At 64.2% G+C, this 56,716-nt stretch carries 51 protein-coding genes and 1 tRNA gene (2 of these 52 only partly in view); 20 read left to right on the forward strand and 32 right to left on the reverse strand.

Going from position 1 to position 56,716, the window contains the following annotated elements; genetic code table 11:
• The 6 genes from NKJ76_RS17760 to NKJ76_RS17785 form a co-directional block, all read left to right on the forward strand.
• Positions 1 to 706, forward strand: the 3' portion of a protein-coding gene (locus NKJ76_RS17760) for an N-acyl amino acid synthase FeeM domain-containing protein (protein ID WP_023683521.1). 65 nt of this gene lie to the left of the window's left edge; only the last 706 of its 771 coding nucleotides appear in the window; its start codon lies beyond the left edge, outside the window; it ends in the stop codon at positions 704 to 706.
• Positions 707 to 805: 99 nt separating this feature from the next.
• Positions 806 to 955 carry a DUF3096 domain-containing protein gene (locus NKJ76_RS17765; RefSeq protein WP_023671341.1) on the forward strand — a complete coding sequence of 50 codons (150 nt, stop codon included), beginning with the start codon at positions 806 to 808 and terminating at the stop codon, positions 953 to 955.
• A 164-nt stretch (positions 956 to 1,119) separates the two neighbouring features.
• Positions 1,120 to 1,344 (forward strand): aa3-type cytochrome c oxidase subunit IV, encoded by a 225-nt coding sequence (locus NKJ76_RS17770; protein ID WP_023671340.1) that lies wholly within the window; start codon positions 1,120 to 1,122, stop codon positions 1,342 to 1,344.
• A gap of 101 nt (positions 1,345 to 1,445) precedes the next feature.
• Entirely contained in the window at positions 1,446 to 2,723 is a 1,278-nt protein-coding gene (locus NKJ76_RS17775) for a Re/Si-specific NAD(P)(+) transhydrogenase subunit alpha (RefSeq protein ID WP_352537999.1), read from the forward strand.
• Positions 2,723 to 3,148 carry a proton-translocating transhydrogenase family protein gene (locus tag NKJ76_RS17780; protein WP_032885960.1) on the forward strand — a complete coding sequence of 142 codons (426 nt, stop codon included), beginning with the start codon at positions 2,723 to 2,725 and terminating at the stop codon, positions 3,146 to 3,148. The genes NKJ76_RS17775 and NKJ76_RS17780 overlap by 1 nt, the downstream gene beginning before the upstream one ends.
• Before the next feature lie 6 nt (positions 3,149 to 3,154).
• Complete coding sequence (locus NKJ76_RS17785) at positions 3,155 to 4,552, forward strand: NAD(P)(+) transhydrogenase (Re/Si-specific) subunit beta (RefSeq protein WP_023671337.1); 1,398 nt, start codon at positions 3,155 to 3,157, stop codon at positions 4,550 to 4,552.
• A gap of 90 nt (positions 4,553 to 4,642) precedes the next feature.
• Here the strand turns inward: NKJ76_RS17785 and NKJ76_RS17790 are convergent, their stop codons facing one another.
• Positions 4,643 to 5,560, reverse strand: coding sequence for a hypothetical protein (locus tag NKJ76_RS17790; RefSeq protein WP_352538000.1), 918 nt, complete (start codon positions 5,558 to 5,560; stop codon positions 4,643 to 4,645).
• 331 nt (positions 5,561 to 5,891) lie between these two features.
• Here NKJ76_RS17790 and NKJ76_RS17795 point away from each other — a divergent pair, with 331 nt between their 5' ends.
• Positions 5,892 to 7,337, forward strand: a complete 1,446-nt coding sequence (locus tag NKJ76_RS17795; protein ID WP_031199333.1) for a hypothetical protein — start codon at positions 5,892 to 5,894, stop codon at positions 7,335 to 7,337.
• Positions 7,338 to 7,373: 36 nt separating this feature from the next.
• On the opposite strand, the gene gyrB is transcribed toward NKJ76_RS17795, so the two are convergent.
• From gyrB to NKJ76_RS17810, 3 genes are all read right to left on the reverse strand, one after another.
• Positions 7,374 to 9,845: a DNA topoisomerase (ATP-hydrolyzing) subunit B gene (gyrB, locus tag NKJ76_RS17800; RefSeq protein ID WP_023671333.1), complete on the reverse strand. Its 2,472-nt coding sequence runs from the start codon at positions 9,843 to 9,845 to the stop codon at positions 7,374 to 7,376.
• Between the two features lie 145 nt (positions 9,846 to 9,990).
• A complete protein-coding gene (locus tag NKJ76_RS17805; RefSeq protein WP_352538001.1) occupies positions 9,991 to 12,621 on the reverse strand; it encodes a caspase family protein in 2,631 nt (876 codons plus the stop codon).
• A 76-nt stretch (positions 12,622 to 12,697) separates the two neighbouring features.
• Positions 12,698 to 13,267: an NADPH-dependent FMN reductase gene (locus NKJ76_RS17810; protein WP_023729733.1), complete on the reverse strand. Its 570-nt coding sequence runs from the start codon at positions 13,265 to 13,267 to the stop codon at positions 12,698 to 12,700.
• A gap of 217 nt (positions 13,268 to 13,484) precedes the next feature.
• Here NKJ76_RS17810 and NKJ76_RS17815 point away from each other — a divergent pair, with 217 nt between their 5' ends.
• Entirely contained in the window at positions 13,485 to 14,855 is a 1,371-nt protein-coding gene (locus NKJ76_RS17815) for a cytochrome P450 (protein WP_352538002.1), read from the forward strand.
• 15 nt (positions 14,856 to 14,870) lie between these two features.
• Here the strand turns inward: NKJ76_RS17815 and NKJ76_RS17820 are convergent, their stop codons facing one another.
• From NKJ76_RS17820 to NKJ76_RS17855, 8 genes are all read right to left on the reverse strand, one after another.
• Positions 14,871 to 15,851, reverse strand: a complete 981-nt coding sequence (locus tag NKJ76_RS17820) for a complex I NDUFA9 subunit family protein (protein WP_023732640.1) — start codon at positions 15,849 to 15,851, stop codon at positions 14,871 to 14,873.
• A gap of 104 nt (positions 15,852 to 15,955) precedes the next feature.
• Positions 15,956 to 16,408: a DoxX family protein gene (locus tag NKJ76_RS17825; RefSeq protein WP_023755780.1), complete on the reverse strand. Its 453-nt coding sequence runs from the start codon at positions 16,406 to 16,408 to the stop codon at positions 15,956 to 15,958.
• Positions 16,409 to 16,724: 316 nt separating this feature from the next.
• A complete protein-coding gene (locus NKJ76_RS17830; protein ID WP_352538003.1) occupies positions 16,725 to 17,726 on the reverse strand; it encodes an Ldh family oxidoreductase in 1,002 nt (333 codons plus the stop codon).
• A gap of 114 nt (positions 17,727 to 17,840) precedes the next feature.
• Positions 17,841 to 18,650: an ABC transporter permease gene (locus tag NKJ76_RS17835; RefSeq protein WP_023732642.1), complete on the reverse strand. Its 810-nt coding sequence runs from the start codon at positions 18,648 to 18,650 to the stop codon at positions 17,841 to 17,843.
• Entirely contained in the window at positions 18,650 to 19,363 is a 714-nt protein-coding gene (locus tag NKJ76_RS17840) for an ABC transporter permease (RefSeq protein WP_196814080.1), read from the reverse strand. Before NKJ76_RS17840 ends, NKJ76_RS17835 begins: the two co-directional genes overlap by 1 nt.
• 156 nt (positions 19,364 to 19,519) lie before the next feature.
• Entirely contained in the window at positions 19,520 to 20,320 is an 801-nt protein-coding gene (locus NKJ76_RS17845; RefSeq protein ID WP_023671323.1) for a transporter substrate-binding domain-containing protein, read from the reverse strand.
• Between the two features lie 54 nt (positions 20,321 to 20,374).
• Positions 20,375 to 21,190, reverse strand: a complete 816-nt coding sequence (locus NKJ76_RS17850) for an ABC transporter ATP-binding protein (protein WP_023671322.1) — start codon at positions 21,188 to 21,190, stop codon at positions 20,375 to 20,377.
• Positions 21,191 to 21,334: 144 nt separating this feature from the next.
• Positions 21,335 to 21,490 carry a hypothetical protein gene (locus NKJ76_RS17855; RefSeq protein ID WP_196813600.1) on the reverse strand — a complete coding sequence of 52 codons (156 nt, stop codon included), beginning with the start codon at positions 21,488 to 21,490 and terminating at the stop codon, positions 21,335 to 21,337.
• Between NKJ76_RS17855 and NKJ76_RS17860 the strand changes: the two genes are divergently transcribed.
• The 4 genes from NKJ76_RS17860 (at position 21,417) to NKJ76_RS17875 (ending at position 25,399) form a co-directional block, all read left to right on the forward strand.
• Entirely contained in the window at positions 21,417 to 22,289 is an 873-nt protein-coding gene (locus NKJ76_RS17860; protein WP_023725952.1) for a dimethylarginine dimethylaminohydrolase family protein, read from the forward strand. The genes NKJ76_RS17855 and NKJ76_RS17860 overlap by 74 nt on opposite strands.
• Entirely contained in the window at positions 22,259 to 22,927 is a 669-nt protein-coding gene (locus tag NKJ76_RS17865) for a TetR family transcriptional regulator C-terminal domain-containing protein (RefSeq protein ID WP_023725953.1), read from the forward strand. Before NKJ76_RS17860 ends, NKJ76_RS17865 begins: the two co-directional genes overlap by 31 nt.
• On the forward strand, positions 22,924 to 24,504 hold the full coding sequence (locus NKJ76_RS17870) for a 5-guanidino-2-oxopentanoate decarboxylase (RefSeq protein ID WP_023695923.1): 1,581 nt from the start codon (positions 22,924 to 22,926) through the stop codon (positions 24,502 to 24,504). Before NKJ76_RS17865 ends, NKJ76_RS17870 begins: the two co-directional genes overlap by 4 nt.
• A gap of 187 nt (positions 24,505 to 24,691) precedes the next feature.
• Entirely contained in the window at positions 24,692 to 25,399 is a 708-nt protein-coding gene (locus NKJ76_RS17875; protein WP_023732645.1) for an SDR family NAD(P)-dependent oxidoreductase, read from the forward strand.
• Positions 25,400 to 25,536: 137 nt separating this feature from the next.
• On the opposite strand, the gene NKJ76_RS17880 is transcribed toward NKJ76_RS17875, so the two are convergent.
• The 4 genes from NKJ76_RS17880 to aroA form a co-directional block, all read right to left on the reverse strand.
• Positions 25,537 to 26,358 (reverse strand): MOSC domain-containing protein, encoded by an 822-nt coding sequence (locus NKJ76_RS17880; RefSeq protein WP_023732646.1) that lies wholly within the window; start codon positions 26,356 to 26,358, stop codon positions 25,537 to 25,539.
• Between the two features lie 248 nt (positions 26,359 to 26,606).
• Positions 26,607 to 28,304 carry a 30S ribosomal protein S1 gene (rpsA, locus tag NKJ76_RS17885; RefSeq protein ID WP_023671316.1) on the reverse strand — a complete coding sequence of 566 codons (1,698 nt, stop codon included), beginning with the start codon at positions 28,302 to 28,304 and terminating at the stop codon, positions 26,607 to 26,609.
• Positions 28,305 to 28,508: 204 nt separating this feature from the next.
• Complete coding sequence (cmk, locus tag NKJ76_RS17890) at positions 28,509 to 29,153, reverse strand: (d)CMP kinase (protein ID WP_023671315.1); 645 nt, start codon at positions 29,151 to 29,153, stop codon at positions 28,509 to 28,511.
• A gap of 240 nt (positions 29,154 to 29,393) precedes the next feature.
• Positions 29,394 to 30,752 (reverse strand): 3-phosphoshikimate 1-carboxyvinyltransferase, encoded by a 1,359-nt coding sequence (gene aroA, locus NKJ76_RS17895; RefSeq protein WP_023671314.1) that lies wholly within the window; start codon positions 30,750 to 30,752, stop codon positions 29,394 to 29,396.
• A gap of 206 nt (positions 30,753 to 30,958) precedes the next feature.
• On the opposite strand from aroA, the gene NKJ76_RS17900 reads away from it, so the two are divergent.
• From NKJ76_RS17900 to NKJ76_RS17910, 3 genes are all read left to right on the forward strand, one after another.
• Positions 30,959 to 31,351 carry a TIGR02300 family protein gene (locus NKJ76_RS17900; protein ID WP_023671313.1) on the forward strand — a complete coding sequence of 131 codons (393 nt, stop codon included), beginning with the start codon at positions 30,959 to 30,961 and terminating at the stop codon, positions 31,349 to 31,351.
• A 173-nt stretch (positions 31,352 to 31,524) separates the two neighbouring features.
• Positions 31,525 to 31,600 (forward strand) — tRNA-Ala (locus NKJ76_RS17905).
• Positions 31,601 to 31,747: 147 nt separating this feature from the next.
• Positions 31,748 to 32,083 (forward strand): hypothetical protein, encoded by a 336-nt coding sequence (locus NKJ76_RS17910; RefSeq protein WP_245259937.1) that lies wholly within the window; start codon positions 31,748 to 31,750, stop codon positions 32,081 to 32,083.
• Positions 32,084 to 32,132: 49 nt separating this feature from the next.
• Here the strand turns inward: NKJ76_RS17910 and NKJ76_RS17915 are convergent, their stop codons facing one another.
• Genes NKJ76_RS17915 through msuE form a run of 5 tightly spaced genes read right to left on the reverse strand, consistent with a single transcriptional unit; the run spans position 32,133 to position 36,823 of the window.
• A complete protein-coding gene (locus NKJ76_RS17915; RefSeq protein ID WP_023683542.1) occupies positions 32,133 to 32,897 on the reverse strand; it encodes an ABC transporter ATP-binding protein in 765 nt (254 codons plus the stop codon).
• Positions 32,898 to 32,921: 24 nt separating this feature from the next.
• A complete protein-coding gene (locus tag NKJ76_RS17920) occupies positions 32,922 to 33,920 on the reverse strand; it encodes an ABC transporter substrate-binding protein (protein WP_023671310.1) in 999 nt (332 codons plus the stop codon).
• 40 nt (positions 33,921 to 33,960) lie between these two features.
• Positions 33,961 to 34,809 (reverse strand): ABC transporter permease, encoded by an 849-nt coding sequence (locus NKJ76_RS17925; RefSeq protein WP_023683543.1) that lies wholly within the window; start codon positions 34,807 to 34,809, stop codon positions 33,961 to 33,963.
• Positions 34,810 to 34,833: 24 nt separating this feature from the next.
• Positions 34,834 to 36,210, reverse strand: coding sequence for an LLM class flavin-dependent oxidoreductase (locus NKJ76_RS17930; protein WP_023683544.1), 1,377 nt, complete (start codon positions 36,208 to 36,210; stop codon positions 34,834 to 34,836).
• Positions 36,211 to 36,265: 55 nt separating this feature from the next.
• Entirely contained in the window at positions 36,266 to 36,823 is a 558-nt protein-coding gene (msuE, locus tag NKJ76_RS17935; RefSeq protein ID WP_023671307.1) for an FMN reductase, read from the reverse strand.
• A gap of 339 nt (positions 36,824 to 37,162) precedes the next feature.
• Here msuE and NKJ76_RS17940 point away from each other — a divergent pair, with 339 nt between their 5' ends.
• Positions 37,163 to 38,182, forward strand: coding sequence for an LLM class flavin-dependent oxidoreductase (locus NKJ76_RS17940; protein ID WP_352538004.1), 1,020 nt, complete (start codon positions 37,163 to 37,165; stop codon positions 38,180 to 38,182).
• Positions 38,183 to 38,263: 81 nt separating this feature from the next.
• Here the strand turns inward: NKJ76_RS17940 and NKJ76_RS17945 are convergent, their stop codons facing one another.
• The 5 genes from NKJ76_RS17945 to NKJ76_RS17965 form a co-directional block, all read right to left on the reverse strand.
• Positions 38,264 to 39,109 (reverse strand): fumarylacetoacetate hydrolase family protein, encoded by an 846-nt coding sequence (locus NKJ76_RS17945; RefSeq protein ID WP_023746528.1) that lies wholly within the window; start codon positions 39,107 to 39,109, stop codon positions 38,264 to 38,266.
• A 146-nt stretch (positions 39,110 to 39,255) separates the two neighbouring features.
• A complete protein-coding gene (locus NKJ76_RS17950) occupies positions 39,256 to 39,987 on the reverse strand; it encodes an SDR family oxidoreductase (RefSeq protein ID WP_352538005.1) in 732 nt (243 codons plus the stop codon).
• A 292-nt stretch (positions 39,988 to 40,279) separates the two neighbouring features.
• Positions 40,280 to 42,652 (reverse strand): aldehyde dehydrogenase family protein, encoded by a 2,373-nt coding sequence (locus tag NKJ76_RS17955; RefSeq protein ID WP_352538006.1) that lies wholly within the window; start codon positions 42,650 to 42,652, stop codon positions 40,280 to 40,282.
• A gap of 226 nt (positions 42,653 to 42,878) precedes the next feature.
• Entirely contained in the window at positions 42,879 to 43,928 is a 1,050-nt protein-coding gene (gene deoC / locus NKJ76_RS17960) for a deoxyribose-phosphate aldolase (protein ID WP_023703681.1), read from the reverse strand.
• Positions 43,929 to 44,146: 218 nt separating this feature from the next.
• Positions 44,147 to 44,974: a ferredoxin--NADP reductase gene (locus NKJ76_RS17965; protein ID WP_023683551.1), complete on the reverse strand. Its 828-nt coding sequence runs from the start codon at positions 44,972 to 44,974 to the stop codon at positions 44,147 to 44,149.
• Positions 44,975 to 45,195: 221 nt separating this feature from the next.
• On the opposite strand from NKJ76_RS17965, the gene NKJ76_RS17970 reads away from it, so the two are divergent.
• Positions 45,196 to 47,280 (forward strand): hydantoinase/oxoprolinase family protein, encoded by a 2,085-nt coding sequence (locus tag NKJ76_RS17970; protein ID WP_352538007.1) that lies wholly within the window; start codon positions 45,196 to 45,198, stop codon positions 47,278 to 47,280.
• Position 47,281: 1 nt separating this feature from the next.
• A complete protein-coding gene (locus NKJ76_RS17975) occupies positions 47,282 to 48,964 on the forward strand; it encodes a hydantoinase B/oxoprolinase family protein (RefSeq protein WP_352538008.1) in 1,683 nt (560 codons plus the stop codon).
• Between the two features lie 22 nt (positions 48,965 to 48,986).
• Here the strand turns inward: NKJ76_RS17975 and NKJ76_RS17980 are convergent, their stop codons facing one another.
• Positions 48,987 to 49,877 (reverse strand): SGNH/GDSL hydrolase family protein, encoded by an 891-nt coding sequence (locus NKJ76_RS17980; protein ID WP_352538009.1) that lies wholly within the window; start codon positions 49,875 to 49,877, stop codon positions 48,987 to 48,989.
• A gap of 254 nt (positions 49,878 to 50,131) precedes the next feature.
• On the opposite strand from NKJ76_RS17980, the gene NKJ76_RS17985 reads away from it, so the two are divergent.
• Together NKJ76_RS17985 and NKJ76_RS17990 are read left to right on the forward strand one after the other, a co-directional pair.
• Positions 50,132 to 50,902 (forward strand): ABC transporter substrate-binding protein, encoded by a 771-nt coding sequence (locus tag NKJ76_RS17985; RefSeq protein ID WP_352538010.1) that lies wholly within the window; start codon positions 50,132 to 50,134, stop codon positions 50,900 to 50,902.
• 70 nt (positions 50,903 to 50,972) lie between these two features.
• Entirely contained in the window at positions 50,973 to 52,088 is a 1,116-nt protein-coding gene (locus tag NKJ76_RS17990) for an aminomethyl transferase family protein (RefSeq protein ID WP_352538011.1), read from the forward strand.
• Between the two features lies 1 nt (position 52,089).
• Here NKJ76_RS17990 and NKJ76_RS17995 read toward each other — a convergent pair whose 3' ends face one another.
• The 5 genes in view from NKJ76_RS17995 to NKJ76_RS18015 are tightly spaced (each overlapping or abutting the next) and all read right to left on the reverse strand, a layout consistent with a single transcriptional unit that may run on beyond the window.
• Complete coding sequence (locus NKJ76_RS17995) at positions 52,090 to 52,551, reverse strand: MarR family winged helix-turn-helix transcriptional regulator (RefSeq protein WP_352538012.1); 462 nt, start codon at positions 52,549 to 52,551, stop codon at positions 52,090 to 52,092.
• A complete protein-coding gene (locus NKJ76_RS18000) occupies positions 52,548 to 53,132 on the reverse strand; it encodes an amino acid synthesis family protein (RefSeq protein WP_023806235.1) in 585 nt (194 codons plus the stop codon). Before NKJ76_RS18000 ends, NKJ76_RS17995 begins: the two co-directional genes overlap by 4 nt.
• Positions 53,125 to 54,009: a UPF0280 family protein gene (locus NKJ76_RS18005; RefSeq protein ID WP_023826644.1), complete on the reverse strand. Its 885-nt coding sequence runs from the start codon at positions 54,007 to 54,009 to the stop codon at positions 53,125 to 53,127. Before NKJ76_RS18005 ends, NKJ76_RS18000 begins: the two co-directional genes overlap by 8 nt.
• The gene (locus NKJ76_RS18010) at positions 54,009 to 55,550 is read right to left on the reverse strand and encodes a 6-hydroxynicotinate reductase (RefSeq protein ID WP_352538013.1); all 1,542 of its coding nucleotides are present in this window, start codon (positions 55,548 to 55,550) and stop codon (positions 54,009 to 54,011) included. The genes NKJ76_RS18005 and NKJ76_RS18010 overlap by 1 nt, the downstream gene beginning before the upstream one ends.
• Positions 55,547 to 56,716: the 3' portion of a molybdopterin-dependent oxidoreductase gene (locus NKJ76_RS18015; protein ID WP_352538014.1), read on the reverse strand. The gene runs 1,776 nt beyond the window's last position; only the last 1,170 of its 2,946 coding nucleotides appear in the window; the start codon falls outside the window, past its right edge — the gene reads right to left on this strand; it ends in the stop codon at positions 55,547 to 55,549. The genes NKJ76_RS18010 and NKJ76_RS18015 overlap by 4 nt, the downstream gene beginning before the upstream one ends.

Raw genomic sequence — 56,716 nt, forward strand, 5'->3', positions numbered from 1 at the left:
GTTTTCTCGTCATATCATGGACGTCCTGGAGCACGTCGAGTATCGCCTTTGCGACGGTGCCGAGGATTTGGAAGCCATCTATCGACTTCGCTACAAATCCTACCTTCATGCTGGCATGGTGAAGCCCGATGCCTCGCGTATGGTAAAGGACGACTTCGACGATCTGCGCAATTCCTACCGATTTGGCGTGTTCTTCGATGGTGTTCTGGTCAGCACCATCAGAATCCACTACGCCTGCGCGAAATACCCTGTTTCCCCCAGCACCGCCGTGTTCGGCGACACGCTTGCGCGGCGGCTGGCAGTTGGCGAGACGTTCGTCGATCCAAGCCGTTTCGCTGCCGATATCGAGTGGTCGACCAGCCTGCGCGTGCTGCCCTACGTGACGCTCAGGCTTGCGGTCGTAGCTTGCAGCCACTTCAAACCGACATATTGCCTGACGGCGGTCAAGGAAGAGCATGCCGGCTTCTATCATCGCATCTTCCGTTCCGAGCAGGCGGTGCCCCCGCGCATCTATCCCGGTCTCACCGTTCCCGTGCATCTGTTCCAGTCGAAGTGCTCCGAAAACATGCAGGCGACGCTGGATCGCTTCCCGTTCTTCAACTCCACGGCGTTCGAGCAGCGCATGCTCTTCCAACGCCCCAAGAGCGGCGAACTCGCACCGCTAACCATCCTGCCCACCGCCAAGTTTTTCCGCGAAGCCGCCTGACACCACTGAAGCCTGCGTAATTTGGCACGCGAACTCTGGAGCTTTCCCGCCGCTTCCGCGTTCTGGATGACGCCGACGCGGCCATAGAAAGGAACCGACATGCATATTCCCGAGCTAGCACTGACCCCGCTGATCTCGCTGATTGCCGGCGTGCTGATCCTGGTGATGCCGCGGCTGCTCAACTACATCGTCGCGCTCTATCTGATCGTCATTGGGCTGCTCGGGCTGTTTCCGCATCTGGCCGGTTGAAACGCAAAACCCTCAACGTTCGACGTTAGGCCGGCGACAAGCCCTACCGCCGGCTTTCAACATTCCTTTGAGGCTGTTGTCACTGGTCGTGCGGCAATAGCGCCATTGCTCTTGGCCCGGCTTTTCGCTATGTGCCTCAAAGATGTCTTCGAAGGGGTATTCCTATGGCTGATCACACGCCGACCGGTCCTGTCGAACTGGGCGCGAAGATGGACTATGCCGAACATGACCGCACCTATCATGGCTTTCTGGCGCTGGCCAAATACGGCTCGCTGTTCTGCGGCGCCCTGCTCCTGGCCATGGCTTTCGGCTTCTTCGCAGGCGGCTTCTTCTCCGCGACCATCCTGTTCGTGCTGATCCTCGCCCTCGGCGCCTTCATTCTCCGATAGTCTCTTCAGACCCTTGCCAAGGGCGTAGCCGGACATCCGGCCGCACTCTTTCGCAAAGCCGCACTCTTGCGCAAACAGGTTCCAGCCGAAAGGATCATGCGGTGGGACAGACGGTTTTCATCCCTCGCGAGCTCGATGCCAGCGAGCCTCGTGTCGCGGCCTCGCCCGATACCGTGAAGCGGCTGGCGGCGCTGGGCTTCGACGTCACCGTCGAGACGGGCGCCGGCACCAGGTCGCGCATCCCCGATGAGGAGTTCGCCAAGGCGGGTGCCGCGATCGGCAAGGCTTCGGATGCGAGCCGGGCGGATATGGTGCTGAAGGTGCGCCGGCCGACCGACGCCGAGCTGAAGGGCTACAAATCGGGTGCGGCGGTCATCGCCATCATGGATCCCTACGGCAATGATGCCGCGGTCGCGGCGCTTGCCGAGGCTGGGGTCACCGCCTTCTCGATGGAATTCATGCCGCGCATCACCCGCGCCCAGTCGATGGACGTGCTGTCGTCGCAGGCCAATCTCGCCGGCTACCAGGCCGTGATCGACGGCGCATCGGAGTATGACCGCGCGCTGCCGATGATGATGACGGCGGCCGGCACGGTGCCGGCGGCGAAGATCTTCATTATGGGCGTCGGCGTTGCCGGCCTGCAGGCGATCGCCACGGCGCGCCGTCTCGGCGCCGTCGTCACCGCCACCGACGTTCGTCCCGCCGCCAAGGAACAGGTGGCGTCGCTCGGCGCAAAGTTCCTCGCCGTCGAGGACGAGGAGTTCAAGGCGGCCGAGACCGCCGGCGGCTACGCCAAGGAAATGTCGAAGGAGTACCAGGCCAAGCAGGCAGCGCTCACCGCTGAGCACATAGCCAAGCAGGACATCGTCATCACCACGGCGCTGATCCCCGGCCGTCCGGCGCCGAAGCTGGTGTCGGCGGCGATGGTCGCCTCGATGAAGCCGGGCTCGGTGATCGTCGACCTCGCCGTCGAGCGCGGCGGCAATGTCGAAGGCGCAGTTGCAGGCCAGGTGGTGACCACGGCCAATGGCGTGAAAATCGTCGGCCACCTCAACGTGCCCGGCCGCGTCGCCGCATCGGCCTCGCTGCTCTACGCCAGGAACCTGTTCGCCTTCCTCGAGACGCTGGTCGACAAGACCAGCAAGACGCTCGCCATCAACCGCGAAGACGATCTGGTCAAGGCGACGATGCTGACCGACGCTGGCCGCGTGGTGCATCCGGCCTTCGCCAAGGCGGCGGAACAGCCCCATGTCGAACCGGCGGCCATTCCGGCGGAGACCATGGTGGCTGATGCCACGCCGAAGAAGGCTGCACCGAAAAAGGCGTCCGACAAAGCCACTGCCGGCAAGTCCGCCGCCAAGCCGAAGGGGATCGCGTGATGGATCAGACCTTGCAGAAAGCCCTCGATCAGCTCGACCAGGCAAGTGCCGCCGTCCGGCTGGCTGTGCAGAACCTGGCCAACGCGCCCGGTGGCGCCGATGCGGCGGGCGATGCCGCGCACGCACTGTCCGGCGGCGCTATCGATCCCTTCGTCTTCCGCTTCGCCATCTTCGTACTTGCGATATTCGTCGGATACTACGTCGTCTGGTCGGTGACGCCGGCGCTGCACACGCCGCTGATGGCGGTCACCAACGCCATCTCCTCGGTCATCGTCGTCGGCGCGCTGCTGGCCGTCGGCATCTCGGCCTCCGGCATTGCCACCGGCTTCGGCTTCGTCGCGCTGATGCTGGTCTCGGTCAACATCTTTGGCGGCTTCCTGGTCACCCAGCGCATGCTGGCCATGTACAAGAAGAAGGACCGGTAGAGAGCCATGAACGCCAACTTCGCGTCCTTCCTCTACCTGGTCTCCGGCGTCCTGTTCATCATGGCGCTGCGCGGCCTGTCGCATCCGACCACCAGCCGCCAAGGCAATCTCTACGGCATGATCGGCATGGGCATTGCCATTGCCACCACGCTGGCGCTGGCGACTCCGTCCGCCGGGCGCTTCGGCCTGATCGTGCTTGGTCTGGCCATCGGCGGCGGCGTCGGCGCCGTTACAGCGCGCCGCATCGCCATGACTTCGATGCCGCAGCTGGTCGCCGCCTTCCACTCGCTGGTCGGCCTTGCCGCCGTCATGGTAGCGGCAGCCGCCATCTACGCGCCGGAAAGTTTCGGCATCGGCACGAATGGCGACATCCACGCCCAGGCGTTGATCGAGATGAGCCTTGGCGTTGCCATCGGCGCCATCACCTTCACCGGCTCCGTCATCGCCTTCCTCAAGCTCGATGGCCGCATGTCGGGCAAGCCGATCATGATCGGCGGCCGTCACATCATCAACGCGGTCCTCGGCATCGCGCTGATCGTGCTGATCGTGCTTCTGGTCACCACCGAGGCCAAGCTGGTGTTCTGGCTGATCGTCGCGGCTTCGCTGGCGCTCGGCGTCCTCTTGATCATCCCGATCGGCGGCGCCGACATGCCGGTCGTCGTCTCGATGCTGAATTCCTATTCCGGCTGGGCCGCCGCGGCACTCGGCTTCACGCTTGGCAATCTGGCGTTGATCATCACCGGCGCGCTGGTCGGCTCGTCCGGCGCCATCCTGTCCTACATCATGTGCAAGGGCATGAACCGGTCGTTCATCTCGGTCATCCTCGGCGGCTTCGGCGGCGAGACCGCGGCGGTTGCCGATGACGGCATCGAACGCACGGTCAAGCAGGGCTCGGCCGACGACGCTGCCTATCTGATGATGAACGCACAGAAGGTCATCATCGTGCCGGGCTACGGCATGGCGGTCGCCCAGGCCCAGCACGCGCTGCGCGAAATGGCCGACAAGCTCAAGGCCAATGGCGTGGATGTCAAATACGCCATCCACCCCGTGGCCGGCCGCATGCCCGGCCACATGAACGTGCTGCTCGCCGAAGCCAATGTTCCCTATGACGAAGTGTTCGAACTGGAAGACATCAACTCCGAGTTCGCGCAGGCCGATGTCGCCTATGTCATCGGCGCCAACGACGTCACCAATCCGTCCGCCCGCGACGACAAGTCGTCGCCGATCTACGGCATGCCGATCCTCGACGTCGACAAGGCCCGCACCTGCCTGTTCGTCAAGCGCTCGCTCGGCTCCGGCTATGCCGGCATCGACAACACGCTGTTCTACAAGGACGGCACCATGATGCTGCTCGGCGACGCCAAGAAGATGACCGAGGAAATCGTCAAGGCGATGGATCACTGATCCCGCCGCAACCTTCCACTGGAAGGTTTGGTCCATCATCGGAAACAAAAAAGCCCGGTTCGACCGGGCTTTTCTATGTTGAAGACCGGTTCAGCGGCTGGTCAGGAAAACCGCTTCCTCGTCGTCGCGCTGCCTGCCGCCCAGTGCTGCCGCAGCGCTGGCGATGAAGGCGCCGATAACCAGCGACAGGGCGCCAAGCAGTGCGAAGGTGGCGCTGCCTTTCCGGGCGGCGTCGGCGGCCTGCTTGGCCTTGACCTTTGCGTCCTCGACCCTGGCCACCAGGGCGTCGACACGCGCCTTGGCGTCAGCCTCGGAAAGCCCGGTGCGGGCGGCGACGAGCTGCGACAGATAGGTCTTGTCGTCAGCCGAAATTTCGCCTGCCGCCGCACTGGCGATGAGGATGCGCGAAGCCTGCCCGGCCGCAGCCGCATCGCTGTCCGGATTGGCCGCCGCGAGCCTGGCGGCATCAGCCGGACGGAACAGCGTATCCACGAGATAGGATGTCGCATTGTCGGCCGGTGCGCTGCCGGCATTGGCGGACGCGCTGGCCGAAGCACCCATGGCGGCGCCCGAGGCAACAGTAGAAGCCGCCTGCACGCCTGAACCAAGCACTGCCGACAGCGCCGACCCGAGAATGCCGACGACCAGCAATGTCGCCAGCGCCCAGGCGAGGAGGCCGTGCGCGGTGTCACGGAAATAGACCTCGTCGGTGTGGATGCCGACCCATTTGGTGCGCAGGCGTCCGGCAAGATAGCCACCGACCCCGGAGGACAGCCATTGCACGATGATGAGCCAGATGGCGCCGGACACCGCGAAGGTGGTCAGCGAGGCACTGGCGCCGGACCACGGCGAGACCATGGTCAGTCCCAGCCCCGAACCGAGCAGCATGAGGATGAAGGTCAGCGTCGAGGCCGCGAAGGCGCCGGCGATGATCGGACCCCAGCTGACGGCCGGGGCGGAGGATTCTGTTGAGGCGGATACGTCGACAGCCGATACGGTGGACTGCATCGACGCCTCCTACCGTACGAACAGCATGATGAGAATGATGATCGGGATCGGAATACCGAGCAACCAGAGCAAAATACCGCGTCCCATAAAGAGCCTCCCTGCGAGAAATTGATCGATGTCGTCACAATGTTCCTGAGCGATTTCCGTTCCGAAGGGCAATGAAATGATTTGCTTGCCGGGAACGGAACCATTTTCCGCGCGGCCCGAGGCACGACTGCGAAACTGTGGATTGGTTCACGGAGTTCCACATGGGCTGCCGTGTATTGTTGGCTCGGTGAGCCGGGGGTAGCATGAGCGATCCCGCCGTCGGATGTCGTCAACGGAGACGCTGATGCCCAAGACTGTCGCATCGCTGGCTTACAAAAAGGCGCAGCCCGGCCAGGCGGTGGTGATCGTGCACGGCATGGGCGAGCAGCGGCCGATGGGTACGCTGAGGGGATTCGTCCAGGCGGTCTGGAGCAGCGATCCCACCCGTGCTCCACCCTACGCCCAGATTCCCGATCCGGCCGTTTCCGGCGCCACGATCAACCAGAGCTGGATCACGCCCGACAGCCGGACCAAGTCACACGAGCTGCGCCGCATCACCACGCCCTACGACGTCGATGGCCGCCGTACCGATTTCTACGAGCTTTATTGGGCCGACATCACGCAAGGCACGACGCGCGGCCGGCTGGCCGCCTGGGTTACGAACCTGTTGTGGCGCAAGCCCGCCGACATTCCGCTCGACGCCCGCAAGCTTTACGTCGCCACACTTCTGATCGTTATCGTCATTCTGGGCGCAGCACTCGTGCTGGCAACATCGGTCTGGCAACAGGCCGTTACCTTGACGACCGGCCTGATGATCACCACCCTCGCTTCTTTTGTCATCTGGGCGGTGGATCAGTTCGCCCTGCCCTATTTCGGTGACGTCGCCGCTTATGTGCGCGCCGAGGCGGCGACGATCGAGAAGCGTGCGCTGATCCGCGACCGCGGCCTGACGTTGCTCAAGACGCTGATGAAGGACGATGCTTACGACCGCATCGTGCTAGTCTCGCACAGCCTGGGGTCGATCATCGCCTATGATTTGCTGCAGATCCTGTGGGCCGAGTTCCGGCCGCGAAGGCTGGAAGCGGTCCGCGACAAGGCCAAACTGGCGGCGGTCGAGGCCATCGACAAGGCAACGCTCGGCTCTGATGGGTCAGCGTGGCCAAAGAACCTTGAAGACCTCGCCGGGTTCCGGCGCGGCCAATGGGCGCTCTACCAGCAGCTTCGGGCCAAGGACGCCGACCACCCGCTGCCCTGGAAGATCAGCGATTTCGTCACGCTTGGCAGTCCGCTCTCCCACAGCGAATTCCTGGTGACCTACAATCTCGCGGAATTCAGGCGTGGCCTTGCCGAGCGCCTGTTCTCGGCCTGCCCGCCGATTGCCGATGACGGGCGCCCCGGCGGCACCGTGCTTTACCGGGAAGGACACAGCCAAGGCAAGGCGCAGCGCGCAGTGCATCATGGCGCGGTGTTTGCGGCAACGCGCTGGACCAACGTCTACGACCGCGGCAATGGCTGGGCGACAGGCGATCCGATTTCCGGTCCGATGACGGAAAACTTCGGCCCCGGTGTGGAGAACATCCAGATCGAGCTTCGCAGCTCACTTGGCCGTATCTTCACGCACACGCTTTATTGGTCATCGACGGCAAACGGCGTTGAAATCGCCCCGCCGGCGGGCACCGCGCCGCGCTCGCATCTGCAAGTGCTGCGCGACGTGGTGGACCTCGGGCGAAAGCTGGAACCAAAGGCCTGACCCCGGAGTGGAGCTTCGGCGGCAAGGCCCCCGCCATCAAATGTCCAGATTGGCCACCGACAGCGCATTGTCCTGGATGAATTCGCGCCGCGGCTCGACCTCGTCGCCCATCAGCCGCGAGAACAAGCTGTCAGCATCGGTTGCGTCATTCACCTTGACCTGCAGCAGCGAGCGCACATTCGGGTCGAGCGTGGTTTCCCAGAGCTGCTCGGCGTTCATCTCGCCGAGGCCCTTGTAGCGCTGCATAGTCAGGCCCTTGCGGCCGGTCGCAAACACCGCGTTGAGCAGCGCCAGCGGCCCCGAAATGGTTTCGGAGACATCCTTGCGGCGCAGCACCGGCGGCTCGCCATAAACCTCCATGAGGCGCGGAGCATAGCGGTCGAGCTGGCGTGCGTCGGCTGAATTTATCAGCCCGGCATCGAGCTGCGCGAATTCCTTGACGCTGCGCACCGTGCGTTCGAACACGTAGCCGCCGACGCCTTCATTGGAGGTCGACAGCCGGCCGGTCCAGCCGCGCTCGGTGTCCTCGGCGATGATGTCGAGGCGCTGGGCGACGCGTTCGGCCATGGCGTTGGCGCGGCCGAGATCGTTCAGCACATCGGCATTGAGCGCACCGGCGATCGCCGCCTGTTCGACCACACCCCTGTTGTAGCGCGTATGCAGCCCGTTGATGAGCTGGCGTACTGCCAGTGCATCGTCGATCGAGCCGCGCAGATCCTGTCCGGCCCGCGCCTCGCCGGAGGCAAGCGTCAGCGACGCCTCTTCCAGCCCGGAGCCGATCAGGAATTCCTCGAAGGCGCTCTCGTCCTTGATGTATTGCGAGCTTTTTCCGCGCGTCACTTTGTAGAGCGGCGGCTGGGCGATGTAGAGATGGCCGCGCTCGATCAGCTCCGGCATCTGGCGGAAGAAGAAGGTGAGCAGCAAGGTCCTGATATGGGCGCCGTCGACGTCGGCGTCGGTCATCAGGATGATCTTGTGGTAGCGCAATTTGTCGGCGTTGAACTCGTCCTTGCCGATCGAGGTGCCGAGCGCGGTGATCAGCGTGCCGATCATCTCGGAGCCTAGCATGCGGTCGAAGCGGGCGCGCTCGACATTGAGGATCTTGCCGCGCAGCGGCAGGATCGCCTGGTTCTGGCGCGAACGGCCGCCCTTGGCGGAGCCGCCGGCCGAGTCACCCTCGACGATGAAGATTTCGGATTTCGCCGGGTCGCGTTCCTGGCAGTCGGCAAGCTTGCCGGGCAGAGAGGTGACGCCGAGCGAGCTTTTGCGGGTGATGTCGCGGGCCTTGCGCGCGGCTTCACGCGCCGCGGCCGCCTGGATCACCTTGTCGATGACCACCTTGCCCTCGGTCGGGTGTTCTTCCAGCCATGTGCCAAGCGCCTCGTTGACCAGGCCTTCGACCACGGGCCGCACCTCTGACGAGACCAGCTTGTCCTTGGTCTGCGAGGAGAATTTCGGGTCGGGCACCTTGACCGACAGCACCGCCGTCAGGCCTTCGCGGCAGTCGTCGCCGATCAGCGCCACCTTTTCCTTCTTGGTCAGGCCCGACGATTCGCCATAGCCGGTGATCTGGCGCGTCAGCGCGCCACGGAAGCCGGCCAGATGGGTGCCGCCATCGCGCTGCGGGATGTTGTTGGTGAAGGCCAGCACGTTCTCGTGGTAGCTGTCGTTCCACCACATCGCCACTTCGACGGTGATGCCGTCGCGCTCGGCCTTGATGGCGATCGGCTTGTCGATCAGCGGTTTCTTGACCCGGTCGAGATATTTGACGAACTCTTCCAGGCCGCCATCATAGTGCAGTTCGTGGCGCACGAGATCGGCATGGCGGGCATCGGTCAAAATGATGCGCACCCCGGAATTCAGGAAGGCGAGCTCGCGCAGCCGGTGCTCCAGCGTGCCGAAGTCGAATTCGACCATGGTGAAGGTTTCGGACGACGGAAAGAAGGTGATCTCGGAACCGCTGCGGCCCTCATAGGTGCCGGGCTGCTTGTTCTGCTCATAGCTGCCGGTGGCCTTGAGCGGCGCATCGGCATTGCCATGCGTGAAGCTCATCTCGAAAATCTGGCCGTTGCGGCGGATTTTCAGCTTCAGCCAGGCCGACAGCGCATTGACGACCGAGACGCCGACGCCGTGCAGGCCGCCAGACACCTTGTAGGAATTCTGGTCGAATTTGCCGCCGGCATGCAGCTGCGTCATGATCACTTCGGCCGCCGAAATGCCTTCGCCAGTGTGAATATCGGTCGGAATCCCGCGGCCATTGTCGATAACGGTGACCGAACCGTCGGGATTAAGCGTCACCGTGACCAGGTCGGCATGGCCGGCCAGCGCCTCGTCGATGGCGTTGTCGACCACCTCATAGACCATGTGATGCAGGCCCGAGCCGTCGTCGGTGTCGCCGATATACATGCCCGGCCGCTTGCGGACAGCGTCCAACCCCTTCAAAACCTTGATGGAATCGGCGCCGTATTCGGCCTCAGCGCCGTTGGCGTTGTCGCTTTGATCGCTCATGAAAACCTGTCTGATTGATGCCGCATGCTCAGCGCGAAAAAATGGCTTCGAATCACGCCGCTTTGATGTCCTAGATATAGGCGCAAAAGGCGGTTTTTCCAAGGTTTGCGGGCATTTCAGGGCTGAATCCCGAGCTGGCAGCCGGCTATTTTTTCGCGGCTTTCAATTTGGCCAGAAGACGGCGCAGATATTTGATCGTGGGTTTGTCCCTCGGCGCCAGTTTGCCTGTGCGGTCAAGCTCCAGCGTCAGGTCTAGCGCCTGCGACAACACAGCCTTCGGATTCTTCGCCACATAGGCATAGTTGATGTAGGCCTGTACCAGATCGAATTGCCAGATCGCATTGTCCGGATCGGACAGGGCCAACCGCTGGCGGATGGCCAGGCTGGCTTCGAAGGCCTTCTTCGAGCCCTCATAGTGGCGCTGCTTGGTCTCCAGCAGGCCTATTTCCTCGAACGTGATCGACAGGTCGCGCTGCCAGTCGGAATTGCCCGGGTCGAGATTTGCCAACCGGTCGGCAATGACGAGACTGTCCTGGTAGTTCTGCAAAGCACCGGCGATATCGCCCTGGGCATCAAACACGCCGGCAATTTTTTCCAGACAGACCGACAGGTCGCGCTGCCAATCGGTGTTGCCTGGGTCGCTGGCGGCAAGGTCTCGCGCCGTGGCCAGCGCCTGCTGGTAGGCCTCCAACGCGAGTGGCCAGTCCTTCTGGTCGCCGTAAGCATTGCCGATCTTGGCGTAACCGACCGACAGGTCGCGCTTCAAATCGGTGTCGTTTGAGTCGCGGCGCACCAGCGCTTCGGCGATTATTTGGCTCTTGTTGTAGGCGTCGAGCGCGCCCGCAGCGTCGCCACGCTCGCGCAGGACGTCGCCGATCCTTGTGTAGCTGACGGAGACGGCGCGCTGATGCCTGGGGTCGTCGGGGTTGTTCTGCGCCAGCGCCAGCCGAATTCTCAGGCTCTCTTCGAATGCAGTCTGGGCGCCATCCAGCTGGCCGGCGGTACGGGCAAGACCGCCGATTTCGTCGTAGGTAATGGTCAGGTCGCGCAGCAGATAGACGCTGTTCGGCTCGGCATCGGCCAATTGCTGCTTGATGGACAGGCTTTGCTGGTAGGCCTGGGCTGCCGCACCCACGTCGCCTTGCGTGGCCAGCACATTGCCGATCTTGTCATTGGCCATGGCGAGATCGCCGAGCCAGTCCTTCTTGTCCGGCACGTCTGTGGTCAGGCCCTGCAACATGTCCCTGGCCGCCTCATAGTTTTGCAGGGAGGCCGGCAGATCGCCTTGCGCCATCTTGATGTTGGCGAACTTGATATGGCCGATGGCCAGGTCGCGCTTGACGCTCGGATCGGTTTCCTGGCGCGCTCGCTGCTCAAGATTGGCGACCAGCGCCGCAAAGGCGCGGCTGGCGGCGTCGGTGTTGCCGACCGTTGTGTAGAGGATGCCGAGCTCTTCCAGCGTGCGGCTTTGGCGGTCGGCCTGTTCCAGGCTGAGCGAGGTCTGCCCGGCTTCGCCATAGAGCGCCAGCACCGTTTCATAGTCCTTGATGGCGGTTGCATAGTCCAGGGTGGCACGCGCCGCGCCGCCCGAGAGAAATCGCGTCGCGGCTTCGGACAGGGTGCGGCTGACGAAATTGGCCTTCAACGCCTGGCGCGAGACATTGTCGACGTCGGCGGCCTTGGCGAGGATCACGCGTGCGCCATCGAAAGCGCCGAGCGCCAACTGTTCCTCGGCCTGGCGGCGCAGTTCGGTCACCTGCGGGTCGTCGGCGGCCAGCGTCTTCATCTCGCCGCGCACCTTGACGAAGGCGTCGGCTGCCTCGCGCAGCTTGGCGTCCAGGCTTTCGCCGGAGAGATGGCTGGTGTCGGAACTGATCAGCGCGCCATAGAGCGGCGCCAACGGCATGTCGGCATCGCTGGCGACACGCTCGACCGCGCCGCGCATTTCCGGCGTCACATCGGCCATGGCAAGCAACAGCCGCTCCCGCTCGGGCAGTTGTTCCTTGGCCGCCGAGGCGAAGAACAGCTTCGGCAGCCCGCTCTCGACGTAGGGCAGCTGTTTCCCGCGCGAAAGGTCGTAGACCTCCTGCTGCACCAGCGTCAGCACCGAGCGGATTTCGAGCCCGTCGGTGCCGAGATATTTGGTCAGCGCCGCCGTAAAAGGCGAATTGGCCCCGGTTCCGTCGGCAGCCGTCTCGCCGGGCGCCGCCGAAAAGGCGAACAGGATGTTTTCCGCCTTGCCGACGCGTCCGAGGCCCGGCTTGATCTTGTCCACCAGGCCCTTGATCAGCGATGTCGCGCCGCGTCCGTCGCCGCTGCCGCCCGTGAACGGATCGCTGCGGCAGGCGTCGAGCACGATCAGCCCGACCTTGGCCGTGGCGGCCACCGCGTCGCGCACCTCTTCCAACGGCAGGCTGGTCTTTTCCAGCTGATCGAGCGAGGAGGCATCGGCATCGACCGGCAGCAGCCGGTTGTCGCCGGAGATTTCGACGCCATGGCCGGAGAAATACACCAGCGCCACGTCGGCGCCCTTGGCATCCTCGCGAAAATCATCGAGCGCACGGCGCATGCGCCTGAGATCACGATTGGTCTCAAGCACGACTTCGAAGCCGAGCTTCTTCAGCGCCGCTTCCATCGCCTCGCCGTCATTGACCGGATTGGCCAGCGGCCGCACCAGCCGGTAGTCGTCCTCGGCAATGACCAACGCCACGCGCCGCGCCGCCACCGCTGTGGCGGTGGTCGCAAGCATCAACAGCAAGGCAAACAACAGGCGCAAATCGAACCGCCCCCGGCTCAGTCACCTGCCGACCATTCCACCTCTTTATGGCGCGAGCAAGCCGGGGCCGGCTGCGTTACGCAGCCCGCATCGGCTTCAGCGCCTCGCTCCAGCGCGAGAGCTCGTCAAGCATGGTCTTGGTCCCACCCTCTACCTGCTCACTAGCCTGGAAGGAGCCGTCGCTCTCCAGCAGTTTCTGATACATCGGCAGCGCGACGCCTTCCGAGATGGGCATGACGCCCACCGCGGTCAGCAGCGGCTTCAGCGCCTGCGCGGCGCGCAGGCCTCCGGAAACGCCGCCATAGCTGAAGATGGCGGCTGGCTTGTATTTCCATTCGCGCGCAAGGTAGTCGATGGCGTTGACGATCGCAGGCGCCACGAAATAATTGTACTCCGGCGCCACGAACACGAAGGCGTCGGCGGCATCAATGACCTTCGACCAGGCTTTGGTGTGGTCGTTCTGGTAATTGCCGAGCCTGGGGTGATGCGGCTCGTCCAGAACCGGCAGATGGAACGTGGCAATGTCGGTCAGCACCGGTTCGAATTTGCCGTGCTCGCGGGCAAAATCCTCCAGCCAGTGGGCGAAGACCGGCCCGGCGCGGCCCGGCCGCGTGCTGCCGATTATGATGTTCAGCTTGTGCTTCAAGCGGACTCTCCTGGGCGATTGGCAGTAGCTGTTGGTAACTGTCACCTATGGCAGAGTGTCCAACCGGACAAGCCGCAACCGTTTCACCGGCGGTCACGATCCGATGAACACACCGTCTGTCGGGCACACCGGGCGCTGCAGCGTTTCAGTTTGCCGTTCGGTCACATGGACGCCCGGATTGCCAGCCACTACATCTGAGCTATCAGCGGAGCACCTCATGGACACGCAGCCCGTCCCCTTCGTGCCGCCGGCGCCCAAGCCGCGCACGACGCCGCCTTCGACGCTGGAGATGATGCGGATCGTCTACCGCAATCCGCTCGAACTGTGGGGCGAGCACACCTACAACGAGCCCTGGATTTCGGCGAATGGCGTCGGCGGGCATCTGATCGTCGCCAACGATCCCGGCCTTATCCGCCACGTGCTGATCGACAACGCCAAGAACTACAAGATGGCGACGGTGCGCCAGATGATCCTGCGACCGATCTTGCGCGACGGGCTGTTGACCGCCGAAGGCGAGGTGTGGAAGCGCTCGCGCAAGGCGATGGCGCCGGTGTTCACGCCGCGGCATATCTTCGGCTTCGCCGAGCCGATGCTGCGCCGCACGATGCAGTTCGTCGCCCGCTATGACGAAGGCGGCATGACCGATGTCGCCCATGACATGACGCTGCTCACCTATGATATCCTGGCCGAGACGCTGTTTTCGGGCGAGATTGCGGGCGAGCCCGGCAGTTTCGCGCAGGAGATCGACCGCCTGTTCGAAACCATGGGCCGTGTCGATCCGCTCGACCTGTTGCGCGCGCCCGAATGGCTGCCGCGGCTGACCCGCATCCGCGGCCGCAAGACCATGGCCTATTTCCGCAAGATCGTCACCGATACGGTCAAGATGCGCGAGGAGCGGCTGAAGCGCGACCCCGACACCGCGCCGCAGGATTTCCTGACGCTTCTGCTGCGCGCCGAAGGCCCCGACGGGCTGACGCGGGCGGAAGTCGAGGACAACATCATCACCTTCATCGGCGCCGGCCACGAGACCACCGCGCGGGCACTAGGCTGGACGATCTACTGCCTCGCCGAAGCGCCGTGGGAGCGTGAAAAGGTCGAGCGCGAGATCGAGGCCGTGCTGGCGCGCGAACCCGACCCAACGAAATGGCTCGACGCAATGCCGTTCACCCGCGCCGCCTTCGAGGAGGCGCTGCGGCTTTATCCGCCGGCGCCGTCGATCAACCGCGAGCCGATCGAGACGGAGACCTGGAACGATCTGGTGCTCCCCAAGCGCGCGGCCGTACTGGTGATGCCTTGGGTCGTCCACCGCCACAGAAAACTGTGGGACATGCCCGACGCCTTCATGCCCGAACGCTTCCATCCGGGAAACCGCGAGAAGATCGACCGCTTCCAGTATCTGCCGTTCGGCGCCGGTCCGCGCATCTGCATCGGCGCCAGCTTCGCCATGCAGGAGGCGATCATTGCGCTGGCCATCATGCTGTCGCGCTTCCGCTTCGATGTGACCGCCCAGACCAAGCCGTGGCCGGTGCAGAAACTGACGACACAGCCGCAGGGCGGCCTGCCGATGCAGGTCACGCCGCGCGTTTAACGGCGCAACGCCTTGTTACGCGATGCCGGCGGGCTTGCGCTGGAATTGGCCTGCGGCGCGGAAGCGCCAGAGATAGCTGGGCAGGATTGTGCCGATAGACTGCGGCTGGATGTCGAGGCCGGCAAGGTTCCGGTTGGCCTTGTTGGCCTCCTCCGACACGATGTTGGGCTGGCGCAGCAGCAGCACCTGGTCCTTGGTCAGCAACGGGTTGGGCAGCAGGCCGAGGATCGAGGCCTGCAGATTGGCCATCCACCACGGCACCGGGACCAGGAGCCGCTTGCGCTCGATGACGGTGAGCAGCTCTTCCATGCACTGCTTGAAGGTGAGCACTTGCGGCCCGCCGAGTTCATAGATCTGGCCGCCCTTGATCTTGCCCTCGACCGAACGCGCCACCGCTTCGGCGACATCGCCGACATAGACCGGCTGGAACTTGGTCTGGCCGCCGCCGATTAGCGGCAGCACCGGCGAATAGCGCGCCATGTCGGCGAAGCGGTTGAAGAAACTGTCCTCGGGTCCGAAATTGATCGACGGACGGAAGATGACGGCGTCCGGGATCGTCTCCAGGACGGCCTTTTCGCCGAGCGCCTTGGTGCGGGCATAGTCGGATTCGGCGTTGAGGTCGGCGCCCAGCGCCGAGATGTGGGTGAGCCCTGCGCCGACCGAGCGTGCGGCTTCGGCGACGGCGCGGGCGCCGAATTCGTGCACGGTGTTGAATTTCTGCCGGCCGCTTTCATGCGGGATGGCGACCAGATTGATGACATGGTCGGCGCCCTGCACGGCGCGGTCGACAGACCAGCGCACGCGCACATTGGCCTGCACCGGCTGGATCTGGCCGACATTGCCGAGCGGCTGCAGATGTCCCGCTAGATCGGGCCGGCGCACCCCCACCCTGATGCGGTAGCCGCGCTTGGCCAGCGCCCGCACGATGTGGCGGCCGACGAAGCCGGAGCCGCCGAAGACGACCACGAGCTTGGGGATCTGCAGGATTTCGGTCATGGCTGGCTCCGGCGCTCGAAAGCTTGGCTGAAGCCGTTTCATAGTCCGTTTTGGGCCAGAGGCAAAGGGTGACGCGTCGTCGCTGCCACCCTCTTATGGACCCTTCAGAACGCCTTGCCGAGGCGCGCGTCGACCGACTGGCGGTTGCCGCCGCGGATAACGAAGAACAGCAGGATCGCCGCCCATAGAAGCGACTTTTCAGCGCCGGAAAAGCCCTGGCCGACAGTGATCCAGTGGAACCAGACGGTGACCAGCAGCACGATCATACCGGCAAAGGCTGCGGGCCGAGTCAACAGGCCGATGGCGATCAGAATGCCGCCGAAGAATTCGGTGCAGGACAAAAGCAGCGACCAGAACGCGCCGGGATAGAAGCCGAGGCCTTCGACCATCTCGGCGGTGCCGAAAGGGTTGGTGATCTTCTGCGAGCCGTGAATGGTGAGAAACCCGCCGGCGACGACGCGCAGAAGGGTTTCGGCGCCATCATACAGCGACGAATACAGGCGGCCAAACACCGGAACGATAAGTTTGCCCCGGGAAGCGTCGGTGGTTGCGGACATCGTAGCTCCTGTTGTTGTGACGATCCCTTGCAAACGCCCGATGGTTCCGGCAAGTCAAGTTAACAAAAGTTAACTTCGCCATCATGTTTTAGCACACAGAGCACGAACGCAGAAAACCCCGCCGAAGCGGGGTTTTCCGGGTGACGCAACTGTCGAGACAGAGCGCAACGCGGCGGATAACCTGAGACGGCATACGCCCGCCCGGGCCCTAAACGCATCCGACAGAAGACACCGACCGGGCAAACCCGACCCGGCAGCTATTGGTCGTTGCGATCGGTAGAAAGGTTCAGCCAGGTCGCGTTGTCGCAGGACCGCTTCAGCCCGAATAGCGCTCGGCGAACTCGGAAATGCGCTGCACCACGGCTTTGGGGGCATTGATGCCGCGCGCCTGCGCCTTCTCGGCCGCTTCGGCCCGCGCCCGGCCCGGAACGTGCACGCCAAAGCGCCGGCGCAGCCGGTCGAGCTGGTCCTTCATGCGCTGCTCGAAATCCGGGTCGAGCAGCTTGGGCTCGACGGCGAGCACGAACAGGCCGGTTCCCGGGCTGTCCGATCCGCCGGAGAACCAGGGCGCGTCGAGCGACCAGTTGGCGCCCGACAGGCCAGCCGCCAGCACTTCGACCATCAGCGCGATGTTGGCGCCACGCTGGCCGCCGAAGGCCAGCATGGCGCCCTTCATGGCAGCGGCCGGATCGGTGGTCGGGTTGCCGCTGGCGTCCAGCGCCCAGCCTTCGGGGATCTTCTTGCCGTCCTCGGCCGCCTTGCGGATGTTGACGAAGGCGGTGGCGCTCGACGACTGGTCGATGACCAGCGGCGCGCCCTCGGCGGCGGGTGCCGCAAACGACATCGGGTTGGTGCAATAGACCGGCTTGACCGAGCCCGAGCCTGCCAGCACCGCCGGCCCGTTGGTGGCGGCGAAGGAGACCAATCCCAGCTGCGCCAGACGCCCGGTGAAATAGCCTAGTGCGCCGCACGTATAGGCGTTCTTCTGCGAGAAGATGGCGACGCCGAACAGCTTTGCCGCCTTGGCGAGGTCGTCGATGGTGCGGTCGAAGCCGGTATGGGCGAGGCCGCCACGCGCATCGGAGAGATAGACGGCGAGCGCCGGCCTGGTGATCACCGGATCGGCATTGCCGTCGATGCGGCCGGCTTCCAGCGCTTCGAGGTAATCGATGAAATGGGTCAGCCCGACGGTCGAAAGCCCTTCCGCCTCGGCGGCAATGATCGAGGCGGTGAGCGACCGCGCCGCCTCCTCATTGGCGCCGGCGCCGAGCGCCGCCATCCGGCACAGCCCTGTTGCCTGGTCTAGAGAGAGTTGCATGGTGCGGACCCGATTGGTGGTGAGAGTGAGTAGGGAGTAGTCAGTAGGGAGTAGCGAAAGCAAGCGGTTTCCCGGTCATATGCTGACTACTCACTACTGCCTGCTCACTATTCCCTAGCCCACCTTGTTCGGTATGCGCGCCTCGATCTTGCTGAATGCAAACACCAGTATGCCGGTGATGATCATGTAGATCAGCGCCAAAAGCAGCAAGGGTTCGTAGGTGAGGTAGGTGTCCTGCCGGACCTTGGACGAGACTGCGAAGATGTCGATGACGCTGATCGTCGCCACCAGCGGCGTCGACTTCAGCTGCAGCACGGTTTCGCCGGTCAGCGTCGGCAGCGCCCGGTAGATGGCCTGCGGCAGCCAGATGCGGCGGAAAATCTTCCAGCGGCTCATGCCGAAAGCGCGGGCCGCCTCTAACTGCCCCTTCGGCACGCCGGCAAAGGCGCCGCGCATTACTTCGCCCTCATAGCCGGCGAAGGACAAGGTCAGTGCCAGCACGCCATAAGGCCAGGCTTGCCTCAGATACGGCCACATCCAGGATTCGCGGATCCAGGGAAATTGCGGAAACAGCGAGCCCAGCCCGTAATAGAGCAGCCATAGCTGGATCAGCAGCGGCGTGCCCCTGATGACGGTGCAGAATGTCCTGGCGGGGGCGGAAAGCCAGAACGGGCCGGCGGCCTGCGCCAGCCCGAGCGGCACGGCGAGCAGGAAGCCGAGAAAGCAGGTGACGGCCAGGATCCACAGCGACCGCCAGATGCCGAGAAGCCCCATTTCGTAATATTGCGGCAGCCAATCCCAGCGCATGAAGAAGGCTGCGCCGAAAACCAGCGCGATCGCGACCAGGATCAGCACGATGCGATGCGGCTGCAGCCACAGCGACGTGCGCGCGGCAGCGTTGATGATGGTCGCCTCTCCGGCCATCAGCGCGCATCCTTGAGCGACGGCATACCGCGCCGCGACCAGGCCTCGACGCGGCCGATGAGCAGGTTGGAGACCAGCGACAAGATGAGATAGAGCACGCCCGCGGCGAAAAAGAAGGTGAAATAGGCTTTGGTGACCCCCGCAGCCTGCCGCGTCGCCAGCGCCAGCTCGTAAAAGCCGACGACCGCCAGAAGGGCCGTATCCTTGGTGGCGATCAGCCACAGATTGGCGAGCCCGGGTATGGCGAAGGGCAGCATCGCCGGCAAGGTGATGCGCCGCAGCATGAGCCCGGGTGACATGCCATAGGCGCGGGCGGCTTCGATCTGGCCCTGCGGTATGGCTAGGATGGCGCCGCGGATCACTTCGGTCGAATAGGCACCCTGGACAAAGCCGAGCACGGCGATGCCCGCGGCAAGGCCGCTGATGTCGACGCGCTGGTAGCCCATTGCCGTCAGCGCCTGGTTGATCAGGTCCGTCCCGGCATAATAGAGCAGCAGGATCAGCACCAGTTCGGGCACGGCGCGCACGATGGTGGTGTAAACCGCCAGCAGGTCGCGCACGACCGGACCGCCGTAAAGCTTGCCAAAGGCGCCACCGGTGCCGATCAGGAGACCGAGGACCGTGGCGCCGAGCGCGATCTCGATCGAATGGAGCAGTCCAAGCAAGAGCGTGCCGCCCCAGCCCGGCGGATTCGGCGAAAGGAGCTCTATGATGCCGGCCGCCGAGGCCGAAAGAAGTGCGTCGATCAGCGTCGCCCCCGGATGCTGGCTCTAACCGCCGACGGCAGCGCCGGCGGCAAGCATGTCTGGGAAAGATCGGGCAGGGAGGCATGGCGCTAACGCCATGCCCCCTAGCTCATGCGAGGATCGTCAGTTCGACTGCGCGCCGCCACCACCGTAAATGTCGAAATCGAAGTATTTCTTCGATATCTCGTCATATTTGCCGTTCGAGCGGATCGCCTTGATGCCGGCGTTGATCTTGGCCTTAAGGTCGGTGTCTTCCTTGCGCACGCCGGCGCCCACGCCCGGTCCGAGCACTTCATCGTCCGGAGCCACCATGCCCTTCAGATCGCAGCAGGCCTTGCCCTGGTCCGACTTCAGGAATGCGTCGAGCGCGATCGAATCCGCCTGGACGGCGTCGAGGCGGCCTGCGGCCAGATCGTTGTTGGCTTCGTCCTGCGTCTGGTATTCCTTGATCTCGGCGGCCGTGGGGCCGAAATGCTTCTTGGCATAGGCCGAATGGGTGGTCGACACCTGCACGCCGAGCACTTTGCCCTTGAGATCGTCCGGCGTGGCGCCGAATTTCTGGTCCTTCGGTCCGATGATGGCGGTCGGCGTGTTGTAGTACTTATCCGAGAAGTCGATGGTCTTCTCGCGTTCGGCGGTGATCGACATCGAACTGGCGATGACGTCGATCTTCTTGGTCGTCAGCGCCGGGATGATGCCGTCCCAGGCGACAGGCGTGATGACGCAGTCGAGCTTCTCCTCGGCGCAGACGGCGTCGATGAACTCGATTTCCCAGCCAACCCATTTGCCGGAAGCGTCCGGCGAGGTGAAGGGCGGATAGGGCTCGGCGGCGACACCGATCTTGACCGGATCGGCCTTGGCCACGCCCATGGCGGCAACGCCGAGCAGCAGCGCTGCGGCGAATGTTTTCAGAACAGTCTTCATGTCACGACTCCCAGTTTGTTGTTGGTTCCCGGTTTTCTTCCGTCCCGGCTTGTCCTAGCCGATGTTGCGGATGAACTGCTTCAGCCTTTCGGATTTCGGTGCGCCGAATATCTGCTCCGGCGGCCCCTCTTCCTCGACCAGCCCGTTGCAGAGGTAGACGACATGGGTCGCGACCTCGCGGGCGAATTTCATTTCATGCGTGACCAGCACCATGGTGCGGCCCTCGCGCGCCAGGTCGCCGATCACCTTCAGCACCTCGCCGACCAGCTCCGGGTCCAGCGCCGAGGTCGGCTCGTCGAACAGCATGACGCGCGGGTTGATGGCCAGGGCGCGGGCGATCGCCGCGCGCTGCTGCTGGCCGCCCGAGAGATAGGCCGGATAGACGTCGCGCTTTTCGGCGAGGCCGACGCGCGCCAAAAGCTTTTCGGCTTCCCTGATCGCCACGTCGCGCCTGACGCCCAGAACATGCACCGGAACCTCGATGACGTTCTCGATCAGCGTCATGTGGCTCCACAGGTTGAAGTTCTGGAACACCATGCCGAGCTTGGCGCGGATGCGTTCGATCTGCCGGCGGTCGGCAGGCACGGTGTGGCCGTGGCTGTCTGCCTTGAGTTTGATCTCCTCGCCATTGACGCGGATGATGCCGCTGGTCGGATTTTCCAGGCAGTTGATGCAGCGCAGCAGCGTCGACTTGCCGGAACCCGAGCCGCCGATAATGGCGATCACCTCGCCGTCGCGCGCCGACAGCGATACGCCTTTCAGCACATGCAGATGGCCGAATTTCTTGTGCAGGTTCTCGACATGGATGGCTTCGGCGGCGCCGTCCTGCGCCTTGCCGGATTGGACTGCGGCGGTTCCCGCCGCGCTCACCGGGGAACCTCTGCCACAGGGTCCACGGCAGATCGTCGAACGTCTATCCGGCTAATCAACATACGCTGTAATGCCCACTCCAGACTTCAGCATGGACCCAACAGCGCGAGCCCGTCAATCCCGCTCATTACGGCACTTGCGGCCTTATTGTGCAAGTGTATAAATAGCCTCCGATGAAATTTTTTCCATTTTTTTCACCTTGAACACGGCATTGAAAAGGGCACTGATGAGCGCTTTCGGATCACAATCCATGGCGGCGCCGTTGCGGCGCGTGCTGATGCGGTCGGCGGCCAATGCCATGCGCGGTGCCGACCGGGCTACCTGGCACTATGGCCCGGGTTTCGACCCGGCGAAAGCGGCGGCGCAGCACGCGGCTCTCGCTGAGCTGGTGACGGCGTCCGGCGCCGAAATCGAATGGATCGATGACAAGGCCGACGGGCTGTCGGATTCCGTATTCACCCACGACCCGTCGCTGATGACCGACCGCGGCGCGCTGATCCTGTCCATGGGCAAGCCATTGCGCGCCCGGGAGCCATCGCTGCATGAGGAAACCTACACACGCCTGGGTATTCCTATCCTCGGCCGCGTCCAGGCTCCCGGCCAGGTCGAAGGCGGTGATTGCGTATGGCTGGATGCCAGCACGCTGGTGATCGGGCGCGGGGTGCGCTCCAACCAGGAAGGCATACAGCAGGTTTCCAACCTGCTGACGCCGCTCGGCATTTCCGTCTACGGCTTCGATCTGCCGCTGTGGCAGGGCGAGGAGGCGTGCCTGCATCTGATGTCGGTGATCAGCCCGCTGGCCGACGACCTGGCCCTGGTCTATTCACCGCTTTTGCCGGCGCCGTTCTATCAGTTGCTGAAGGCGCGCGGCATCCGGCTGGTGGAAGGCGACGCCGAAGAGTTTGCCGCGTCCAACGGCCTCAGCCTGAACGTGCTGCCGACCAGCCCGCATAAAGTCATTGCCGTCGCCGGCTTTCCCAAGACCAAGGCCGCGATGGAAGCCGCCGGCTGCACGGTTCAAATCTTCGAGGCGGATGCCCTCTGCATCGCCTGCGAAGGTGGGCCGACATGCCTGACGCGGCCCATCCTGCGGCAATGAATGAGCGCCGCAAGTTCCGCCGCGAGGGCGAGGAGCGGCGGCGGCAGGATTTGATCGACGCGACCCTGGACAGCGTGGCCGAACATGGGCTGGAGGGCGCCAGCCTGCGCACCATCGCACTGCGCGCCGGCGTCACCGCGGGGCTGATCCGGCACTATTTCCCCGGCAAGGAAGACTTGCTGCAGGAAGCGTACGCGGCGCTGATGGGCCGTATGACCGAGCAGGCGAAGGCAGCATTGCTCATGGAAGACGCCGCGCCGCGCCAGCGCCTTGCGGCCTTCGTTACCGCCAACCTCAACGCCCCGATCATCGATGCACGCGTGTTTTCGCTGTGGGCAACCTTCATCGGCCGCGCCGGCGCGGATCCGAGCCTGGCTCGCGCCCACCGCGAAGGCTATCTTGGCTTTCGCAACGAGGTGGAAGCAGTCGTTGCCGAAGTGCTCGGCGCCGAGCAGCGCAGGCCAAACGCAAATGAGCTGCGCCGCCATGCCATTGCCATCAACGCGATCATCGACGGGCTCTGGATCGAAGGCTGTCTGGCCGCAGAGATGTTCTCGCCTGGCGAATTGGCGGCGATCGGCGTCAAAGCCATAGAGGCCGAGCTCGGCCTCGCGCCGCAAAAGGGAGAGAAGCCATGACCACCATCGGCGAAGCGCTGATCACGCTGCTCGAAGCGCATGGCGTCGACACCGTTTTCGGCATTCCTGGCGTCCACACTGTCGAGCTTTACCGCGGGCTGGCGCGTTCAAAGATACGCCATGTCACGCCGCGTCACGAACAGGGCGCCGGCTTCATGGCCGACGGCTATGCCCGCGCCAGCGGCCGGCCGGGCGTTGCCTTTGTCATCACCGGACCGGGGCTGACCAACACCATCACCGCAATGGGCCAGGCGCGCGCCGATTCGGTGCCGATGCTGGTGATTTCGGGCGTCAACGCGATGCCGACGCTGGGAAAGGGGCTGGGCTTCCTGCACGAACTGCCGGACCAGCGCGGCATGATGGAGAAGGTGGCGCTGTTTTCGCAGCGTGTCACCGAGGCCAGCGAATTGCCTGGCGCTTTGGCGCGGGCCTTCGCGCTGTTTTCGTCGTCGCGGCCGGGCCCCGTCCATATCGAGATCCCGACCGACGTCATGGTCAAACCGGCCGACGGCATCGCTGCTTCGCTCACCAATGCAGCGCCGCGGGCGCCGGATGGCGCGGCCATTGCCGAGGCAGCCAGGCTGATCGCAGCCGCGCGCCGGCCGCTGATCCTTGCCGGTGGCGGCGCCAAGCGCGCCGAACAGCCATTGCAGCTTTTGGCCGAGCGGCTCGGCGCGCCTGTCGCCCAGACCGCCAATGCGCGCGGTCTGCTGCATGCACATCCGCTTTGCGTGCCGGCCAGCCCCAGCCTGAAGGCGGTGCGTGCGCTGATGGCAGACGCCGATCTGGTCATCGCCGCCGGCACCGAATTCGGCCCGACCGACTATGACGGTTACAGCGATGGCGGCTTCGTGCTGCCCGCCAATCTGATCCGCATCGATATCGGCGCCGACCAGCTCGCCCGCCGCCCGGTGAGCGTCGGCATCCAGGCCGATTGCGCGGAGGCGCTTGGCGCACTGCTTGGCGCGCTCCACCCTGATCATGCCGCGGCGAAGGACGGCGAGAGCCGCGCAGCCGCGTCGAGAAAGGCGGCCTTTGCCGAGCTCAGCCCGGCCTATGCCGCGCAGGTGCGTGCGGTGGAAACCATTCGCGACGCGCTGCCGGGCGCCATCATCGTCGGCGATTCCACCCAGCCGATCTACGCCGCCAACCTTTACTACGACCATGACCGGCCAGGCGGCTGGTTCAATGCCGCCACCGGTTTCGGCGCGCTCGGCTACGGACCACCGGCGGCGATCGGCGCAGCCCTTGCCATGCCCGGCGTGCCGGTGGTCTGCCTCACCGGCGACGGCGGCTTCCAGTTCACCTTGCCGGAGCTGGGCGCGGCGCTCGATGCACCCGCACCGGTCATCTTCGTCGTCTGGAACAACAGAGGCTATCGCGAGATCGAAACGTCGATGCTCGATGTCGGCGTCGAGCCGGTCGGCGTGTCGCCGGCGCCGCCGGATTTCTGCAAGCTGGCCGAGGCCTACGGCATATCAGCCGAACGGCTTGCCGGTACTGCCGGTCTCGCCGATGCGCTCAAACGCGCACGCGCAACGGGCATGCCTCACGTCGTCGAAATCACCATCGACTGACGCTTGACCGCGCGCTTTACGTCAATGCGCGGGTCAGAAGGGGGCGGTCGGCGACTTCGAGCGATGCAAAGACGCAACAACTGCCATGTCGAGATGTCGGTTGAGTGATCGTGCAAAAGGCGCGACGCTCTGCGTCGGCGCGGCACGACAAGCGACATAATCATAAGAAACGACAGGAGCGTCCAGGATGACGGAAACAGTTCAGGGCAAGCATATCGTGGTGACCGGTGGCACCGGGGCGCTGGGTGCCGCGGTCGTCGGCAAATTGCTGGGGGACGGCGCGATCTGCCATGTGCCGAATGCCCACGCGTCGGCCCCCTCGCATTTCCCCTTCGCGGCCCATGATCGCGTCCGGCTGGCGCACAATGTCGATCTCGCCGATCCTGCCAAGGTCGATGCCTTCTATGACAGCGTCCCCGAATTGTGGGCCTCCATCCATCTGGCCGGCGGCTTTGCCGCAGCCCCGGTCGAGAAGATCGAATCCGCATCCTTTGCCGAAATGATGGACACCAACGCCCGCACCGCCTTTCTGTGCTGCCGCGCTGCGGTGCGCTCCATGCTGGGCTCGAACACAGCGGGCCGCATCGTCAATGTCACGGCACGCGCCGGGCTCGATCCGCGCCGAGGCGCCGGCATGGTCGCCTATACCGCCAGCAAAGCGGCGGTGGCGGCGATGACCGTGGCGATGGCGGAAGAGCTGAAGCACAAAGGCATACTGGTCAACGCGGTGGCGCCCTCGACGCTCGATACGCCAGCCAACCGCGCCGACATGCCGGACGCCGATTTCGGCAGATGGGTCAGCCTCGAAGCCGCCGCCGAGGCAATCGCCTATCTGGCATCACCGGCCAATCTGGCAATGAGCGGAACGCTGGCGCCGCTCTACGGCCGCGCCTGAAGTTCCGCCGCGCAGAGCGGCTCATTTGGTTTGGCTTCCGATGGCGGCCTTTGCCGACCTCGCCTGATCTACAGCGGAGGTTGGCCATTCAATCATGGCGACCCGCCGACGCCTCCACGGCATTAGAAGGGCTGCGACTACGTCAGGTTCGAGACGCCCGCTTCCACGACCTCGACTGCGTCGCCGATGGCGATCGTGCCGGCGTTGTTGGGAATGGCATTCTGGCCGAAAATGATGCCGCCCTTGGCGGAGCGGTGGAGTTTGCCAAGCGTCTGCAACGGCTCGCGCGGGTCCGGCTGCTCGCCGCTCAACGGATCTCGGGTGGTGATGACGCAGCGCGAGCAGGGCTTTGCGATCCGCAACTCCACCGTGCCGATGCGGATCGTCTTCCAGCTGTCTTCAGGCCATGCGCCGTCTGCGTCGACGACGATGTTTGGCCGGAACCGCGCCATCTCGATGGGCCTGGCAAGATGGCTGTTCAGATGGTTCAGCGAGCCTGTCGTGGCGATCAGCAGCGGAAAACCGTCGGCAAAGCCGACGAAATCGCCGGGCTGGCCGAATTCCGCATCGACCGGCCGGTTTTGCGGATCGTCGAAATAGACGAGATCGACAGGCCGGCCAAGAATAGCCGAGAGATAGGCGCCGGCGGCCGGATCGCCCGGCCGCGCGGCAGCCATATCCTTCCAGATCTTGACTTGCCGGAGCGCGGTGCCGGGAGCCGGAGCCTCGACGAAGTGCGAGCCATGCCTGTCATGTTTCAACAGGATGCCCGTTCCGCGATGCTCGACGTCGATCGTCGTCATATCAGGTATCTGGCGAATGGTGAGGAACTGCCCATCCTTGTCGACGACCATCCAGCGGCGGTCGCCTTCCATGCCCATTGTCTCGATGTCGGCGCTCGGCACGGCATGGCCGCGCAGGCTCTTGACCGGATAGCGATAGAGTTCGACGACCTTCATCGCGCATGCTTCTCCGTTGCTCGAAGGGCCGGACTTCCGTGTTTACGTCTGCAACGACAGCCGAGCCTACAGCCGCGCATGCGGAATTGAAGGGGTTCCGCCGGCTTTGTCTTGTGCCAACCGCGTCGCCGAGCATGAAAAAACCCGCGAGCCTTGCGGCCCGCGGGTCTTCTTGTTCAAGCCGCGCGTGAGGCGCAGCCGAGGTTTACGCTTGCGCGAAGCGACTTACGCGCTGCGCGCCAAGCGGCTTAGCTGCCCTGCTTCTTCAGCGCGGCGCCAAGGATGTCGCCCAGCGAAGCGCCGGAGTCGGTCGAGCCGTACTGTGCGACGGCTTCCTTCTCTTCGGCGATTTCCAGCGCCTTGATCGAGACCTGCAGCTTGCGGGTCTTCTTGTCGAAGGCGATGACGCGGGCGTCCAGCTTCTGGCCGACCGAGAAGCGCTCGGGGCGCTGCTCGTCACGGTCACGGCTGAGGTCGTTGCGCTTGATGAAGGTCTCGATGCCGCTGTCGACCAGCCGCACTTCCAGACCGCCATCCTTGATGCCGGTGACTTCGCAGGTGACCACCGCGTTCTTGCGCAGTTCGCCTGAAGTCGCGGCTTCGCCGACCGTATCCTTGGCCAGTTGCTTGATGCCGAGCGAGATGCGCTCCTTGTCGATGTCGACGTCGAGCACCTGCGCCTTGACCATGTCGCCGCGATTGTACTCTTCGATGACCTGCTCGCCCGGACGGGTCCAGTCGAGGTCGGAAAGGTGCACCATGCCGTCCACGTCACCTTCGAGGCCGATGAACAGGCCGAACTCGGTCTTGTTCTTGACCTCGCCCTCGACCTGGCTGCCGACCGGATGGCTCGCGGCGAAAGCCTGCCACGGGTTTTCCAGCGTCTGCTTGAGGCCGAGCGAGATGCGGCGCTTAGCCGGATCGACCTCGAGCACGACAACGTCGACTTCCTGCGTCGTCGACAGGATCTTGCCGGGATGCACGTTCTTCTTGGTCCACGACATTTCCGAAACGTGGATGAGGCCTTCGATGCCCGGCTCCAGCTCGACGAACGCGCCGTAGTCGGTGATGTTGGTGACGGTACCCTTGATCTTCTTGCCGATCGGGAACTTGGTGCCGATCTCGGACCACGGATCGCTCTCGAGCTGCTTCATGCCGAGCGAGATACGGTGGGTTTCCTGGTTGATGCGGATGATCTGCACCTTGACCGTCTGACCGATGTTGAGGATTTCGGTCGGATGGTTGACGCGGCGCCATGCCATGTCGGTGACATGCAGCAGGCCGTCGATGCCGCCGAGGTCGACGAACGCACCGTAATCGGTGATGTTCTTGACGACGCCTTCGACAACCTGGCCTTCTTCGAGGTTCTGCACGATTTCCGAACGCTGTTCGGCGCGGCTTTCCTCGAGCACGGTGCGGCGCGACACAACGATGTTGCCGCGGCGGCGATCCATCTTGAGGATCTCGAAGGGCTGCGGGTTGTGCATCAGCGGGGAGACGTCGCGGATCGGGCGGATATCGACCTGGCTGCGCGGCAGGAACGCCACGGCGCCGTCGAGGTCGACGGTGAAGCCGCCCTTGACCTGGTTGAAGATGACGCCTTCGACGCGCTCACCCTTGGTGAACTTCTCTTCGAGCTTGACCCAGCTCTCTTCGCGGCGGGCTTTGTCGCGCGACAGGACGGCTTCGCCCAGCGCGTTTTCGATGCGCTCGACCATGACCTCGACCGTGTCGCCGACCTTGAGCGTCGAGTCCTTGCCCTTGACGCCGAATTCCTTCAGCGGCACGCGGCCTTCGACCTTGAGGCCGACATCGATGATGGCCATGTCTTTTTCGATCGCCAGGATCGTGCCCTTGACGACCTGACCTTCGCCGGAGTGACCGGTGGTAAATGATTCTTCGAGCAGGCTCGCGAAATCGTCGCGAGTGGGATTTGCAGCTGACATATTTTCTCCTGGAGTGCCCCGCATCTTAAGCGGGACGGGCGCCGTGGGTTAGCGTTGCGTTGGCCTGCCGGCGTTCCGGGCTACAAAAGCCCTGGGCCGCCTAAGCGGCAATTCCGGCGCATGAAGAATGCTGGCAGGCTGGTTCGTGCCCGATATGGGTATTTTCTTCGCTTCCGGCAATCGGTGGAGCGGGAAAACCCTGGATCAGGCTTTGTCTCTCTTGGCCAGGGCGTCGTCGATGATCGCTTTGGCCGCCAGAAACGCGGCCTCTATAGCCATTTCGGAGGTATCAAGCAAGTGCGCGTCCGCCGCCGGCTTCAGCGGCGAGTCGGCGCGGCCCATGTCGCGCTCGTCGCGGCGCACAATATCGGCAAGAATTTCGGCGAAATCGGCGGTGCCGCCGATGCTTTCGATCTCGGCCAGCCGGCGCTGCGCCCGCACTTCGGCGCTCGCCGTCACATAGAGCTTTATGTCGGCGTCAGGGCACACAACCGTGCCGATGTCGCGCCCGTCGAGCACCGCGCCTGGCGGTGTCCTGGCGAAATCGCGCTGCTTTTCGACCAGGATGCGCCGGACGGTAGGGTAAATCGCGACCTTCGAGGCCGCCTCGCCAACCGCATGCGCCGACAGCACCGCACGGTCGAGCTTTGCCAGATCGACCTGGCGTGCGGCGGTTTCGGCTGCTGAGACATTGTCGAGTGGCAGCGCGTGCCGGATCAACGCATAGGCGACGGCGCGGTAGGTGAGGCCGGTGTCGAGCAGGTTGAGGCGGTAGTGGTCGGCCAGCCGTCGGGCCAGCGTGCCTTTGCCGGCGCCGGCGGGACCGTCGATGGCGATGGTGAAGGTCATTGGCGGGCCAACACGAAAGACAGACGCCGCGATCCTTCGCGCCCCCCTCTGTCCTGCCGGACATCTCCCCCTCCAGAGGGGAGATCAGAAGCTTCTGCGCCCCACTCTTTCCTGCAATTTCGAAAACTGGCGAAAGCCGCTGTGACGGCCGATCTCCCCCCTTGAGGGGGAGATGTCCGGCAGGACAGAGGGGGGCGCTGTCCCGCCGACATCTCTGCTTGCTTTGCGCTTGGCATCAACCTACCCGATCTCCGCACCGAGCCCCGTCATCAGACCCATGAACTCCGGGAAACTCGTCGCGATCATGGCGGCGTCGTCGATGGTCACCGGCTTTTCCGTTGCCAGCCCCATTACCAGGAAGCTCATGGCGATACGATGGTCGAGATGCGTCTGCACCGTCGTGTCCTGGCCATTGGGATGGCCGCCCAGCCCCTTGCCGCCGGGCTTTCCGCGCACCGCGAGCGAAGCTTCGCCTTCGGCGCAGTCGACGCCGTTGAGCTTCAGCCCATTGGCAACCGCTGCCAGTCGGTCGGATTCCTTCACCCGCAGCTCTTCCAGCCCCTGCATCAACGTCTCGCCCTCGGCGAAGCTCGCGGCAACCGCCAGCACCGGATATTCGTCGATCATAGACGGCGCCCGCTCGGGCGGCACGGTGACGCCCTTGAGCTCGGAGTAGCGCACGCGCAGATCGGCAACATCCTCGCCGCCGGCATTGCGCGGGTTCAAGATGTCGATCTGGCCGCCCATTTCCTGCAACGTTAGAAGCAGGCCGGTGCGGGTGGGGTTCATCAGCACGTTCTCGATGACGATGTCCGAACCCGGCACGATCAGTGCCGCGACCAGCGGGAAGCCGGCCGAGGAGGGGTCGCCGGGCACGGCGATGGTCTGCCCCGTCAATTTGCCCTGGCCCTCGATGAAGATGTGGCGCACGCCGCGCTCGTCGGTCTCGACCGAGAGATTGGCGCCAAATCCCCTAAGCATCTTTTCGGTATGATCGCGCGTCATCACCGGTTCGATCACGGTGGTGATGCCGGGCGTGTTGAGGCCTGCCAGCAGCACGGCCGACTTCACCTGCGCCGAGGCCATCGGCACGCGGTAGGTAATGGGTGCGGCGTGTTTCGGCCCATGCAGCGTGATCGGCATGCGGTCGCCCGGCGTCGCCTTCAGCACCTGCACGCCCATCTGGCGCAAGGGTTCGAGCACGCGGCCCATCGGCCGTCCCGACAGCGATGCGTCGCCGATGAAGGTCGTTTCCATGTCGTAAGTGCCGACGAGGCCCATTGTGAGGCGGGAGCCGGTACCGGCATTGCCGAAATCGAGCGGGCCTTCCGGCTGCAGCAGCGCGCCATTGCCGGTGCCGCGGATCACCCACTCGGCGCCGCGCTTCTCGATATGCGCGCCCATCGCCTTCATGGCGGCCGCCGTGCGCATCACATCCTCGCCTTCGAGCAGGCCGGTGACGCGGGTTTCGCCGGAGGCAAGGCCGCCGAACATCATGGAACGGTGCGAAATCGACTTGTCGCCCGGCACGCGAGCGGTGCCGGAAAGGGCGGATGATTTGCGGGCGGTGGCCGGCTTGGCAGCGGCGGCGTGAGACATGGAATTTCCCTGGACGGAATGCCGGCGCACCGGCGCTTTTCATTTGTTGCGGCGGTCTCGTATCACGGCGGGCACGAATGGTCATCCCCATGGTCGTCGCTTGGCGCGAGGCCTTTCAGTGCTTGGTTTTGTGACGCCGGCTTTTCGCTTTGACAGCGCGGTAAACTGTGGTTAAGGGGACCACTCTTTTACTGACGAGGCTTGACGTGGCAAAAAACGAACTTGGCACAAAGCGTGTCGACCCTGAAACGGGCCGAAAATTCTACGACCTGAACAAGGACCCTGTCGTCTCGCCCTATACGGGCAAGACGTATCCGCGTTCCTATTTCGAGGACGGCAAGATCGCCGCCCTCGAAGAGGAAGAGGAAGTGGCCGAGAAGGAAGTGGACGCCGAGGAAGAAGAAGGCGTTGAAGTCGTCTCGCTTGAAGAGGCCGACGAAGACGTCAAGGCCGGCGACGAGCTTCCCGACCTGGGCGACGACGAGGACGATGTCGATCTAGGCGACGATGAGGACGATACTTTCCTTGCCGACGAAGAGGAAGAAGACGACGATGTCGCCGACATGATCGGCGTCGGCGACGACGACGACGAAGTCTAAGAACGCTTCGAACGCATGCATTTAGCGGCGTTCACGGGCTATGACGAAAAAGCGGCCCTCGAAGGCTTGATCTTCAGGGAAGGCGGGGTTAGAAGCCGCCTGCACTAAACGGCGCGGTCCTGAAACCCGCGCCGGACCTCTCGCCGGCAACGGCGACGGCTGACTGCCGGAGTGGGGCCATAGCTCAGTTGGGAGAGCGCTTGAATGGCATTCAAGAGGTCGTCGGTTCGATCCCGATTGGCTCCACCAAACAGTCTCTTTCCGACGCTCGGTTTCGCGGCATTCATGCTTGTCGCCTGCCAGTCGGCGCCTGAACCATCATCGCCGCCCGCACCTCAGCCCATGGAGCCTGCCGCGATCTCTGCTCCTGATGGTGCGGCGGTCCTCGATCCATCCGTGCGGGTTATGCCGCCCGGCGAAGGCGTCCCGGCCAAATATGTCGCGTTTTCCGGCATATGGGGCGGACAGCTGGACGGGATGTATGACGGCAAGCTCGCCGTGCTGACGATTACGCGCGGCGGCAATGTCACCGCCACCTATGCCTGGGGCGATGTCGCCGACAACAAACCGGGCGTGGCCGATGGCGAAGGCAAGATTTTCGGCAACACGTTGAAACTGCGGCGCCTTCCCAATGGCGCGGACGTCAGCGCGGTCATTCAGGCGGACGGAACGCTGGCCGTCACCTATGGGCTTGCCGACCGAACCTATACGGGCACGTTCACCAAGCAATAATCGCGAGAGCTAATCTTCCGGGGGAGCCACGGCTGGCCCCTTCCCTTGATCAGTGCAATCCGAATTCGCGCAGCAATTCTTCACGGTAGCGCACGAAGCGGCTCTCGCTGCGCTCGCGCGGGCGTGGCAGGTCGATGTCGATCAACCGCGCCGCGCCGCCTTTCTCCTTGGGCAGGATCAGCACCCGGTCAGCCAGATAGATCGCCTCCTCCAGATCGTGGGTGACCATCACCATGGTGACGTTCTCCTCGCTCCAGATGCGCGCCAGTTCCTCCTGCATGCCGATCTTGGTCATGGCGTCCAGGGCCCCCAGCGGCTCGTCGAGCAGGAGGATCTCGGGCTGCACGGTGAGCGCCCGGGCGATGCCGACGCGCTGCGCCATGCCGCCGGAAAGCTGGCTCGGAAAAGCATCGGCGAATTCGGCAAGGCCGACCAGGGCGACGTAGAAGCGGGCGCGTTCCTCGGCCTGCCTCTTGGGAACACCGCGCACTTCGAGGCCGAACGCGACATTGCCGAGCACGCTCAGCCACGGCAGCAGCCGCGGCTCCTGGAAGATCACGGCACGCTCGGCGCCGACGCCATGCACCGGCTGGCCGTCGATCGCGACACCGCCGCTGTCGGCCGCCTCCAGCCCGGCCAGAATACGCAGCAGCGTGGTCTTGCCGGAGCCGCTGGCGCCGACAATGACCAGGCATTCCCCCGAACGAATGTCGAGGTTGAGCGTCCGCAGCACGGCAAGCTGGCGCCCGCCGAGGCTGAAGGATTTGGACAGGTCGCGGATCGAGACCTCCCCGCCGCGGTTGGAACCGGTCATCTCATCTCTCAGCTATTTCAGAGCTCAGTTGATCTTGGTTTCGCCGGGCCGGTACAGAATGTCGGCGGCTTTCAGCTTGCCCTTGGCCAGACGGCCGTCGCGCTCCAGCACGGCGACCCAGAAGTCGATGTCGCGGTCGGTCGCCTGCGCACCTTCGCGCAGACCAAAGCCGGTCCAGTAGCGGGCGAGATCGCCGTTTTCACCGCGCTTGTCGAGGATAGTGGCCAGCACCTTGCGGGCTTCGTCCGGGTTCTGGCGCGACCAGTCCGAGGCGCGCGCCGACTGTTCGACGAAGTTGCGCGCCGCATCCGGGTTGGCGGCAATGAAGTCGCGCCTGAGTACGACGAAGCCGCCGGCGAGTTCGCCGAGCACCTGCGTGTCGTCGAACACGCCGCGCACGCCGCCATTGGCGACCAGCGCGCCGGCAAAGGTCGCCTGCCAGTAGCCGAGGCCGGCAATGTCGACCTGGCGCGAGCGCAGCGTCTGCTCAAGCTGCGGGCCGGGCACGACAATGAGGTTGGCGGCGGTCGGCGGCAGGCCGACGCTGTGCAGGGCCTCACGCACCGTATAGTCGAGATGAGCGCCGAGCGTGTTGACCGAGATGGTCTTGCCGGCAATGTCGGCGATCGATTTGATCGGGCTGTCTTCCAGCACGTAGAAGACGCTCTTCACATCCTTGTTGATACCGTTGCTCGGATACGCCGCGACGAAGTCGTTGCCGCCCGAGATCGAGTTGATCACCGCCGCGGTGGCGGCCGAGCCGATGTCGACGCTGCCGGAAGACAGCGCAAACAGCGATTCCGGTCCACCCGAGGAATAGCCGACATTCTCCAGCTCGACGCCGAGCCCTTTGAAGTAGCCGAGCTCGTCGGCCAGCTCATGCGGGGAGATGCTGCCACGGCTGGCGAGGTAGCGGAACTTGACGGCTGCGGCTTGCGCAAAGGCCAGGCGCGGCAGGCCGGCGGCGATGAGGCCGGCGGCAAGCGGCGCGCCGGCAAGCAGCGAACGGCGGGTGATTTTCATGATCGGGTCCTTGTGAGGTAAACGGTGAGGGGCGGACTGCTCAGTTGACAGGATTGCTCCAGCGACAGAGCCGCCGCTGCAGGGTGACCAATGCCTGGTTGGCGATCAGGCCAAGCCCGGCGAGGATGACGATTGCCGCAAACATCAGCGGGATCTGGAAATTGTACTGCGCGTTCATCACCTGGAAGCCGATGCCCTTGTTGGCACCGATCATCTCGGACGCGATCAGCAGCAGCAGCGCCGTGGTGGCGCTCAGCCGCAAGCCGACGAAGATCGACGGCACGGCGCCCGGCAGTACGACGCGGCGAAACACGGTGAGCCGGCTCGCACCATAGACGCGCGCCATTTCAAGCAGCTTGGGATCGACTTCCTTGACGCCGCTGGTGGTGTTGAGCAGCAGCGGAAACAGCGTCGCCCAGAAGATGACGAAGATCTTCGAGGTCTCGCCAAGTCCCAAGAGCAGGATGAACACCGGATAGAGCGCCAGTGCAGAGGTCTGCCGGAACACCTGCAGGATCGGATCGAGCGCGGTTTCGACCGGGCGCACCTGGCCCATGAACAGGCCAAGCGGAATGGCGACGGCGACGGCTGCGGCAAAGGCGATGCCGGCGCGCTGCAGGCTGATGGCGATGTCGCCGAGCAGGCTGCCGCCGGCAAGCCCCTTCCAGAGCGCTTCGACGATCATGTCGATCGGCGGCAGCACCGCCGCGTTGACCCATCCGACGCTGCTCGCCACCTGCCAGAGCGCCAGGAAGCCGGCAAGCACGCCGTAGCGCTTCAGGAAGCGAACAGCAGCCCGGCCGCCGAGGCGCAGAAAGTCGGTGCCGAGCCCGGTTTCGCCACCACTGCGGCGAACCGTGATTTGCCGATCGATGTGCTGCAACGTCATTGCTTCACCCCTTCGATGCCAAGGTCATTCGGCGGCAAGGACGGTCGAGCGGGCGACGGTCCATGGATTTTCCGGGCGCCTGAGGCCGAGATTCTCGCGCAGCGTGCGGCCTTCGTAAGCCGTGCGGAACAGGCCGCGCCGCTGCAGCTCGGGAATGACCAGGTCGACGAAATCGTCGAGCGCGCCGGGCAGCCAGGGCGGCAGGATGTTGAAGCCGTCGGCCGCCTCGCTGGTGAACCATTCCTCCAGCTGATCGGCGACCTGCGTGACGCTGCCGACGATGGTGTAGTGGCCGCGCGCCGTCGCTACCCATTGGTAAAGCTGGCGGATGCTGAAATTGTGCTCGTCGGCAATCTGCCGGATCAGCGCCTGGCGGCTTTTCATGCCTTCGGTTTCCTTGCTCGGCGGCAACGGGCCGTCGAGCGGATAGCCCCTGATGTCGAGCGTCTGGCCGGCCAGCCCGTTGAGGAGCGCAACACCGTCCTCGGGCAGGATAAGGTCGTTAAGCTGTTGGTATTTGGCGCGGGCCTCGTCCTCGGTGCGGCCGACAAAGGGCGCGACGCCCGGCATGATCAGCACCTGGTCGGGATCGCGGCCGACTTCAGCCACGCGCGCCTTGATGTCGCGGTAGAATTCCTGCGCCGTCTCGAGCTTCTGATGGGCGGTGAAGATGACCTCGGCCGAGTGCGCGGCAAGCCCGCGTCCGTCTTCCGACTGCCCGGCTTGTACGACAACCGGATGCCCCTGCACCGGGCGCGGCACGTTGAGCGGACCCTTGACGCTGAAATGCTCGCCCTTGTGGTCGATGTCGTGCAATCTGTCCTTGTCGTAGAAACGGCCCGACTGCTTGTCGCGGATGAAGGCGTCATCCTCCCAGCTGTCCCACAGCGCCTTGACCGTTTCGACATGCTCATGCGCCCTGGCATAGCGCTCGGCATGGCTGGGCTGGACGTCGCGGTTGAAATTGCGTGCCGTTTCGTCGCCGGCCGAGGTCACCACGTTCCAGCCGGCGCGGCCGTTCGACAACAGGTCGAGCGAAGCGAATTTGCGCGCCAGCGTGTAAGGCTCCTCATAAGTGGTGGACGCCGTTGCGATGAAGCCGAGATGCGTCGTCAGCGGCGCCAGCGCCGCAAACAGCGTCACCGGCTCGAAGCCGGCGATCTTGGCGTTGCCGCCCTCGCGGGCGCCGAGGCCGACGGTCAGGTTGTCGGCCAGGAAATAGGCGTCGAACAGGCCGCGCTCGGCGGTCAGCGCCAGCTGCTTGTGGAACTCGAAATTGGTGGCGCCGTCGGCCGGCGCATCGGGATGACGCCAGGCGGCGATATGCTGCCCGCCGCCGGGCAGGAAAGCGCCGAGCTTGATCTGCCGCGGCCTGCTATCGGACTTGCTGGCTCGAGTCATTGCAGGCGTCCTTCTGGTCTATGCGGGATGGAATATTGCGTCGCGGATCGTGGTTTCAGGCGGCAAGGACGACGCTGTAGGGCACGCCGGCCACCCGGCATGCCTCGGCGACCGCCTGCCGGGCTCGCGCCTTGACTGCCTCTGACACCAGCACGCCATCGGCAAAGTCCTTGTCCGAGGCGTAGATCGCGGTCGGCAGGGTCTGCGCCTCGAAGAAGCCGAACAACGGCCGCAACTGGTGTTCGACGACAAGCGAATGACGCTCGCCGCCGCCTGTTGCCGCCAGGATGATCGGCTTGCCGCGCAGCGACGACGGGTCGAGCAGGTCGAAGAAGTGCTTGAACAGCCCGGTGTAGCTGCCCTTGAAGGTCGGGGAGCCGACCACCAGCACGTCGGCGCCGAGCAGCTGCTCGATAATACCGCGCGCCGCCGGATCGAGATCGCCAAGCTGTCTTGCAGGCGCAAAGGACGGGCCGAGATCCTCGATGTCGAAAACGCTCAAAGCCGAGCCGGCCCGGCTCGCCACCTCACCGGCGATGTGGCTGACGAATGCCTTCGTCTTGGACGGACGGGTCAGGTTGCCGGACCACCCCACCACCAGCTTTTTTGACATCCGAGGCTCCTTCTCGCAAACGCACTATCCGCATTAAGCCTACCGATTTTGTAGAATTAAATGAGCGAGAAGATTTCAAAACCGGGCTCTGAAGCGAATGGAGTTTGCGGTACATCGCCTTTGGTTGGTTCATTTGGCCCCAAAAGCGCCGCGGCAGATGCTGACCCGACCGCACAAGGCATCGCCGGGGACCATGGCCTGGTCCTTTGCGCACTGATGGGTAACGTTGCGAAACCGTCAAGGGCCGGCGGCATTGACACTGCGTTGTGTCAGTGTCGATTGAACCCAATCGCGTGGGCGACGAAGTAGGCAACTGCAATCAAAGAACAGGATACGCGCATGAAGAAGATCGGCTTTCTTTCCTTCGGCCATTGGTCGCCCTCGTTGCAATCGCAGACGCGCTCGGCGTCCGACGCGCTGCTGCAGTCGATCGACCTGGCCGTCGCCGCCGAGGAGCTGGGCGCGGACGGCGCCTATTTCCGCGTCCATCATTTTGCCCGCCAGCTCGCTTCGCCGTTTCCGCTTCTGGCCGCGGTCGGCGCCCGCACCAGCCGCATCGAGATCGGCACCGCCGTCATCGACATGCGCTATGAGAATCCGCTGTATATGGCCGAGGATGCGGGTGCTGCCGACCTGATCGCCGGTGGCCGGCTGCAGCTTGGCATCAGCCGCGGTTCGCCGGAGCAGGTGATCGACGGCTGGCGCTACTTCGGCTACGTGCCGCAGGACGGCAAAAGCGATGCCGACATGGCGCGCAATCATGCCGAGGTTTTCCTGAATGTGCTGCGCGGCGGAGGTTTCGCTCAACCTAATCCGCGGCCGATGTTCCCCAATCCTCCGGGAATGCTGCGGCTCGAGCCGTTCTCGGCCGGCCTGCGCGACCGGATCTGGTGGGGTGCCGCTACCAACGCGACCGCCGAATGGGCGGGCAAGCTCGGCATGAACCTGCAAAGTTCGACGCTGAAGTTCGATGAGGGCGGCCAGCCGCTCCACATCCAGCAGGCCGAACAGATCCGCGCTTATCGCGCGGCGTGGAAGGCGGCCGGCCACACACGCGAGCCGCGCGTGTCGGTCAGCCGCAGCATCTTTGCGCTGGTGAACGACCGCGACCGCGCCTATTTCGGCGGCGGCAGCAGCGAAGATCATTTCGGCTATATCGAGCCTGAGAAGCTTGCCGTCTTCGGCCGCTCCTATGCCGCGGAGCCCGATGTGCTGATCGATCAGCTGAAAGAGGACGAAGCGATCGCCGAGGCCGACACGCTGCTTCTGACCGTCCCCAACCAGCTTGGCGTCGAGTACAACGCCCACGTCATCGAGGCGATCCTGAAGCACGTCGCGCCGGCTCTGGGCTGGCGCTGACAAGAGGCGCCAGCCGCCCGGCAAACAAAGAGATAGACCGTTTCGCCGGCAAACGGTGAAACGCTCTAAGGGAAGAGGCGGCTAGGCATCCGCCTTGAAGGTCTGCTTCTGCTGGCCTAGCCCCTCGATGCCCAGTTCCACCACATCGCCGGGCTTCAGGAACACGGGCGGCTTCATGCCCAGCCCAACGCCGGGCGGGGTGCCGGTGGAGATGATGTCGCCAGGATGCAGCGACATGAACTGGCTGAGATAGGAAACGAGATAGGCGACGCCGTAGACCATGGTCCTGGTCGAGCCGTTCTGCATCGTCTTGCCGTTGACCGTCAGCCACATTTTGAGGTTCTGCGGATCGGCAACCTCGTCCTTGGTGACAAGCCACGGGCCGGTCGGACCAAACGTGTCGCAGCTCTTGCCCTTGGTCCACTGGCCCTGGCGCTCGGCCTGGAAGGCTCGCTCGGACACGTCATGGGCAACGGCATAGCCGGCGACATAATCCAGCGCCTCGGCTTCGCTGACATATTTGGCTTTTCTGCCGATGACCACGGCGAGTTCAACCTCCCAGTCGGTCTTTTCCGAACCGCGCGGGATCAGCACGTCGTCGTCGGGACCGACAATGGCCGAGCTTGCCTTCATGAAGATGATCGGCTCCGGCGGCACGGTGGCGCCGGTTTCGGCGGCATGGTCGGAATAATTCAGGCCGATGCAGATGAACTTGCCGGTGCCGGCGACGCAGGCGCCGAGGCGCGGCTTGCCGGAAACCGCCGGCAGCGAGTTCGGATCGAGCTTCGACAATGTCTCGAGCGACGCCGGATCGAGCGCCTTGCCGGCAATGTCGGCGACATGACCCGAAAGATCGCGGATCGTTCCATCCGCATCGAGCAGGCCGGGGCGTTCGCTCCCTATCTCGCCATAGCGCAGCAGTTTCATCTTGCTCTCCAAATTGCGGCCCAAGGCCGTTTTCAAAACTCGCTCCGCCAAGCGATGACTGGGCGGACTCTGGCTATCGGACCCGACCTGGGGCAAGCCGGACTTTAGAACTGTTCGAGCCTGGACCTGCGGATCGAGGCTATTGCTCAGATCGACCAGCCGCCGTCGATATTATAGGCCTGGCCTGAGGTGTACGTGGCGCCGGCGAGGTAGACGGCAAGGTCGGCGATTTCCTCGGGCGTGCCGAGACGGCCCATCGGCTGGCGGGCAATGAAGGCCGCGCGGGCCGCCTCGTAATCGCCCTGCGCATGCATGCGGTCCTGCAGCGACGGGCTCTCGACGGTGCCGGGGCAGATGGCGTTGCAGCGAATGCCCTTGGCGACATAGTCCGCGGCAATCGCCTTGGTGAGACCGATCACGGCCGCCTTGGAGACGCCATAGGCGAAGCGGTTGGGCACGCCCTTGCCGGCGCCGGCGACGGACGACATGTTGATGATCGAGCCATCGCCGCGCTCCAGCATGCCGGGCAGTACGGCCCGAATGGTGCGGATCATGGCGCGGACATTGAGGTTGAAGGCGAAATCGAGATCGGCGTCCTTCATCTCGAGGATGGACCCGGAATGGACGAAGCCGGCGCAGTTGAACAGCACGTCGACGCGGCCGATTTCGGCGAAGCCGGATGCCACCGCATCGTCGTTGAGAACGTCGAGCTTGCGGGTCTTGATGCCGGAGGTCTTGGCGAGTTCGGCCAGCAGCGCCTCGTTGATGTCGGTGGCGTGCACGATGGCACCTGCCTTGGCGAAGGCCAGAGCGCTCGCTCTGCCGATGCCTTGCGCCGCCGCCGTGACGACAACGACCTTGCCTGCCAGATCCGCCATGCGTTTCTCCTCGCCCTCTTTGGCCACTTCCCGGCCCGATTTAATGCCGGCTGACCAGGGCGTCCTGTGCCAGACAGGCGCGACTATGCGGCCTGCACAATCCATCAGTCCAAAATAACAAATGTTTTTTCTGGTTAAAGAACACACGTCCGGGCGTCAAGCCCGAACGCGATCACCTTCGCGACGGCCGATGTAATGCACATCGCTTGCTCTGATGCAACAACATGTATGACAACCGGGCAACGAGTCGCGCTGCCATGGTTCACTCAAGCACAGCGCGCTTCAGGCGGCATTAGTCGCCGTATGGCACCCAGACGTTCTTCACTTCGACGGCGCGGCGCAGCATGGCATCGCCGGCGGCCTCGTCGGACGTCCAGTCGAGGCTGCGGCCGTTGCCGGTCCAGACGCGCTTGAGATTGCCGACGGAATCGGCCTCCGCCTTGGCGCAAGTGTCGGCATCGGCAAACAGCCAGAGCCCGTCGACATCGTCATGCTTGGCCAGCACGCCGGCAAGCTCCGCCGTGCGGCCGGTGACGATGTTGATGGCGCCTGCCGGAACGTCGGAATATTCGATCACCTGGTAGAGATCGGTGGCAAGCAGCGGGTATTTTTCCGACGGCACGGCCACCACGGTGTTGCCCATGGCAAGCGCAGGTGCGATCAGGGAGATCAAGCCGAGCAGCGGCGCGCTGTCCTGGGCGACGATGCCGAGGACGCCGACCGGCTCGTGCAAAGCGAGCGTGACGGCGCGGGCCGGTGGCTGATGCACCCTGCCCTCATACTTGTCGGCAAGGCCGGCATAGAGGAACAGGCGCTCGATCGATTGTTCCACTTCCTCCCGCGCGGCCTTGGCGTTGGCGCCGGTCAGTTCGGACAAGCGTGCGGTAAATTCGCCGGTGCGGCCGGACAGGTTTTCGGCGAGATAAAAGAGCACCTGGGAACGGTTGTAGGCGGTCGCCTCCGGCCACGCCTTGCAGGCGCGGGCGGCGGCAACGGCGTCGCGGATGTCCTTGCGGCTGCCGAGACCGACTTCGCCGGCGAGCTTGCCCTTGGCAGTGGCTATCGCCAGCGAATAATTGCCGTCGGGCCGCACCTGCTTGCCGCCGATGAACAGTTTGGCCGTACGATCGATGGCGCCGCCATCCGATTGCTCGACGGGCTGCGCCGAAGACGCCGTCGGCTTGATCACCGGGCCGAGCGGCAGTTTTGCCGAGAGATATTCGAACATGCCCTCGCGCCCGCCCTCGCGGCCAAAGCCGCTTTCGCGATAGCCGCCGAAGCCGCAGGCGGCGTCGAACATGTTGGTGCCGTTGACCCAGACGACGCCGGCCTTCAGCTGCGGCGCGACATGCAGCGCGAGGTTGATGTTTTCGCTCCACACCGAGGCGGCCAGCCCATAGCGCGTGTTGTTGGCGAGTTCGATCGCTTCCTCGGTGTTGCGGAAGGTCATGGTGGCCAGAACCGGACCGAACACCTCTTCCTGCGCCAATATGTTTGCAGGCGAAACACCGGTGGCGAGCGTCGGCAGGTGGTAGTAGCCGGAAGACGGCAGCACCGCGTCGGGCTGCCAGCAGACGGCGCCCTGCCTGGCGCCTTCGGCGACCAGACCCTTGACGCGGTCGAGCTGTGTGGCGTCGACCAGCGGGCCGACATCGGTGTTCTTGTCGAGCGGGCTGCCGACGCGAAGCCGGCTCATCCTGACCTTGACCTTGGCGATCAAGGCATCGGCTATGCCTTCCTGCACCAGAAGCCGCGACCCGGCACAACAGACCTGGCCCTGGTTGAACCAGATGCCGTCGACCAGACCTTCGACGGCGCTGTCGAGATCGGCGTCCTCGAAGACGATGAAGGCCGATTTGCCGCCAAGCTCCAATGACAGCTTCTTGCCCGATCCAGCCGTGGCTTTCCTGATGATCTTGCCGACCTCCGAAGAGCCGGTGAAGGCGATCTTCTGGATGCCGGGATGGTTGACGATGGCGACGCCCGCTTCCGGCCCGCCCTGGACGATGTTGACGACGCCCTTGGGCACGCCGGCGCGCTCGCAGATCTCGGCGAACAGGATGGCGGTGAGCGGCGTGAACTCGGCCGGCTTCAGCACCACCGTGCAGCCGGCGGCGAGCGCCGGCGCGATCTTCCAGGCCAGCATCAGCAGCGGGAAATTCCATGGGATGATCTGGCCGACGACACCGACACCCTTGTGGCCCGGAAAATCCTTGTCGAGCGCCTGCGCCCAGCCGGCGTGGTGGATGAAATGGCGGATGGCCAGCGGCACGTCGATATCGCGGCTTTCGCGGATCGGCTTGCCATTGTCGATTGTCTCAAGCACCGCGAACAGCCGCTGATGGCGCTGCATGGCGCGGCCGATGGCGTAGAGCACTTTGGCGCGCTGGTAGCCGGAGGACGCCGACCATTTCGGCAGCGCCTTGGTGGCGGCTGCGACTGCGGCATCTATGTCGGCGGCGCCGGCATCGGAGATCTTGGCCAAAAGCTTGCCGGAAGAGGGTTCGCTGGTCTCGAAAGTCTTGCCGCTGGCCGCCGCCTTCCAGGCGCCGTCGATGAACAGCGCCTTGCCGAAGTCGCGCGCGGCGAGCCAGGCATCGGCCTCGGTGCGGGCTTCCGGCGCCGGGCCGTATTCCATGGCGTGATAGCGTTCGAGAATGTTCATGACGCGCTCCAGATAATCTTCTTGGCAGGCGCTCTGTGGCGCCCCCCTCTGTCCTGCCGGACATCTCCCCCACAAGGAGGGAGATTAGCCTTCGCGCCTGTCGGCTCTGAAACGTCGACAATTGGCGAAATCGTCGACGTTAGCCAATCTCCCCCCAAGTGGGGGAGATGTCCGGCAGGACAGAGGGAGGCGCGAAGGAACACGACGTTCAAGGCCTTCATCCGCCTCACGCCATTGCGTGGCGGTGATTGGCCGAATAATGCCCGGTCAGATGGTGCTCGAGCTGGCGCTCGATGTCGGTGAGGAGGCTCGAGGCGCCGAAGCGGAACAGGTCTGGCTCCAGCCATGGCCGGCCGAGCTCCTCCTTCATCAGCACCAGCCAGTCGAGCGAAGCCTTGGCTGTAGAGATGCCGCCGGCCGGCTTGAAGCCGATGAGAAAGCCGGTCTCCTCGAAATAGGCTCGGATGGCGCGCACCATGGCGAGGCCGACGGGCAGCGTGGCGTTGACGCTTTCCTTGCCGGTCGAGGTCTTGATGAAATCGGCGCCGGCCATCATCGCCACCATCGAGGCCAGCATGACATTGCGCAGCGTGGCGAGGTCGCCGGTGCCGAGAATGACCTTGAGATGCGCATCGCCGCAGGCTTCGCGCATCGAGACGATCTCGTTGTAGAGCTCCTGCCACTTGGCGCCGAAGACCAGGCCGCGCGGGATGACGACGTCGATCTCGTCGGCGCCGTCGCGCACCGATGCCTCGATCTCCTGCAGGCGGGTCGACAGCGGCGCAAGGCCGTGCGGGAAAGCGGTGGAGACGGCGGCGACATGGATGCCGGTGCCGCGCACGGCATCAACAGCCGTCGCGACGAAGGGATGATAGACGCAGACCGCCGCCGGCCGGATTTTCTCGCCCTCGATGCCAAGCCCCTCGACGATGTCGCGGCGGAACGGGTTGATCGCCTTGGCGCATAGGCGGCGCACCCGCTCTTCGGTGTCGTTGGAATTCAGAGTCGTCAAATCCATGCAGGAGACCGCGCGCAGCAGCCAGGCGGCCTGGTTGTCAGCCTTGATCGAGCGCCGCTTTGTGAGGCTGGCGACCCTGCGTTCCAGCGCCGAGCGGTTGACCGAGCGCACCGATTCCATGAAGCCGAGATCGAGCCGCATGCCGGTGTTGCGGGCAATACCGTGGCTTTGCGGAACGGGCGTGTTGGCGGCCGCACGTGCCGGCAGCGGCGTGACCTTGGACGCGCCGAGATCGGCTTCGCGGATTGTGCTGCTCATCTCCTGCCCTTTCGCTCGACGATTTTACGTCGTGGTGCGTGTCGTTGCTCCCGGACCGCACGGCGGCTTTAGGCGACACACACCGAAGATAGCCCGTGAATCGATGCTTCACGAGTCCTTCAAGGGCTCATAACGGAAAAAGGCGGCAAAAGCAGCTGAATTTTGACCACATGGTCAAAACGTCAATCCAAAACGTGGCGCCGAGGCGCCGGCTGATGTCAGCCGACGAAAGCGCGCTCGACGACGAAGGTCGAGGGATGGCTGAGCGAACCCTCATGGAAGCCGAGGCTTTCGGCCATTTCCTTGACGTCCTTCAGCATATGCATCGAGCCGCAGATCATGATGCGGTCGGTCTCAGGATTGAGCTTCTCGATGCCGAGGTCGGCGTAGAACTTGCCCGAGCCGATCAGCGCCGTGATGCGGCCCATCCGCGCCGATTCTTCGCGGGTCGTCGAATTGTAGAGGGTGACGCGGCCGCCGGTCAGTTCGCCGATCAGCGGATCGTTTTCGAGCGCCGCCACCAGTTCCTGGCCATAGGTCAGTTCGGCATTGTCGCGGCAGGTGTGGGTCAGGATGACCTGATCGAATTTTTCGTAGGTATCGGGGTCGCGCAGAAGGCTGGCGAAGGGCGCAATTCCGGTGCCGGTCGAGATCATGAACAGGCGCTTTGCCGGGGTCAGCGCGTCGACGACCAGCGTGCCGGTCGACTTCTGGCGCATGATGACGGTGTCGCCGACCTGGATCTTCTGCAGTTCGGAGGTCAGCGGGCCGTCCGGCACCTTGATCGAGAAGAATTCCAGCTCTTCGTCCCAGGCCGGGCTTGCCACCGAGTAGGCGCGGTACACCGGCTTTTCGGCATTGGGCAGCCCGATCATGACGAACTCGCCGGAGCGGAAGCGCAGCGACTGCGGACGGGTGATGCGGAACGAGAACAGGCGGTCGGTGTAATGCTTCACCGAGACGACGGTTTCGGCATAGACGTTGGCTGGAATCGGGAACTGCAGCGGACGGGCGCCGGCGGTGTTGAGTGCGGATGTGGTGTTCATCAATCCAACTCTGTCTTGCCCAAGCCACTACGCGGGCGCCAAACCGTTTCCTGCGCGCCCAGACCATTCAGGTCCCGGCGAGCCGTTCACACACTCCAAAGCAGTGAGCTCTTGTGTCCAAAATTTATTAGTATACAAACGATATTTGTGTCAAGATACCACGCTAAAACAGCTTTCCAAACTGCGGCATATTCGTAGTTCCGCCATTTCGGATTTCGACAATGAAAGAGAATTTTTCGGTGCAACAACCGGATTCCCTGGGTCACGTCGTTGCCGGCATCGATGTCGGCGGAACCTTCACAGACCTCATTTTGATCGACGGAAATGACGGCGGAAAGGTGCATATCGCCAAGACGCCGACGACGGTCGACAATCAGGCGTTCGGCGTGGTTTCAGCGCTGGGTGCCACAGGCTTTGCCATAGACGGCATCGACCTCATCGTGCATGGCACGACCACCACCACCAATGCGGTGCTGGAACGCAGGCTGGCGAAAACCGGCATGATCACCACGCGCGGTTTTCGCGACGTGATCGAGCTTGGCCGCCGCACACGGCCGCAGCCCTACGGTATGACCGGAAGCTTCGTTCCGATCATCCCGCGCGATCTCCGGCTCGAAGTGTCGGAGCGCGTCGAGGCGTCGGGCGCGGTGCGCACGCCGCTCGACGAGGCCGAGATGCGCGACGCCGTGAAGACGCTGATCGGGGCCGGCTGCGAGTCCCTGGTCATCCATTTCCTGCATTCCTACGCCAACCCTGGGCATGAGCGGCGCGCGGCCGAAATCGCCGCCGAGCTTTGGCCGAACGGCTACATCACGACTGGCCATGCGCTGCTGTCGGAAGCCCGCGAATTCGAGCGCGGCGTGACCGCCGCGGTGAACGCCTCGGTGCAGCCGATCCTCGAGCGTTATGTCGAGCGGCTGCGCAAGGAATTGGCTGCCAAGGGCTATGCCCGCGACTTCCTGATCATGAACGGCAATGGCGGCATGATCTCGGCCCGCTTCGTCACGCGCGAGTCGGCCAAGACCGTGATGTCAGGCCCGGCTTCGGGTGTCATCGCGGCCGCCTATACGGGCAAGCGCGCCGGCTTTGAAAACCTCGTCACCTACGACATGGGCGGCACCTCGACCGATGTGGCGCTGATCCGCAACGCCGAGCCGGCGGTCTCCAACGAGATCGAGATCGAATATGCGATGCCGATCCATGTGCCGATGGTGGCGGTGCATACGGTCGGCGCCGGCGGCGGCTCGATCGCGCGCGTCGATGCGGCCGGCCTGATCCAGATCGGCCCGGAAAGTGCCGGCGCCAATCCCGGTCCGATCTGCTACGGCCGCGGCGGCTTGGAGCCGACCATCACCGATGCCAATCTGGTGCTGGGACGGCTGGCGCCGAAAAAACTGCTGGCGGTCGAAAATCCGGTCACCGTCGAGCGCGTCACCGGCATTTTCGAGAACAGAATAGGCAAGGCCACCGGCCTCTCCGGCGTCGAGGCGGCGGGTGCAATCCTGCGGCTCGGCAACATGAAAATGGCCGGCGCCATCCGCATGGTCTCGGTGTCGCGCGGCCATGATCCGCGCGATTTCGCGCTGTTCGCCTTCGGTGGCGCCGGGCCGCTGCATGCCTCCGCCCTGGCGCGCGAACTCGGCCTGCCCCGTGTGCTGGTGCCGGCGCGTCCGGGCATCACCAATGCGCTCGGCTGCGTCGTGGCCGATCTGCGCCATGACTTCGTCAACACCATCAACCAGCCGGTCGCCGTGCTCGATGAAGCCAGGCTTCGCGAGGTGCTGGAACGTCACCGCGGGGAAGGCGAGGAACTGATCGGCAAGGAAGCGGTGAAGCCGGAAACGATCCGCGTTACGCACTCTGCCGACATGCAGTTTGTCGGCCAGACCCACATCATCAACGTGCCGCTGCCGTCTTCATCGGTGACAAGGCAGGAGTTGCAGGTGCTGTTCGAAAAAGCCTATTTCGCCCGCTTCAAGGTCGAGCTGCCGGAGATCCGCGCCAATCTGGTCAACCTCAACACGTCGGTGACGGGCGTGCGGCCGGCGATCGACCTGTCACGGCTGATCGACCCGGCCGGGCGCGCTGGGACACTTGACGAGGCGCGGCGCGAAATCAGGCCGGTCTGGTATGCCGGACGCTGGCACGATACGCCGATATACGGACGCGAAAAGCTGCCGCCCGATGCCGTCATCGAAGGGCCGGCGATCCTCGAACAGATGGACGCCACCACCGTGCTCGAACCCGGCGACCGCGCAAGATCGGACGCCGACGGCAACATCATCATCGATATCGGCGAGGCCTGAGATGCAAAAGCTCGACGCCATCACGCTTTCGGTCCTGCAGGCTGCCCTCCAGCAGGTCTGCGACGAGATGGATCTCACTTTCTCCCGCGCGGCCTTCTCGCCTGTCATCGCCGAAGCCAATGACCGCTCCGACGGCATCTACTCGGCCGTCGACGGCTCGCTGATCGCACAAGGCAGCCAGGGCCTGCCGGTGTTCGTCGGCGTCATGCAGTATTCGACCAGGACGGTGATCGAGATGATCGCCGCCGGCCGCTGCCTGCCACCTGAGCCGGGCGACATCTATATCGTCAACGATCCCTATCTCGGCGGCACGCATCTGATGGATGTGCGCTTCGCCATGCCGGTCTATCGCGACGGCAAGATATTTTGCTGGCTATCGAATACCGGCCACTGGCCCGATATCGGTGGCTCGGTGCCGGGCGGCTTCTCCGCTTCCGCCACAGCCGTCGAGCAGGAAGGCCTGCGGCTGCCGCCGGTCAAGCTGTTCAAGAAGGGCGTGCTGGACACGGAAATCTACGCCATCATCTCCTCCAACATCCGCGTCGCCGACCAGCGCATCGGCGATATAAGAGCGCAAGCCGCGGCACTGCTGATCGGTCAGGACCGGCTCAATGGAATCCTCGATCGCTACGGGGACGAAACCGTCGTCGGGGCGATCGCCGAACTGCGTCGCCGCGCCGCCGAGCAGATGCGCGCCAACATCTCCGCCATTCCAGACGGCACCTATAGCTCGAAGGCCTTTGTCGACTCGGACGGCGTGGTCAACGAGCCGCTGACCATTGCACTTGCGGTGGAGAAGAAGGGCGACACGCTGACCTTCGATTTCACCGGTTCCTCAAAACCCTGCGCGGGGCCGATGAACAGCGTGCTGGCGACGACGCTATCCTCGGTCTATCTCGCCATGCGCCATATCTTTCCCGATGTGCCGATCAGCGCCGGGGCTTTCGAGCCGCTGATCGTCAAACGGCCAGAAGGCACGTTTCTCGATGCCAAATACCCGCGGCCCGTCTCGGGCTGCGCGGCTGAGGTGTCGCAGCGCATCGCCGAGGCGGTGTTCGCGGCGATGGTGCAGGCGCTGCCGGAAAAGGTGACGGCTGCACCCGCCGGCTCCAGCGGCAATTTCGCGCTCGGCGGCAACGATCCGGCGCGCGGCCGCGACTATGTGATGTATCAGATCTCCGGCGGCGGCTATGGCGGCAATTCCGGCCATGACGGCCTGACCAATGGCTGCTCGACCATCGGCATTTCGAAATCGCCGCCGGTCGAGATTATGGAGCAGGCCTTTCCGGTTCTCTACCGCCACTATGCCTTGCGCGAAGGCTCCGGCGGCGCCGGCAAGCAGCGCGGCGGTTTTGGCCTCGCCTATGAGGTCGAGATATTGCGAGGAGAGGCGCGCGCGTCCTTCGTCATGGACCATGGCCGTTTCGGCCCGCAAGGCGCGCTCGGCGGCAAGGACGGCGCGGTGAACACGGTGACCGTGTTCCGCGACGGCGAGGCACATGTGCCGCCGCATCTGTCCAAGGAACAGGACATCGCGCTCAAGGCCGGCGACCGCGTGCGCGTCGGCACGCCGGGCGGTGGCGGCTATGGCGATCCGCGCCAGCGCGATCCGAAACTGGTCGCCGAGGATGTCCGGCTTGGTTACTACACCGATGAACAAGCCAAAGAGCTGTTCGGAACCTGAGAGCCGACAAGCCCGAGCCGCGTCAGGTCTGCAGCTTGGCCTTCAGCGCATCGGCGAATTTCTGCGCGATCTTCTTGAAGCCGGCGGGATCGGGATGCAGTTCGTTGGCCCAGTCGGCTACTTTCAGCGTGCCTTGCGTGTCGACCAGATGGAAATTGTTTTTGGGCTCGTCGGCCAGGCGCTTCACCACATCGCGGAATGCCGCCAGTGCGTCGTGGACGATGACCGTGCCCTTGGCCACCGTCCAGTTGCAGAAATCGAGCGACGGTTTCAGCCACGGGCCGACACAGGACGGATGCGCTCCGTTCGGGATCGGAAAATCATAGCAATGGCCAAAGATCGGCACGCCGGGCGCGACGCGGTCGCGCAGCGCGAACAAATCGAGATAGCAGGCCTCGACCATGCCGAGCGCCTTGGTGAAGCGGTTCTTGTTCAGCCCGGGGGCGTGGCCGTCATTGAAGTCGAGGAAGATGCAGAACTGGTCGCCGGCAATGTCGTTGCCACCGGCAGAGAACAGGATGGCATCGGGTTTGCCGTCCAGCCAGTTGGCCTTGTTGCGCAGGGCTGAAATCATCCGTTGCTGCTTGGGCAACGACATCTCGTCGGTCGCCGCATCGCCATGATGGGCAAGGTTGAGGATGGTCGGCGGCATCGAGCCGATGCGGCGCAGCTGCGCGATCACGTCGGTGTCGACGAACGGAAAGCCGTTGCCGGTGAGCGGATAGTCGAACCAGGAATCGCCCTGCGCCAGCATCACCAGCGGCCGGTTGGCGACGGCCGCCTCGAGATTGCCGGCGCTTTCCCTTGCGGTTTCGAGCCGCTCGATGTTGGCCTGGTGAACCTTGATGCGCTTGGCGATGTCGTCGTCTATGCGCCGCTGCGCGGCTTCCTGCACGAATTCCTGCTGGTCCATCCCCAGGTCCCTCCCACGACCGTCTACTTCCAGCTGAACATGCGCCCATGTCCATGATCGGTCTGTAATTTAGATCACAGTAAGATTCCTGGGGAAGGACGGCTTGCCGCGCCGTGATCGCCGCAGAGCATGTCGTTTCCGTCTCCGTGGGGCCTGCAAAAGACCATAGACTTCTATCCTTGTTTTCGCGCAATTCCGGACGGGAAACCGCCAACACCTTCCCTGGAATTGCTTAGTCAACGGAGATCAGGAACATGCGTCTTTTCGGTCGTTTCGTGCTTGCCGCTTCCGCCGCCCTGCTGCTTGGGACCGGTGCTGCCTCCGCCGAGAAACTCAGGATCGGGACCGAGGGCGCCTATCCGCCTTTCAACTATGCCAATTCGGACGGCACGCTGGGCGGCTTCGACATCGACCTCGGCAAGGCGCTGTGTGCCGAGATGAAGGCCGAGTGCGAATTCTCCGTACAGGATTTCGATGGTTCCATTCCGGCGCTGCAGGCCGGCAAGTTCGACGCCATCATCAACATCACCATCACGCCGGAACGGGCCGAGAAGGTCGAGTTCACCCACAAATATTACCAGACGCCGCCGGCCATCGCCGTGCCGAAGGATTCGACCATCGCCGGCACATCGCCGGACGATCTGAAGGGCAAGGTGCTGGGCGTGCAGAGCGCAACCATCCACCAGAATTTCGCCGAGCAGAAATACTCCGGCTCGACCGTGAAAGCCTATCCGACGGGCGACGACGCCCGCACCGACATGGCCAATGGCCGGCTCGACGCGATGATGGACGGCTCGATCATCCTGACCGAATGGCTGAAGAAGCCCGATGGCGCCTGCTGCAAATTGCTCGGCACGCTGACCGCCGATCCGGCCATTCACGGCCCCGGCGTCGACATCGCCCTGCAAAAGGGCAACAAGGAACTTGCCGACAAGTTCAATGCCGCAATCGAGGCGCTGCGCGCCAACGGCAAGTACAAGGAAATCAACGACAAGTACTTCGCCTTCGACGTCTACGGGGGTTAATCCCTCAGCCAACCCGACCTCGGCAGCGCCACCCGGCGCTGCCGTTTTCATGAGATGACGGAGAAGTTTCTTGGTTGAGCGGCGCTCCCCTTTCTACACCAGCATCGTTGGCCTCGGCGCCACGATGGGCCGGGTCGGCGGCGACTTCGTCTCGGCCAAAACTTATTCCGGCATCGCCGACGAGCATCTGAACACGCGCAAGAATGTCGGCGTGCAGGATCTCAGCACCATGGGCAAGATGGACATCAAGGGGCCGGAAGCGGAGGCGCTGGTCAACCACGTTATCGTCAACGATGCGGCCGCGATGAGCCCCGGCCAGGTGCGCTATTCCACCGTCTGCCGCGACGATGGCGGCATCATGGACGACCTCACCGTGTTCCGGCTGGCGCCTGAGCATTTCATGCTGGTGACCGGCTCGGTCAACCGGCTGAAGATGCTGCCCTGGCTGCAGCATCATGCTGAAGCGCGAAAGGCCTATGTCACCGACATCACCGCGGCCGTCGCCTTCCCGACCATACAGGGGCCGCGCTCCCGCGAGCTGCTGAAAGCACTGGTTTCGGATGCCGATCTCGATGAGTTGAAACGCTGGGCGTTCACTTCAGGGCGCGTCGGCGAGACCAAAGTCCTGATCTCACGCACCGGGGTGACCGGCGAGCTCGGCTTCGAACTGTTCGTGCCGGCGGACGAGGCGACTTCCGTCTGGGACGCGCTGGTGCGGACCGGCGGCGATTTCGGCTTGAAGCCATACGGCGTGCTGGCCATGTTCACGCTCGGGCTGGAAAAGGCCTATCCGGCGCATGGCATCGACATGGACGAGAGCCGTACGCCCTTCCATGTCGGGCTCGATCGCTGGATCAAGTTCGACAAGGGCGAGTTCATCGGCCGCGAGGCATTGCTCACAATTCGCGGCAAGGGGCTCGACGAACGCTGGACCGGGCTGATTCTCGACGGTGACAAGCCGGCCGCGACGGATGCCAGGGTTTTCGCCGACGGCGAGGATGCCGGTGTCGTCACCTATAGCGATCACGGCTATTCCTTAGGCAAAGTTCTGGCGACGGCGCATTTGCGGCTGCCGTTCACCGCCATCGGGACCGAACTCAGCATCGACATTGACGGCAAGCCGACCCGCGCGGTGGTGGCGCCGATGCCGTTCTTCGATCCTGAAGGCGCTCGGCTGCGGGCCTAAATCAGGCTAACTTCGCTAGCAGCCGCATAAACGTGGCCGCTTCCTTGACCGTCAGCGGCGCCAGTGTCTCCTGGGTGATGGCGCGGGCCAACGGGATCAGCCGTTCGATCGCCTCGCGTCCCTCTGGCGTGAGGTTGACCAGCAGCCGCCTCTTGTCGACCTCGTGTTTGGTCAGATCGACCAGGCCACGCGCCTTCAGCCGGTCGATGACGCCCTTGACCGTCGCCGCATCCATGGCGATCAGCGTGCCCAACTGGTTCTGCGAGGTCTCGCCGACGTCGTGCAGCTTGGCAAGTGCAGCGAATTGCGGCGGCGTCAGGTCGCTGATCTGGGCGGCAAAGATCGAGACATGGCGCTGATGCGCCTTGCGCAGGACGAAGCCGACCTGCTCCTGCAGGCGGTAGTCATGTTCGTCGGGCTCTTCGGCCTCGACGAGCTTGAGAAGATTGTCCCCGCCGCTCATCGCAAGCCGTCCCAGGCCTTGATGTCGCCGACCGCCAGGCCGCCCATGCGGTCGTGCACGCGGGGGCCGCAGCTCATGGCGAGGCAGAACAGGATTTCGTCGGCGCGCGGCCCGTCGCTGAGACCGACCTCCATGGCGTCGAAATGGCTACGCACATAGGCGGCGTTGGTGTGGCCGAGCGGCACGTCGAGCCGCGAGCCGAAGGCGCCGACCTTGGTTGCCGACGGCACGATCGCCTTGGCGTCGCCCAGCCGCTCGCGCATGGCGTAACCGCCCGGCACATGCCACAGCGCGCCGTGCTCCAGCTCCCCTGACGAACCGACGATGGTGCCCTTGCCGTAGGCGTCGATCTGCTTGATGTCGCCGCCCAATGCGGCAATGAGCTTGTCGGTGAGCAGCAGGCCGAGCGGCTTCAGATCGTCCATGGCGCTCTGCAGTTCTTCGACGTAGCGGCCGGCGAACGGGTTCTTCACCAGGGCCACGGCTGCAGCGCGGCGGCGCGGCGCAGCTGCGACCGGCCCGCCATCGTGAAAGATCTCTTCGGTCAGAACCGCGATTTTGCGGATCGGAAACTCAGGCATGGGCGACTTCCTTCCCTGGATTTTTGTTGGGCGCGGCAAGCGCCATGGAACCACTGATGCGCGCTTCCCCACCTAGAAACAGCGCCGATGCGGCAATCAGGCCGCGCCGGCGAAAATCTTCGGCGACGGCAAGGCCATTGTCCAGCGCCCGCTCCACATCGCCACGCGCGAGCATGCCGACGGCTTGTGTCACCAGCCGCGCGCCGAGATCGCTGTCGGGCGCCAAGTCCTGCGCGGGAATGCGCTTGATGGCGGGATTGCCGGGCAGGTCGACGGCGTTGGCAATGAGTGTCGCGGCCGCATCGGCCTCGGCGCCGGTGTGCGCCAGCACGGTGACGGCGTCGGCAATGCCAAGCGAGAACGAACGGCCGCGCCAGCCGCTGGTGGCGACGCCGCGCACGCCGTCCGCCGAGCGAATGGTGAGGCGGTCGGCCATGCCGTTGCCGGTGCCGGCGATCGCTAGGTTCATCGACTGGCCCTTGCCGATATGGAGGGCGCTGTCGCCGCCATTGTTGACATAGGCCCGGTCGAGTCTGCGACCGGCAAGCAATGCCGAGAGCATTTCGTCGGCTACCGATCCGGCGACGGCGGCCATCGGCGTGATGAAGCATTCCGCCAAGGGCATGACGGCTGCTTCCATGCGCCGCGCCGTCGGGCCGGCGAAGGTGCGCGGCGCCAGGAAAAATGCCGGCAGCCGCAATTCGGGAAGCTCCTCGACCAACTCGATCAGGATCGTCTGGAAGCGCTCGATCGCCTGATCGTAGGCGGCACGACACTCAGCCGCCTCACCAAAGGCTTCGACGATCAGGTCGATCGGCCCGTGGTTGAGGTGCAGCCGCTTACCGTCCTGCAGCCAGTGGACTTGCGGGCCTTGCATCAGGTGGCCCCGTTCGAGCCGACGCGGCGCAATTGCGCGAGCGGCGGCCATGGGTTTTGAGCCTCGGCGGCTGAGCCGCGACGCGGGTTGAGATACTCGCCGCCTTTGGCAACGATATCCTCGACGCTTCGTATCTCGGCCTCGTAGCCGCCCAGCCGGACATAGTCGTCGCGACGCAGCGTGAATTCGATCGGCGCCACCAGCGCCGGCGTCGGCACATAGCCGAAGGCGCCTTCCGGCACGCGCATGACGTCGACCATCAGCGTGATGCCGCCGCCCGGCCAGACATAGACCGGCGCGCCGCCAACGGTAACATAGGTATTCAAGCCCTGCACCGAGCGGGTGAGATTGACCGGGTTTTCGGTGACGCCGGCGCGCAGCGAACCGCCGGCGCCGCCGATGAACAGCACGGTGCAGAGCGCCGGCTCGCAATTGTCCTCGATCAGGCCGACCGATTTCTGCAGCCGCTCGGGGAACGGTTTTTCCACCGGCTTCAACTCGTCGTCGAGCTCGTAATAGGCGAACTGCTCGCCGGTGGTCGACACCATCAGCAGCGACAGGCCGGGGCGGGCGCCCTTCTTGGCGTTCCATTCGCCGAGGATCGACAGCGGGTCGGAAATCGAGGTGCCGCCCCAGCCGAGGCCGGGCTCGGAAACCTTGAAATAGCGGCCCGGCGTCGAACGGCGGCCGATGATCTTGATGCCGGTGTCCTGCCAGCCCAGCACCTTGCCGGCCTGATGCTCGGAGACGACGCCGGTGATATGGTCGTCGACCACCACCACCTCGTCGACAAGGCCGCGCCATTGCGTGGCGAACATGCCGATCGTCGCCGAGCCGCAGCCGACCCGCATGCGGTGTTCCTGCTTGCCGTCGATGACAGGTGGTTTGCCGGCTTCGACGATGATGGTGGCGCCGCCATCGATGGTCAGTTCGACCGGCTTGCGATTGCACAGACCGAGCATCGCGTCGCAGGTTGCCCGGCCTTCGGCCTTAGAGCCACCGGTCAAATGATGCACTCCGCCGAGCGACAGCATCTGCGAGCCGTATTCGCCTGTCGTGACGTGGCCGATCGGCTCGCCTTGCGCGCGCACGATTGCCGTTTCGGGACCGAGATGGCGGTCGGTGTCGATCTTCACCTTGACGCCGCAGTACGAAAAAATGCCTTCGGTGACCACGGTCACCAGATCGACCCCCTCGACCTCCTGGCTGACGATGAAGGGAGCCGGCTTGTAATCGGGATAGGTGGTTCCGGCGCCGATTGCAGTGACGAAGCGGCGGCCGGTGTTGACCAGTTCGCCGTCCCATTGCTCGCCCTCGGCGGTGAAGGGCACGACCGCGGCGCCGCTCTCTGCCGCATGGTCGAGGATGGTCAGCGGGTCCGTACGCACGATGCGGCCACCGACATTGCCGTAGCGGTCGCAGGCGCCGGTGCGGCCATCGGCGATGTAGCACATCACCGGACAGGCATCGCACCGGATCTTTTCCGCCACCAGCTTTTCGCCGGGATCGTGGGTTTCGAAGCGTTCGGCAAGCTCGCTCATCGGCGTGCCTCCTTGTCGCGGATAGCAGCGCGGATGCGCGCCGGCGTCGCCGGAACCTTGGTGATGAGAACGCCGGTGGCGTGGCGTATGGCGTTGAGGATGGCGGGTGCGGTCGGGATCAGCACATGCTCGCCCAGGCCCTTGGCGCCGAACGGTCCCTCCGGATCGGGAACCTCGATCAGAATGTGCTCGATCTCAGGCACGTCGCCGATGGTCGGGATGAGATAGTCGTGCAAATTCTCGGTGCGGCCGGGGATGTATTCCTCCATCAGCGCCATGCCGATGCCTTGCGCGATGCCGCCCTCGATCTGGCCTTCGACCAGCAGCGGATTGATCGCCTTGCCTACATCGTGCGCGGCGGTGATTTTCAAGAGCTTCACCGTGCCGAGCTTGAGGTCGACCTCCAGTTCGGCGATCTGCGCGCCATAGCCATAGACGGCGTAAGGCTTGCCCTGGCCCTTGGCGTCGAGCGGCAGCGTCGGCGGATCGTAGGTCTCCTCGGCGCGAAAGACGAAACTGTCCGCATCGACATCGAGCGCGGCGAGATCGATACGCCGAGTGGCTTCGCCCTCACGAATGACGATCGCCGGGCCGTCCAATTGCAGGGCCGCGTTCTCCGAGACATTGGCAAAGCGCAGGATCTTTTCGCGCAAGGCGCGGCCGGCTTTTTCGGCCGCCTTGCCGGTGACAAAAGTCTGGCGCGAGGCCGATGTTTTGCCGGCGTCCGGGCTGATCGCGGTGTCGGCGCTTCTCAGCTTGAATTTTTCCAGCGGCAGGCCAAGTGCGTCGGCGCAGATCTGGGCAATGACGGTGTTGGAGCCCTGGCCGATATCGACGGCGCCCTGATGCAGGATGACCTCCCCCTCTGGCGAGATACCGACCCGGATGGTCGACGGATTGGGCAGCGAGGTGTTGCCGCAGCCATACCAGCAGGACGCGATGCCGACGCCGCGCTTTTTGCTCGTATTGGCATTGTTGAATGTATCTGCGTCGGCCTTCGCGCGAGCCCAATGCGGTCGCAAGGAGTCGAGGCACTCGAAAATGCCGACGCCCGACTCCAGCCGCTGTCCGGTAACCGTTTCGGATCCGTTCCGAAGGCAGTTCTTCAGCCGAAAATCGAGCCGGTCCATGCCAAGCTTGCCGGCGAGCTCATCATAGAGCGTCTC

The sequence above is a fragment of the Mesorhizobium sp. M0029 genome (assembly GCF_040323735.1).
In the GTDB taxonomy this organism is placed as follows: Bacteria; Pseudomonadota; Alphaproteobacteria; order Rhizobiales; family Rhizobiaceae; genus Mesorhizobium.

Excerpts from the sequence above, each read along its gene's own strand:
- NKJ76_RS17765 (WP_023671341.1), top strand. The coding sequence starts at position 806 with ATGCATATTCCCGAGCTAGCACTGACCCCGCTGATCTCGCTGATTGCC.
- NKJ76_RS17770 (WP_023671340.1), top strand. The coding sequence starts at position 1,120 with ATGGCTGATCACACGCCGACCGGTCCTGTCGAACTGGGCGCGAAGATG.
- NKJ76_RS17780 (WP_032885960.1), top strand. The coding sequence starts at position 2,723 with ATGGATCAGACCTTGCAGAAAGCCCTCGATCAGCTCGACCAGGCAAGT.
- NKJ76_RS17785 (WP_023671337.1), top strand. The coding sequence starts at position 3,155 with ATGAACGCCAACTTCGCGTCCTTCCTCTACCTGGTCTCCGGCGTCCTG.
- NKJ76_RS17790 (WP_352538000.1), bottom strand. The coding sequence starts at position 5,560 with ATGCAGTCCACCGTATCGGCTGTCGACGTATCCGCCTCAACAGAATCC.
- NKJ76_RS17795 (WP_031199333.1), top strand. The coding sequence starts at position 5,892 with ATGCCCAAGACTGTCGCATCGCTGGCTTACAAAAAGGCGCAGCCCGGC.
- gyrB (WP_023671333.1), bottom strand. The coding sequence starts at position 9,845 with ATGAGCGATCAAAGCGACAACGCCAACGGCGCTGAGGCCGAATACGGC.
- NKJ76_RS17815 (WP_352538002.1), top strand. The coding sequence starts at position 13,485 with ATGGACACGCAGCCCGTCCCCTTCGTGCCGCCGGCGCCCAAGCCGCGC.
- NKJ76_RS17820 (WP_023732640.1), bottom strand. The coding sequence starts at position 15,851 with ATGACCGAAATCCTGCAGATCCCCAAGCTCGTGGTCGTCTTCGGCGGC.
- NKJ76_RS17825 (WP_023755780.1), bottom strand. The coding sequence starts at position 16,408 with ATGTCCGCAACCACCGACGCTTCCCGGGGCAAACTTATCGTTCCGGTG.
- NKJ76_RS17830 (WP_352538003.1), bottom strand. The coding sequence starts at position 17,726 with ATGCAACTCTCTCTAGACCAGGCAACAGGGCTGTGCCGGATGGCGGCG.
- NKJ76_RS17835 (WP_023732642.1), bottom strand. The coding sequence starts at position 18,650 with ATGGCCGGAGAGGCGACCATCATCAACGCTGCCGCGCGCACGTCGCTG.
- NKJ76_RS17845 (WP_023671323.1), bottom strand. The coding sequence starts at position 20,320 with ATGAAGACTGTTCTGAAAACATTCGCCGCAGCGCTGCTGCTCGGCGTT.
- NKJ76_RS17860 (WP_023725952.1), top strand. The coding sequence starts at position 21,417 with ATGAGCGCTTTCGGATCACAATCCATGGCGGCGCCGTTGCGGCGCGTG.
- NKJ76_RS17855 (WP_196813600.1), bottom strand. The coding sequence starts at position 21,490 with ATGGCATTGGCCGCCGACCGCATCAGCACGCGCCGCAACGGCGCCGCC.
- NKJ76_RS17865 (WP_023725953.1), top strand. The coding sequence starts at position 22,259 with ATGCCTGACGCGGCCCATCCTGCGGCAATGAATGAGCGCCGCAAGTTC.
- NKJ76_RS17870 (WP_023695923.1), top strand. The coding sequence starts at position 22,924 with ATGACCACCATCGGCGAAGCGCTGATCACGCTGCTCGAAGCGCATGGC.
- NKJ76_RS17875 (WP_023732645.1), top strand. The coding sequence starts at position 24,692 with ATGACGGAAACAGTTCAGGGCAAGCATATCGTGGTGACCGGTGGCACC.
- NKJ76_RS17880 (WP_023732646.1), bottom strand. The coding sequence starts at position 26,358 with ATGAAGGTCGTCGAACTCTATCGCTATCCGGTCAAGAGCCTGCGCGGC.
- rpsA (WP_023671316.1), bottom strand. The coding sequence starts at position 28,304 with ATGTCAGCTGCAAATCCCACTCGCGACGATTTCGCGAGCCTGCTCGAA.
- cmk (WP_023671315.1), bottom strand. The coding sequence starts at position 29,153 with ATGACCTTCACCATCGCCATCGACGGTCCCGCCGGCGCCGGCAAAGGC.
- aroA (WP_023671314.1), bottom strand. The coding sequence starts at position 30,752 with ATGTCTCACGCCGCCGCTGCCAAGCCGGCCACCGCCCGCAAATCATCC.
- NKJ76_RS17915 (WP_023683542.1), bottom strand. The coding sequence starts at position 32,897 with ATGACCGGTTCCAACCGCGGCGGGGAGGTCTCGATCCGCGACCTGTCC.
- NKJ76_RS17920 (WP_023671310.1), bottom strand. The coding sequence starts at position 33,920 with ATGAAAATCACCCGCCGTTCGCTGCTTGCCGGCGCGCCGCTTGCCGCC.
- NKJ76_RS17925 (WP_023683543.1), bottom strand. The coding sequence starts at position 34,809 with ATGACGTTGCAGCACATCGATCGGCAAATCACGGTTCGCCGCAGTGGT.
- NKJ76_RS17930 (WP_023683544.1), bottom strand. The coding sequence starts at position 36,210 with ATGACTCGAGCCAGCAAGTCCGATAGCAGGCCGCGGCAGATCAAGCTC.
- msuE (WP_023671307.1), bottom strand. The coding sequence starts at position 36,823 with ATGTCAAAAAAGCTGGTGGTGGGGTGGTCCGGCAACCTGACCCGTCCG.
- NKJ76_RS17940 (WP_352538004.1), top strand. The coding sequence starts at position 37,163 with ATGAAGAAGATCGGCTTTCTTTCCTTCGGCCATTGGTCGCCCTCGTTG.
- NKJ76_RS17945 (WP_023746528.1), bottom strand. The coding sequence starts at position 39,109 with ATGAAACTGCTGCGCTATGGCGAGATAGGGAGCGAACGCCCCGGCCTG.
- NKJ76_RS17950 (WP_352538005.1), bottom strand. The coding sequence starts at position 39,987 with ATGGCGGATCTGGCAGGCAAGGTCGTTGTCGTCACGGCGGCGGCGCAA.
- NKJ76_RS17955 (WP_352538006.1), bottom strand. The coding sequence starts at position 42,652 with ATGAACATTCTCGAACGCTATCACGCCATGGAATACGGCCCGGCGCCG.
- deoC (WP_023703681.1), bottom strand. The coding sequence starts at position 43,928 with ATGAGCAGCACAATCCGCGAAGCCGATCTCGGCGCGTCCAAGGTCACG.
- NKJ76_RS17965 (WP_023683551.1), bottom strand. The coding sequence starts at position 44,974 with ATGAACACCACATCCGCACTCAACACCGCCGGCGCCCGTCCGCTGCAG.
- NKJ76_RS17970 (WP_352538007.1), top strand. The coding sequence starts at position 45,196 with ATGAAAGAGAATTTTTCGGTGCAACAACCGGATTCCCTGGGTCACGTC.
- NKJ76_RS17975 (WP_352538008.1), top strand. The coding sequence starts at position 47,282 with ATGCAAAAGCTCGACGCCATCACGCTTTCGGTCCTGCAGGCTGCCCTC.
- NKJ76_RS17980 (WP_352538009.1), bottom strand. The coding sequence starts at position 49,877 with ATGGACCAGCAGGAATTCGTGCAGGAAGCCGCGCAGCGGCGCATAGAC.
- NKJ76_RS17985 (WP_352538010.1), top strand. The coding sequence starts at position 50,132 with ATGCGTCTTTTCGGTCGTTTCGTGCTTGCCGCTTCCGCCGCCCTGCTG.
- NKJ76_RS17995 (WP_352538012.1), bottom strand. The coding sequence starts at position 52,551 with ATGAGCGGCGGGGACAATCTTCTCAAGCTCGTCGAGGCCGAAGAGCCC.
- NKJ76_RS18000 (WP_023806235.1), bottom strand. The coding sequence starts at position 53,132 with ATGCCTGAGTTTCCGATCCGCAAAATCGCGGTTCTGACCGAAGAGATC.
- NKJ76_RS18005 (WP_023826644.1), bottom strand. The coding sequence starts at position 54,009 with ATGCAAGGCCCGCAAGTCCACTGGCTGCAGGACGGTAAGCGGCTGCAC.
- NKJ76_RS18010 (WP_352538013.1), bottom strand. The coding sequence starts at position 55,550 with ATGAGCGAGCTTGCCGAACGCTTCGAAACCCACGATCCCGGCGAAAAG.